We start from the raw sequence: 57,671 nt of genomic DNA, 5'->3' as shown, positions 1-57,671 counted from the left end.
CTGCCGGGTCCGGGAAGCGGGCTTCGATACGGCGAGCGCGCGGGCTGGACACGTAAGGAATACGGATCGAGGCGGAACGGTTGCGGGCCGAGTAGGCCAGCATTACCGGCGCTTCGAAACCTGGGACCAGACGCTTGTAGGAGTTGGTCGACGGGTTGGTGAAGCCGTTCAGGGCCTTGCCGTGCTTGATGATGCCGCCGATGAAGTACAGGGCGGTGTCGGACAGGCCGGCATAACCTTCGCCGGCGAAGGTGTTCTTGCCTTCTTTGGCGATGGACAGGTGAACGTGCATACCCGAACCGTTATCGCCGTACAGCGGCTTGGGCATGAAGGTAGCGGTACGGCCGTAGGCATCCGCCACGTTGTGTACGCAGTACTTCAGGGTCTGGACTTCGTCAGCCTTGGCGACCAGGGTGTTGAACTTCACACCGATTTCGTTCTGGCCGGCAGTCGCCACTTCGTGGTGGTGAACTTCGATGACCAGGCCCATCTCTTCCATGGCGTTGCACATGGAGGTACGGATTTCGTGGTCGTGGTCGAACGGCGGAACCGGGAAGTAGCCGCCCTTGATACCTGGACGGTGGCCTTTGTTGCCGCCTTCCACGTCCTGGTCGGACATCCACGAACCTTGTTCGGAGAAAATCTTGAACATCGAACCGGAGATGTCGGACTTGAACTTGACCGAATCAAAGATGAAGAATTCCGGCTCCGGGCCTACGAATACGGTGTCGCCGATACCGGTCGACTTCAGGTATTCCTCGGCACGCTTGGCGATCGCACGTGGATCGCGGTCGTAGCCTTGCATGGTCGAAGGCTCGATCACGTCGCAGACGATGATCAGGGTTGGGTCTTCGGTGAACGGGTCGAGGACGGCCGTGCTGTCGTCCGGCATCAGGATCATGTCGGAGGCTTCGATGCCTTTCCAGCCGGCGATGGAGGAACCGTCGAACATCTTGCCTTCTTCGAAGAAAGCATCATCCAGCGCGTCGCGAGCCGGCATGGTCACGTGGTGCTGAGTACCTTTGGTGTCCGTGAAGCGCAGATCAATCCATTTAACGTCATGATCTTTGATGAGTTGAACCGACTTCGACATGGTGTCCTCCGGGTGGCTTCGGGCTTGGTAGTGGAGTTAGCCCTTAGAATTTGGGTGATGCCGGCGCGGATACTCCGCCAAGGCAACCTGCCTCACAAGAGAGCAAATTGCATGCCAGTGCGCCAACATGGTCTTTTTGCTTCAAAATGGCCCCTATAACGGTGCAAACGGCCAATGGGCGATAAATGACGCACTGCAATGTAGCGTTATTGGGTGAAAATGACCTGTTTTGGTGCGCTGTACATGCGATGCATATTAACTGGTTAAACCTTGAGCGATTTCCGCTATAATCCGCGCCCCCCTTTTTCAGCAGGCCCGGCGCGCGCTGTTTCCATGAAATTAATCGTAAAAGTCTTCCCCGAGATCACCATCAAGAGCCGACCGGTACGGATGCGTTTCATCCGTCAGTTGGCCAAGAACATCCGTGCCGTGCTCCGCGATCTGGACCCGGCTGTGGTGGTGAACGGCGTGTGGGACAATCTCGAGCTGGAAACCCGCCTGACCGACGCCAAAGCCTTGAAGGACATGACCGAGCGCCTGAGCTGCATGCCGGGCATCGCGCATTTCCTGCAAGTGGACGAGTACCCGCTGGGCGACTTCGACGACATCACCGAGAAGTGCAGGCTGCACTTTGGTGATGAGCTTGCCGGCAAGATTTTTTCGGTGCGTTGCAAGCGCGCCGGCAAGCATCCGTTCAGCTCCATGGATGTGGAGAAATACGTCGGCAGCAAGCTGCGTCGCGAGTGCGGTGCGGCCGGAATCTCCCTCAAAGCGCCGCAAATCGAAGTGCGCATGGAAATTCGCGACCAACGGTTGTTTGTGATCCACAGCCAGCACGACAGCATCGGCGGCTACCCGCTGGGCGCCCTGGAACAGACCCTGGTGTTGATGTCCGGCGGTTTCGATTCCACGGTCGCGGCCTACCAGATCATGCGGCGCGGCCTGATGAGCCACTTCTGCTTCTTTAACCTGGGCGGTCGTGCACACGAATTGGGCGTGATGGAAGTGGCGCACTTTATCTGGAAGAAGTACGGCAGCTCCCAGCGCGTGCTATTTGTAAGCGTGCCGTTCGAAGAAGTGCTGGGCGAAATTCTCGGCAAAGTCGATAACAGTCATATGGGCGTAGTTTTGAAGCGTATGATGTTGCGCGCCGCGTCCCGGATCGCCGACCAGTTGCAGATCGATGCGCTGGTGACCGGTGAAGCGATCTCCCAGGTATCCAGCCAGACGTTGCCGAACCTGTCGTTGATCGACTGCGTGACCGAGAAGCTGGTGCTGCGCCCGCTGATCGCCAGCCACAAGCAGGACATCATCGACCTGGCAGAAGAAATCGGCACCGCCGACTTTGCCAAGCATATGCCCGAGTATTGCGGGGTCATTTCGGTGAACCCCAAGACCCACGCCAAGCGCAACCGCGTGGAGTATGAAGAACAACAGTTCGACATGGCGATTCTGGAGCGTGCGCTCGAGAACGCCAAACTGGTCCCGATCGATCGCGTCATCGACGAGCTGGGCCAGGATGTGCAGATCGAAGAAGTCAGCGAAGCCCTGGCCGGCCAGATCATCGTCGACATCCGTCACCCGGATGCCGCCGAAGACGAGCCCCTGGAGATTCCTGGCATCGACGTACAAACGCTGCCGTTTTATGCATTGAACGCGCGTTTCAAGGAACTGGATGACAGCCGTCAGTACCTGCTGTATTGCGACAAAGGCGTGATGAGTCGCCTGCATGCCCACCATTTGCTCAGTGAGGGGCATGCCAATGTGCGCGTTTATCGACCGAGCTAAGAGCCCGGGGCTGTTTGCCTGTGGCCTGCGTCACCGGCCCCCCGACTCTGCCGTCAAGCTGTAACGGCAAGGCCTGACTCTACTGTTAATCGCTGCCACGACCTGTCAGCACACCGAATCCTCTGATCGAGATACACAAGTGATCGAAAATCTACGTAACATCGCCATCATTGCTCACGTTGACCATGGTAAAACCACCCTGGTAGACAAACTCCTGCGTCAATCCGGCACCCTGGAGCGCAACGAGCTCAACGACGAGCGCGTGATGGACTCCAACGACCAGGAAAAAGAGCGCGGTATTACCATCCTGGCGAAAAACACCGCCATCAACTGGAACGGCTACCACATCAACATCGTGGACACCCCGGGCCACGCCGACTTCGGCGGCGAAGTTGAACGCGTAATGTCGATGGTTGACTCCGTTCTGCTGCTGGTTGACGCTCAAGACGGCCCTATGCCGCAAACCCGTTTCGTGACCAAGAAGGCGTTCGAAGCCGGCCTGCGTCCGATCGTGTGCATCAACAAGGTTGACCGTCCAGGCGCGCGTCCGGACTGGGTTCTGGACCAGATCTTCGACCTGTTCGACAACCTCGGTGCTACCGAAGAGCAACTGGATTTCCAGGTTATCTACGCCTCGGCCCTGAACGGCATTGCCGGTCTGGAACACACCGCCATGGCCGAAGACATGACCCCGCTGTACCAGGCGATTGTTGACCACGTTCCACCACCGAAGGTTGACCGTGAAGGCCCGTTCCAGATGCAAATCTCGGCACTGGACTACAACAGCTTCCTGGGTGTTATCGGCGTTGGCCGTATCGCGCGTGGCAGCGTCAAGCCGAACACCCCGGTTGTCGCTATCGGCGCCGACGGCAAGAAGCGTAACGGTCGTATCCTGAAGCTGATGGGTCACCACGGCCTGCACCGCATCGACGTTGAAGAAGCCTTCGCCGGCGACATCGTGTGCGTCAGCGGTATGGACTCGCTGTTCATCTCCGACACCCTGTGCCAGCCGGACACCGTCGAGGCGATGAAGCCTCTGACCGTTGACGAGCCAACCGTTTCCATGACCTTCCAGGTGAACGACTCGCCGTTCTGCGGTAAGGAAGGCAAGTTCGTGACCTCCCGTAACATCAAGGAGCGTCTGGACAAAGAGCTGCTGTACAACGTTGCACTGCGCGTTGAAGAAGGCGACTCGGCCGACAAGTTCAAGGTCTCCGGCCGTGGTGAGCTGCACCTTTCGGTACTGATCGAAACCATGCGTCGCGAAGGCTTCGAAATGGGTGTTGGTCGTCCGGAAGTGATCATCCGTCAGGTTGACGGCGTGAAGCAGGAACCGTTCGAAAACGTCACCATCGACACCCCTGAAGAATCCCAGGGCAAGGTCATGGAAGAGATGGGCCTGCGTAAGGGCGACCTGACCAACATGGTGCCGGATGGCAAGGGCCGTGTACGTCTGGAATACAACATCCCTGCGCGTGGTCTGATCGGTTTCCGTAACCAGTTCCTGACCCTGACCAACGGTGCTGGCATCCTGACCTCGATCTTCGATCGCTACGACACCATGAAGTCCGGCGACATGTCCGGTCGTCAGAACGGTGTTCTGGTATCGGTAGAAACCGGCAAGGCGCTGACCTACTCCCTGGAAACCCTCCAGGCACGTGGCAAGCTGTTCGTTGAGCACGGTCAAGAGATCTACAACGGTCAGATCGTTGGTCTGAACAGCCGTGACAACGACATGGGCGTCAACCCAACCAAAGGCAAGAAGCTCGACAACATGCGTGCTTCGGGCAAAGACGAAACCATCGCTCTGGTTCCACCTGTTCGCTTCACCCTGGAACAGGCCCTGGAATTCATCCAGGACGACGAGCTGTGCGAAGTCACGCCTAAGTCGATCCGCCTGCGTAAGAAGATCCTGGACGAAGGCGAGCGTACCCGCGCTGCCAAGAAAGCCAAGAACTGAGTTAACTCAGGCTGAATGAAAAACGCCCCCGGTCGAAAGGCCGGGGGCGTTTTTTTATGCCTGCTGTTTGCCTGATCGTTCCCACGCTCTGCGTGGGAATGCCGCTTGGGACGCTCCGCGTTCCGCTTTCAAGGGCGGACGCAGAGCGTCCAGGGCTGCGTTACCACGCGGAGCGTGGGAACGATCAACCCTGGATCAGAATTTATCGAGGGTCTTGAACTTGGTCTCGCGCACCACTTCCTTGGGCTTGTACGCGCAATACCCCGGCCGCGGGCCGATCTTGGGGTGATTGCGGCAGGTATCCGGGCGCTTGTCATAAATAGTGCAGAAGCGCGTCTTACGATCCAGGTACAAGCAATCATTGTTGCTCATGCGCTGCAGGGTAAAAATCTCGGATTTGTTGTTGTAGCGCTCGACGATGCCTTCCTTCTGCAAACGCTTGGCGATGTTCTTCGGTGGGTCGCCGCGCTCGAACTCATCGACGATGCCGATGCGGATCAGGTCCTTGATCTTCACTTCGACCGGCAGCGTGCAGCAGCTGGACACGCAGCCGCCGCACATGTGGGCGGAATATTTCTGCCAGGTCTCGAGACGGTCGAGTTCCGCGGCGGCGATCAGTTGAGGCTTCATCGGGGTTCCAAAAGGTGGGGCTGTATCCGGGCGCGCGATCATACCGGGATTGGTGGTTTTTTGAACAATCTTTTCAGGGTTTCTGCGCGAACGGCGATCGGGCACGACCTCTGCATCAAATTCACGCAACCGTGAATGAGTTAAAAAATTGACGAACCAGAGCGTCTACCGTCTGTCAGACCGTCTAGGCTCTAGCAACTCCTTCTATCTCGCCCGAGGTCGCAATTGATGTCTCAGGAACCACTTGCACGAGAAGCAGAGGTAGCCGCATTTCGCGATGCCGTCTTGACCAAACTCACCTACGCGGTGGGCAAGGACCCGGACCACGCCTTCGACCATGACTGGTTCGAGGCCATTGCCCTGGCCGCACGCGACCAGATGGTCGACCACTGGATGGACCACACGCGGCGCATCTACCGCAAAGGCCAGAAGCGGGTGTATTACCTCTCGCTGGAATTTCTTATCGGCCGCCTGCTCTACGACAGCCTGAGCAACCTCGGCGTGTTGGAGATCGCTCGCGAAGCCCTGTCCGAGCTTGGCGTCGACCTTGAGCGCATTCGCCTGCTCGAACCCGACGCGGCGCTTGGCAACGGTGGCCTGGGCCGCCTGGCGGCGTGCTTCATGGAAAGTATGTCGACTCTGGGCATCGCCGGTCACGGTTATGGCATTCGTTACGAGCACGGCTTGTTCCGCCAGGCAATTGTCGATGGCTGGCAGCAGGAGCAGACCGAACGCTGGCTGGATTTTGGCAACCCCTGGGAGTTCGAACGCGCCGAAGTGATCTACCCGATCGGTTTCGGCGGCAGCGTGGAAACCCTGGCGGACGCGTCCGGCAAGATGATTCAGGTGTGGTCGCCCAGCGAAACCGTACGCGCGGTGGCCTATGACACCCCGGTAGTCGGCTGGCGTGGCGCCAGCGTCAACACCCTGCGCCTGTGGCGTGCCCGCGCGGTGGAAGACCTGCACCTGGAGCGCTTCAACGCCGGTGACCACCTGGGCGCCGTGGCCGAGGTGGCCCGCGCCGAAAGCATCTCCCGCGTGCTTTACCCGGCCGACAGCACCGAAGCGGGGCAGGAGCTGCGCCTGCGTCAGGAATACTTCTTCGTGTCCGCCTCGTTGCAAGACTTGCTGCGCCGCCACAAGAACATGCACGGCACGGTGCTGAGCCTGGGCGAACACGCGGCCATCCAGCTCAACGACACCCACCCGTCCATCGCCGTGGCCGAGTTGATGCGCCAGTTGGTCGACCTGCACGACATCCCGTGGGAGGCCGCGTGGGACGTCACCGTCGAAACGCTTTCCTACACCAACCACACCTTGTTGCCCGAGGCGTTGGAAACCTGGCCTGTCGGCTTGATGGAACGCATGCTGCCCCGGCACATGCAGATCATCTACCTGATCAACGCCCGGCACATCGACTCGCTGCGCGCCAAGGGCATTCACGACTTCGACGTGCTGCGCGCGGTGTCATTGATTGAAGAGGACAACGGCCGTCGCGTACGCATGGGCAACCTGGCGTTCCTCGGTTCCCACAGTGTCAACGGCGTGTCCGGGCTGCACACTCAACTGATGCGCAGCACGGTGTTTTCCGAACTGCATAAGCTCTACCCGGAGCGCATCAACAACAAAACCAACGGCATCACCTTCCGGCGCTGGCTGTACCAGGCCAATCCCAAGCTCACGTCGATGCTGGTGGACGCGCTGGGCCCGGACATTCTCGACACCATGGAAACGCGCCTCGGCGAGCTGGAAACCTTCGCCGAGAAGCAGACCTTCCGCAAAGCCTTCGCCGACCAACGCCTGCACAGCAAACGGGCGCTGGCCGACATTATCCATGAGCGCCTGGGCATTTCGGTGAACCCGGCGGCAATGTTCGACGTGCAGGTCAAGCGGATTCACGAGTACAAGCGCCAGTTGCTCAACCTGCTGCATACCGTGGCGTTGTACCAGGCGATCCGCGCCGAGCCGGAAGTCGATTGGGTGCCGCGGGTGAAAATCTTCGCCGGCAAGGCGGCGGCGAGTTATCACCAGGCCAAGCTGATCATCAAGCTGACCAACGACATCGCCCGCACCGTCAACAACGACCCGACCGTGCGCGACCTGCTCAAGGTGGTGTTCCTGCCCAACTACAACGTCAGCCTGGCGGAAAGCATCATTCCGGCGGCGGATTTGTCGGAGCAGATTTCCACCGCCGGTTTCGAGGCGTCGGGTACCAGCAACATGAAGTTCGGCCTCAACGGCGCGCTGACCATCGGCACCATGGACGGCGCCAACGTGGAGATGCACGAGCGCGTGGGCGCCGAGCACATGTTTATCTTTGGTCTCAGTGCCCAGCAGGTAGAAGCTCGCAAGCATGCCGGCGAGTTCAATGCAGGGCCCGATATTGCCGCGTCCCATCGGTTGAGCGATGTGCTGCAAGCGATCCGTGGCGGGGTGTTCTCGCCGGATGATCCGGGCCGGTATGTGGGGTTGATCGACGGGCTGATCGACTACGACCGCTTCCTGGTGTGTGCCGACTTCGACTCCTACTGGGACGCCCAGGCGCAGGTTGAAGCGCATTGGCACGACTCCAAGGCCTGGTGGCGCTCGGCGGTGTTGAACACGGCGCGGATGGGCTGGTTCAGCTCGGACCGTACCATCCGCGAATACGCCACCGAAATTTGGAAAGCCCTCGACTAGCCCCCTGATGCCACTGTAGGAGCGAGCTTGCTCGCGAAGAACGTCAACGATAACGCTTGCTTCCTGAACGAACGCGGCGTCTTTAAGTTTTTCGCGAGCAAGCTCGCTCCTACAGAGGCTCGTGGCGCCACGCCGTGAACTCTATTGGCGTTAAATCCTCTGATTAGAGGAAATACGCCCCGACTCGCGTTAAACTGCGCGGGTTTTCAGCCCCCCATTCTCCGGAGCCTTCCATGTCCCGCGTTACCTTGAGTCGCTATTTGATCGAGCAGACCCGCAGCAACAACACGCCTGCCGATCTGCGCTTCCTTATCGAAGTGGTGGCGCGTGCCTGTAAGGAAATCAGCCACGCCGTGTCCAAAGGCGCACTGGGTGGTGTCCTGGGCAGCATGGGCACTGAAAACGTGCAGGGCGAAGTGCAGAAGAAGCTCGACGTCATCTCCAACGAGATCCTGCTCGAAGCCAACGAATGGGGCGGTCACCTGGCCGGCATGGCGTCCGAAGAAATGGACAATGCCTACCAGATCCCGGGTAAATACCCTAAAGGCGCATACCTGCTGGTATTCGACCCACTGGACGGCTCGTCCAACATCGACATCAACGCCCCGGTCGGCACCATCTTCTCGGTACTGCGTTGCCCGAACGAATACCTGAGCCAGAACGAAGCCCTGAACGAAAAGGCCTTCCTGCAGCCCGGCACCGAGCAGGTCGCCGCCGGTTACGCGATCTACGGCCCGCAGACCATGCTGGTCCTGACCCTGGGCGATGGCGTCAAGGGCTTCACCCTGGACCGCGAAATGGGCAGCTTCGTACTCACCCACGAAGACATCTCCATTCCTGCCTCCACCCAGGAATTCGCGATCAACATGTCCAACCAGCGTCACTGGGAAGAGCCGGTGAAACGCTATGTCAACGAATTGATGGAAGGCGAAGAAGGCCCGTTGAAGAAAAACTTCAACATGCGCTGGGTCGCAGCCATGGTGGCCGACGTACACCGCATCCTGACCCGTGGCGGCCTGTTCATGTACCCACGTGACAGCCGCGAGCCTTCCAAACCGGGCAAGCTGCGCCTGATGTACGAAGCCAACCCGATGTCGTTCCTGGTTGAGCAGGCGGGCGGTGCGTCCACTGACGGCCACCAGCGCATCCTCGACATCCAGCCCGAAGGCCTGCACCAGCGGGTGGCGGTGTTCCTGGGTTCGAAGGAAGAAGTTGAGCGTGTGACGGCTTACCACAAGTAGGCGCGAGCTTGCTCGCGAAAAGCTGACAGGTAACGCGGGCATCCAGACAGCCCGCGTCATGATCGTTCCCACGCTCCGCGTGGGAATGCCGCCCTGGACGCTCCGCGTCCTGCTTTTTGCGCAATGGCGACGCAGAGCATCGCGGGATGCATTACCACGCAGAGCGTGGGAACGATCAGCCGTTCTTCTTGAAAAAGCCCCGAAACGTTTCAGCGTTTTCGCGGCTTTTTTGTTTTCGCTCGTCGGGAACCAGACACCTCTTTTCCCTTCTAAGCTTCTGGCAGATACCCCAGCTGCTTTTGTCTCTCCAGGAGCTTTTCCATGTCTTTACGCCGTCTCGCCCTGCTGGCTTTTTGCGTGCTGTTGGCCGCTTGCAGCAAGGTCAACCAAGAAAATTACCAGAAGCTGTCGGCCGGCATGGCCAAGGCCGAGGTGGAGTCGTTGCTGGGCAAGCCGACCGATTGTTCCGGCGCACTGGGCATGTCCAGTTGCACCTGGGGCGATAAAAACAGCTTTATCAGCGTGCAGTATGCCGGTGACAAGGTTCTGATGTTTTCCGGGCAAGGCCTGAAGTAAACCGGGGCGCGAGCCTGCGGGAGAAGAAGAATGATGCGTTTTGTTGTGTTCCTTTGCGCCAGCCTGTTTTTGGCGGGCTGTGCCAGCCATTCTGGCGATGATCTGCAACCCAAGACCGCGAGTCACGTCAACCTCAAGCGTTACCAGGGCACCTGGTATGAGCTGGCCCGCTTGCCGATGTACTTCCAGCGCAACTGTGCGCAGTCCGAAGCGCGCTACACCTTGCTGCCCGATGGCGACATGTCGGTGTTCAACCGCTGCCTGACGCCTGAATGGAAATGGCAGGAAGCCAAAGGCACGGCCACGCCCCAGGTGCCGGGCAAGACCGACAAGCTCTGGGTGGAATTCGACAACTGGTTTACGTCGTTACTGCCCGGCGTCGCCAAGGGCGATTACTGGGTGCTGTATGTCAGCGATGACTACAAGACGGCCATCGTCGGCAGCCCTAGCCGGCGTTACATGTGGATCCTGTCGCGTACGCCGACGGTGAGCGCCGAAACCCGTGAAGACCTGCTGAGCAGGGCGCGGCAGCAGGGGTATGACACGACGCGGTTGATCTTCCGTACTCCGGATAAGCAGATGGCCAAGAGTTCGCAGTAATCAAAATGTGGGAGGGGGCTTGCCCCCGATAGCGGTGTGTCAGTATCAGATGAGCTGGCTGACACACCGCAATCGGGGGCAAGCCCCCTCCCACATTTGTTATGTGTCGCTTGTCAGCTCAACAAATCCCTCAAGACCTGGGTGAATGCCCGGCTGCTGTCTTCTTCGCCAGCATGATGTCCATCGCGCACCACCCACTGGCCGTTGACCAGCACATCGCGTACCTGCCGATCACCACCGGCAAACAGCCAGCGATTGAGAATCCCGTCCTCACTGGCCGTGGCCAGGTACGGATCGTTACCGTCCAGCACGATCCAGTCCGCCCGCTTGCCCACTTCCAGGCGGCCAACCGGCTGCCCCAGCGCTTGGGCGCCACCGTCCAGTGCCGCATCGAACAGCGTGCGGCCCACCATTGGCTGGTCGTCGCGATACAGACGATTGCGCCGTTGATCGCGCAGGCGCTGGCCGTATTCCAGCCAGCGCAATTCTTCCACCACGCTCAGTGACACATGGCTGTCGGAGCCGATACCCATGCGGCCGCCCTGGGCCAGAAAATCCACTGCCGGGAAAATGCCATCACCCAGGTTGGCTTCGGTGGTCAGGCACAAACCGGCAATCGCCCGGCTCCTGGCCATGCGCGTCACTTCGTCGGAGTCGGCATGGGTGGCATGAACCAGGCACCAGCGTTCATTCACGTCGACATTGTCATACAGCCACTGCAATGGGCGTTTGCCGCTCCAGGCCAGGCAGTCGTCGACTTCCTTTTGCTGTTCGGCAATGTGGATGTGCACCGGGCAAGCCGTGTCGCCGGCGGCCAGCACGTGCTTGATCTGCTCGGGCGTGACTGCCCGCAGGGAGTGGAAACACAGGCCCAGGTGCTGCGCAGGTTGCGCGGCGAGTATCGGCTGCAGGCGCGCCTGCAAATCCAGGTAGTTTTCGGTGCTGTTGATAAACCGGCGCTGCCCGTCGTTGGGGGCCTGGCCACCGAACCCCGAATGCGTATAAAGCACCGGCAGCAGGGTCAGGCCGATCCCGCTGCTGGCGGCTGCCTGGCTGATCTGGCGCGACAGCTCTGTGCGGTCGGCATAGGGCTGGCCGCTGACGTCGTGGTGTACATAGTGAAACTCGGCCACCGAGGTATAACCGGCCTTGAGCATTTCGATGTACAGCTGGCGGGCGATGACCTGCAACTGGTCCGGGCTGATTTTGCCGACCATGCGGTACATCAGGTCGCGCCAGGTCCAGAAACTGTCGTTCGGATTGCCTGCCACTTCGGCCAGACCCGCCATGGCGCGCTGGAAGGCGTGGGAATGCAGGTTCGGCATGCCGGCCAGTACCGGCCCCCTGAGCCGCTCGGCGCCGTCTGCCGTGGCATTGGCCTCTACCTTCGTCAGCCGCCCATCGGCGCTGATTTCAAGACGTACATCATTGGCCCATCCATCAGGCAGCAGCGCGCGTTCGGCAAAGAAAGCAGACATGATCAAGTCACCCCGGTCGTGTGTTTATTTGTATATACATATACAGACGTTTGCCTGCTCGGTAAACTCCGGCAATCTATGCATCTTTTTCCCCTGCAAGGATTCCTCGTGCCGACTCCGCCTGCCAAGTCTTCGCTGGCTGCCCATATGGACGAAAGTCCGGCGCCCTTGTATGCCCGCGTCAAACAGATGATCAGCCAGCAGATCCTCAACGGCAACTGGCCGCCCCATTACCGCGTGCCGTCGGAGAGCGAGCTGGTCAGCCAACTGGGCTTCAGCCGCATGACCATCAACCGCGCGTTGCGTGAGCTGACGGCCGAAGGGTTGCTGGTGCGCATGCAGGGTGTGGGTACGTTCGTCGCCGAGCCCAAGAGTCAGTCGGCGCTGTTTGAAGTGCACAACATTGCCGATGAGATCGCCTCCCGTGGCCATCGCCATACGTGCCAGGTCATTACCCTGGGCGAGGAAGCGGCCGGTTCCGAACGCGCCGTCGCCCTGGAAATGCGCGAAGGCGGGCGGGTGTTTCACTCGTTGATCGTGCATTTCGAAAACGACATTCCGGTGCAGATCGAAGACCGTTTCGTCAACGCGCTGGTCGCCCCGGAATACTTGCAGCAGGATTTCACCCAGCAAACGCCCTACGCCTACCTCAACCAGGTCGCCCCGCTGACCGAAGGCGAGCACGTGGTTGAAGCGATCCTCGCCGATGCCGCCGAATGCAAGCTGCTGCAGATCGAAGCGGGCGAGCCCTGCCTGTTGATTCGCCGGCGCACCTGGTCCGGCCGCCAGCCGGTCACGGCCGCGCGCCTGATTCACCCCGGTTCCCGGCACAGCCTCGAAGGACGTTTCAGTAAATGAGTTCAGTCAACGTCTGGCGCGCCGCCGACTATGTGCGCATGCCGTGGAAGAACGGCGGCGGCAGTACCGAAGAAATCACCCGCGACGCGGGCACCGGCCTTGAGGGTTTCGGCTGGCGCCTGTCGATTGCCGATATTGCCGAGTCGGGCGGGTTTTCCACCTTCGCCGGTTACCAGCGCGTGATTACGGTGATCAAGGGCGCGGGCATGGTGTTGACCGTCGACGGTGAGGAGCAGCGCGGTTTGTTACCGCTGCAGCCGTTCGCCTTCGCCGGTGACAGCCAGGTGTCGTGCCGCTTGATCACCGGGCCGATCCGCGATTTCAACCTGATCTACTCGCCTGAGCGTTACCACGCGCGCTTGCAGTGGGTGGATGGCGTGCAACGCTTTTTCAGCACGGCCCGGACGGTGCTGGTGTTCAGCGTTGCCGATGAGGTGAAGGTGCTGGGCGAGAAACTCGGCCATCACGATTGCCTGCAAGTGGACGGTAACACCGGCTTGCTGGATATCTCGGTCAGTGGCCGCTGCTGCCTGATCGAACTGACCGCACGCGGTTAAAAAAATGTGAGAGGGGGCTTGCCCCCGATAGCGCTGTATCAGCCAAAGATCTGGTGGCTGACACTCTGCAATCGGGGGCAAGCCCCCTCCCACATTTGTGTCTGCGGCGTTTCCAACCTGTGCACCAATTTGTTACCGAATGCCCCAGCGTGACGCAAAGCCATGCTGTCGTGACTACCTTTCCCCCGTCGTAAATTCCTCTGTAAGAAATTTCATCAAGCCTGGAAGCCTTAATTTCCAAGGCTCCCACGCGCTGTGCAAAAAAATCCAGGCCACTGCCCCGGAAAGTTGGCCGCTCGATTGCATATGCTTGTACATACAAGTAAAGGTGTGTGCGTAAGACTCTTCTTCGCACCGTCCAAGTCCGCGCATCGATCGCCGAGGAGTCCAGTTGTGACCGATTTTTCGAAAGCAAGGCCTACAAAATACCGTGACGTCGAAATCCGCGCCGCACGCGGTAACACGCTCACCGCCAAAAGCTGGCTGACCGAAGCGCCGCTGCGCATGTTGATGAACAACCTCGACCCGCAAGTGGCCGAGAACCCCAAGGAACTGGTGGTATACGGCGGCATTGGTCGTGCGGCGCGCAACTGGGAATGCTACGACCAGATCGTCGAGAGCCTCACCCACCTCAATGACGACGAAACCCTGCTGGTGCAATCCGGCAAGCCGGTCGGCGTGTTCAAGACCCACAGCAACGCCCCGCGCGTATTGATCGCCAACTCCAACCTGGTGCCGCACTGGGCCAGTTGGGAACACTTCAACGAACTGGATGCCAAGGGCCTGGCCATGTACGGCCAGATGACCGCCGGCAGCTGGATCTATATCGGCAGCCAGGGCATCGTCCAGGGCACCTACGAAACCTTCGTCGAAGCCGGTCGCCAGCATTACGATTCGAATCTCAAGGGCCGTTGGGTGCTCACCGCCGGTCTGGGCGGTATGGGTGGCGCGCAACCGCTGGCCGCGACCCTGGCCGGTGCCTGCTCGTTGAACATCGAGTGCCAGCAGGTCAGCATCGATTTCCGCTTGAACAGCCGCTATGTCGACGAGCAAGCCACTGACCTTGACGACGCCCTGGCGCGCATCGCCAAGTACACCCAGGAAGGCAAAGCCATCTCCATCGCCCTGCTGGGCAACGCCGCCGAAATTTTGCCTGAGCTGGTCAAACGTGGCGTGCGTCCGGACATGGTCACCGACCAGACCAGCGCCCACGACCCGCTCAACGGTTACCTGCCGGCCGGCTGGACCTGGGACGAATACCGCGCCCGCGCCAAGACCGAACCCGCCGCCGTGATCAAGGCCGCCAAGCAGTCGATGGCCGTGCACGTCAAAGCCATGCTGGAGTTCCAGAAGCAGGGCATCCCGACGTTCGACTACGGCAACAACATCCGCCAGATGGCCCAGGAAGAAGGCGTGGAAAATGCCTTCGACTTCCCGGGTTTCGTACCGGCTTACATCCGCCCGCTGTTCTGCCGTGGCATCGGCCCGTTCCGTTGGGCGGCGCTGTCCGGTGACCCGCAGGACATCTACAAGACCGACGCCAAAGTCAAAGAGCTGATCCCCGACGACGCCCACCTGCACAACTGGCTGGACATGGCCCGCGAACGCATCAGCTTCCAGGGTTTGCCGGCGCGTATCTGCTGGGTCGGCCTGGGCCAGCGCGCCAAACTTGGCCTGGCCTTCAACGAAATGGTGCGCAGCGGCGAATTGTCGGCACCGGTGGTGATCGGCCGTGACCATCTCGACTCCGGCTCGGTCGCGAGCCCGAACCGCGAAACCGAATCCATGCAGGATGGCTCCGACGCCGTGTCCGACTGGCCGCTGCTCAACGCCTTGCTCAACACCGCCAGCGGCGCGACCTGGGTTTCGTTGCACCACGGTGGCGGCGTCGGTATGGGCTTCTCGCAGCACTCGGGCATGGTGATCGTGTGTGACGGCACCGACGAAGCGGCCGAACGCATTGCGCGCGTACTGCATAACGATCCGGCGACCGGGGTGATGCGTCACGCGGATGCGGGTTACCAGATCGCGATCGATTGCGCCAAGGAACAGGGCCTGAATCTGCCGATGATTAACGGCTGACGCACTCACTGTAGGAGCGAGCTTGCTCGCGAAGGTATTCCAGGCACATCGCTGCGTTGAATGTACGTTTTTCGCGAGCAAGCTCGCTCCTACAGAAAAGCATCGAACAATCCATCAGAGGTTGAACAGCATGGCTGCGAACGACACCACCCCGTTGATCGAAAGGCGTTCGATCGACTACATCCCCGAAGCGGAACGACATGGTCGTCTACTGAGCCAGTTCACCCTGTGGATGGGGGCCAACCTGCAAATCACCGCGATTGTCACCGGGGCCCTGGCCGTGGTGCTGGGCGGTGATGTGTTCTGGTCGTTGATCGGTCTGTTGATCGGTCAACTGATCGGCGGCGGCGTCATGGCGTTGCATGCGGCGCAAGGGCCCAAGCTTGGCCTGCCGCAGATGATCTCCAGCCGGGTGCAGTTCGGCGTGTATGGCGCGGCCATCCCGATCGTGCTGGTGTGCCTGATGTACCTGGGCTTTACCGCCACCGGCACCGTGTTGTCCGGGCAGGCGCTGGGCCAGTTGTTCGGGGTCAGCGACAGCGTGGGCATCCTGATCTTTGCCAGTGTCATCGTGCTGGTCACGGTGCTCGGTTACCGGGTGATCCATTTCATCGGGCGTGTTGCCAGCGTCATCGGCGTGATCGCCTTTGTCTACCTGTTCAGTCGCCTGATGAGCCAGACCGATGTTGGCGCGCTCCTGCAGATCCGTCACTTCAGCTGGAGCAGTTTTCTGCTGGCGGTGTCGCTTGCGGCCTCCTGGCAGATCGCCTTCGGCCCCTACGTGGCGGACTATTCGCGTTACCTGCCGAGCAAGACGTCATCGGTGAAAACCTTCTTCGCCGCGGGTGCGGGCTCAGTGATTGGCGCACAGGTGGCGATGGTGCTCGGTGTGTTTGCCGCCGCCATGTCCAACGGCCAATTCGCCGGGCATGAAGTGGCCTACATCGTTGGCTTGAGCGGGACGGGGGCCACTGCGGCGTTGCTGTACTTCAGCATTGCGTTCGGCAAGGTCACCATCTCCACGCTCAACTCCTACGGCAGCTTCATGTGCATTGCGACCATCATCAGCGGTTTTCGTGGCCGCCTTGAGGTCACCCGTTTGCAGCGCCTGGTGTTCGTGCTCGTCATCGTAGGTGCGGCAACCCTGATCGCGTTGCTCGGCCAGCACTCGTTCCTCGGTGCGTTCAAGTCGTTCATCCTGTTCCTGCTGGCGTTCTTCACGCCCTGGAGCGCGATCAACCTGGTGGATTACTACTGCATCACCCGCGAGCGCTACGACGTGCCGGCCTTGTCCGACCCGAACGGACGCTACGGTCGCTGGAACCTGTTGGGGATCAGCGTCTATGTGTTCGGCGTGCTGGTGCAGTTGCCGTTCATCTCAACCAAGTTCTACACGGGGCCCCTGGTGGCTGCGCTGGGGGACGTGGATATTTCCTGGATCATCGGCCTGGTACTGCCTGCAGCCGTGTATTACGTGTGTGCAAAAAAATGGCACGGCACGGTGCCCGATCATCTGATCCTGCCGAAAGAGCAGGGCGCTTTACTCACAACAGACGGGCTGCCTGCGCAAGCCTGATGGGACGTGGACAAGGCAGGACGCCTTTTGACTGCCGTAATCCATTTCATGATTGGGAGCGTCACATAATGAAAATGCATAAGACCCTGCTGACCACGTTGCTGTCTGCGGGCTTGCTGGCAAGCGCCGGCGCCCAGGCGGCCGGCTGGTGCGAATCCGGCAAGCCGGTGAAATTCGCCGGGCTGAACTGGGAAAGCGGCATGTTGCTCACCGACATCCTGCAAACCGTGCTGGAGAAAGGCTACGACTGCAAAACCGACAGCCTGCCGGGCAACTCCATCACCATGGAAAACGCCCTGAGCAGTAATGACATCCAGGTGTTTGCCGAGGAGTGGGTGGGCCGCAGCGAAGTCTGGAACAAGGCCGAGAAGGCCGGCAAGGTCGTCGGCGTCGGTGCGCCGGTGGTTGGCGCGGTTGAAGGCTGGTACGTGCCGCGCTATGTGATCGAAGGTGACGCCAAGCGCAAGCTGGAAGCCAAGGCGCCTGACCTGAAGAACATCGCTGACCTGGCCAAGTACGCCGCCGTGTTCAAGGACCAGGAAGAACCGTCCAAGGGCCGCTTCTACAACTGCCCGGCCGGCTGGACCTGTGAACTGGACAACAGCGAAATGCTCAAGAGCTACGGCCTGGAAAGCACCTACACCAACTTCCGCCCCGGCACCGGCCCGGCGCTGGACGCGGCGGTACTGTCGAGCTACAAGCGCGGCGAGCCGATCCTGTTCTACTACTGGTCGCCGACGCCGCTGATGGGCCAGGTGGACCTGGTCAAGCTGGAAGAAAAGCCGGGCGTGGATAAGCGCGTGAGCATCAAGGTCGGCCTGTCCAAGACCTTCCACGAGCAAGCGCCGGAACTGGTGGCCGTGCTGGAAAAGGTCAACCTGCCCATCGACCTGCTGAACCAGAACCTGGGCCGCATGGCCAAGGAACGGATCGAGTCGCCGAAGCTGGCGAAAATTTTCCTCAAGGAACATCCTGAAGTCTGGCACGCCTGGGTAAGCGAAGACGCCGCCAGGAAAATCGACGCGGCCTTGTAGGTAAAGCGTGTCCGGCTACCCTGAGAGGCAGCCGGACGCCTGGCCTCAACCCACTGGATCGAGAGCACGCTATGTTTCCCGAGAGTTTTACGTTTTCCATCGCCGACTGGGTCAACGGTTGGGTGGACTCGCTGGTCACCAACTACGGCGATGTGTTCCGGCATATCTCCGACACCCTGCTGTGGGCCATCGTCAATCTGGAAGGGCTGCTGCGCGCGGCGCCCTGGTGGCTGATGCTGGCCATCGTCGGCGTGATCGCCTGGCATGCCACCCGCAAGGTGGTGACCACGGTCGTGATCGTCGGTTTGTTGTTCCTCGTCGGCGCGGTCGGCCTGTGGGACAAACTGATGCAGACCCTGGCGCTGATGATGGTCGCCACGGTGATCTCGGTGCTGATCGGCATTCCCCTGGGCATCCTTTCCGCGCGCAGCAATCGCTTGCGCTCGGTGCTGATGCCGTTGCTCGACATCATGCAAACCATGCCCAGCTTCGTGTACCTGATCCCGGTGCTGATGCTGTTTGGCCTGGGCAAGGTGCCGGCGATTTTCGCCACGGTCATTTACGCCGCGCCGCCGCTGATCCGCCTGACCGACTTGGGCATTCGCCAGGTCGACGGCGAAGTCATGGAAGCCATCAACGCTTTCGGTGCCAACCGCTGGCAGCAACTGTTCGGCGTGCAACTGCCGCTGGCGCTGCCGAGCATCATGGCGGGCATCAACCAGACCACCATGATGGCGTTGTCGATGGTGGTGATCGCCTCGATGATCGGCGCGCGCGGCCTGGGTGAAGACGTGCTCGTCGGCATCCAGACCCTCAACGTCGGGCGTGGCCTGGAGGCCGGTCTGGCAATCGTGATTCTTGCAGTGGTCATCGACCGCATTACCCAGGCCTATGGTCGTCCACGGCATGAGGCGAGCAAATGACTACCGTCAGCAAAATCGAAGTCAAAAACGTCTTCAAGATCTTCGGCAATCGCTCCAGGGAGGCGCTGGCGCTGATTGGCCAGGGCAAGACCAAGGATCAGGTATTGGCCGAGACCGGCTGCGTGGTCGGCGTGAACGACCTGTCCCTGAGCATCGCTACCGGTGAAATCTTTGTGATCATGGGCCTGTCCGGCTCCGGCAAGTCCACCCTGGTACGTCACTTCAACCGCCTGATCGACCCCACCAGCGGCGCGATCCTGGTGGATGGCGAAGACATCCTGCAACTGGACATGGAAGCCCTGCGTCAATTCCGTCGCCACAAGATCAGCATGGTGTTCCAGAGCTTCGGCCTGTTGCCCCACAAAAGCGTGCTCGACAACGTCGCCTATGGCCTGAAAGTGCGTGGCGAAACCAAGCAGGTCTGCGCCGAACGCGCCCTGCACTGGATCGAAACCGTGGGCCTTAAAGGCTATGAAAACAAATACCCGCACCAGCTCTCCGGCGGCATGCGTCAACGTGTGGGCCTGGCCCGCGCACTGGCGGCCGACACCGACATCATCCTGATGGACGAAGCCTTCAGCGCCCTCGACCCGCTGATCCGCGCCGAGATGCAGGACCAGTTGCTCGAGCTGCAAAAGACCCTGCACAAGACCATCGTATTTATTACCCATGACCTCGACGAGGCCGTGCGCATCGGCAACCGCATTGCGATCCTCAAGGACGGCAAGCTGATCCAGGTTGGCACGCCGCGCGAGATACTGTATTCGCCGGCGGATGAGTATGTGGATCGCTTTGTTCAGCGGCGGGCGGCGGTGGTCTGATCCGGGTTTGGTGGTGAGGCTACTGGCCTCATCGGGGGCAAGCCCCCTCCCACAGGGGAATGCATTTCAAAGGTGGGAGGGGGCTTGCCCCCGATAGGGCCGGTAAGGCTGCACAAAAATTGAAGAAGGTACAAAGATGCCCCAGGCAACACCAATCATCATCGCCGACACCCCCCTGCGCTGGCAGGACGTCGCCGCCGTCGCCCGCCACGGCGCAGTGCTCGAACTCTCGAGCCAGGCCTGGGCACGGATCGACAATGCCCAGGCCGTCGTGCAGTGCATCGTCGCCAGCGGCGAGCGCGCGTATGGCGTGAACACCGGCCTGGGCGCGCTGTGCAACGTGTCGCTCGAGGGCGAGCAACTGCGCCAGTTGTCGCGCAACACCTTGCTCAGCCACGCCTGCGGCGTCGGCCCTGTCTTGAGCGACGAGCAGACCCGCGCGATCATCTGCGCCGCCATCATCAACTACAGCCACGGCAAATCCGGCCTGCATCGGCAAGTGGTGCAAGCGCTGCTGGCGCTGCTCAACCACGGCATCACGCCCCAAGTACCGTCCCAGGGCTCGGTGGGCTACCTGACCCACATGGCCCATGTCGGCGTGGCGCTGCTCGGCGTCGGCAACGTCAGCTATCGCGGCCAGGTTGTGACTGCACAAGAAGCCTTGGCCGCCGAAGGTTTGCAGCCCGTCGTCCTGGGTGCCAAGGACGGCCTGTGCCTGGTCAACGGCACGCCGTGCATGACCGGCCTGAGCTGCCTGGCCCTGGCCGATGCGCATCACTTGCTGCAATGGGCCGACGTGATCGGCGCCATGAGTTTCGAAGCCCAGCGCGGCCAGATCGATGCCTTCGACGCAGAAATCATTGCCCTCAAGCCCCATGCGGGCATGCAGGAAGTCGGGCGTAACCTGCGCGCCTTGCTCGACGGCAGTGAAGTGATCGCCACCAGCCGGGGCGTCCGTACCCAGGACGCCCTGAGCATCCGCTCGATCCCGCAGATCCACGGCGCGGCGCGCGATCAGGTGGCGCATGCCACCCGCCAGATCGAGACCGAGCTCAACAGCGCCACCGACAACCCGCTGGTCCTCGGCACGCCGGACAACTACCGCGTAGTGTCCCAGGCCAACCCCCACGGCCAATCCGTGGCGCTGGCGGCCGACCTGCTGGCCATCGCCATGGCCGAAATCGGTTCGGTGGCCGAACGCCGCCTGGACCGCCTGATCAACCCGCACGTCAGCGGCCTGCCGGCGTTTCTGGTCAGCAACCCCGGGGTCAACTCCGGGATGATGATCGTGCAGTACGTCGCCGCGTCGTTGTGCGGGCAGAACCGCCAATTGGCGCAACCGGCGGTGCTCGACAACTTCGTCACCTCGGGCCTGCAGGAAGACCACTTGAGCATGGGCACCAATGCGGCGCTCAAGCTGCATCAGGTATTGCTCAACGTTACCCAGATTCTGGCCATCGAATACCTGCTGGCGGCCCAGGCGTTCGAGTTTCTCAAGGGCCAGCGCTTCGGCGTTGGCACCGACCGCGCCTGGCGCCTGCTGCGCGAAATGGTCCCCGCTTACGAGCAGGACCGCTGGCTGGCGCCGGACATTGCTGCGGCCGCCAACCTGATCAAAGACACCGCATTACCGAATTTGTATTGAATGCCTAGAAGAACAATTCACAAGGAGAATGAATGTGACTGCGCTAACCCTGATTCCGGGCCAACTGAGCCTTGCCCAACTGCGGGCCATCTACCAGCAGCCGGTAACCCTCAGCCTGGATGACAGCGCCACGGCGCAGATCGAAGCCAGTGTTGCCTGCGTGGAGCAGATTCTCGCCGAGAACCGCACCGCCTATGGCATCAACACCGGTTTCGGCCTGCTGGCCTCGACTCGTATTGCCAGCGAAGACCTGGAAAACCTCCAGCGTTCCCTGGTGCTGTCCCATGCCGCCGGCGTGGGTGAGCCGATCAGCGATGCGCTGGTCAGGCTGGTCATGGTGCTCAAGGTCAACAGCCTGAGCCGTGGGTTCTCCGGGATTCGTCGGCAGGTAATCGACGCGCTGATCGCGCTGATCAACGCCGAGGTGTACCCGCACATTCCACTTAAAGGTTCGGTCGGTGCATCCGGTGACCTGGCGCCGTTGGCCCATATGTCCCTGGTGCTGCTCGGCGAAGGCAAGGCGCGCTACAAGGGCGAATGGCTGGAGGCGACCGACGCGCTGAAAGTCGCCGGCCTGACGCCGCTGACCCTCGCCGCCAAAGAAGGCCTGGCCCTGCTCAACGGCACCCAGGTGTCCACCGCCTATGCCTTGCGCGGCCTGTTTGAAGGCGAAGACCTGTTCGCCGGCGCTCTCGCGTGTGGTGGCCTTACCGTGGAAGCGGTACTCGGCTCGCGCTCGCCGTTCGACGCACGGATTCATGCCGCACGCGGCCAGCGTGGGCAGATTGATGCCGCTGCGGCCTATCGCGACCTGCTCGGTGAAAGCAGCCAGGTGTCCCAGTCGCACCAGAACTGCGACAAGGTGCAAGACCCTTACTCCCTGCGCTGCCAGCCGCAGGTCATGGGCGCCTGCCTGACCCAGTTCCGCCAGGCCGCCGAGGTGCTGGTGGTGGAGGCCAATGCCGTGTCGGACAACCCGCTGGTGTTCGCGGCCGAAGGCGATGTGATTTCCGGCGGTAACTTCCACGCCGAGCCGGTGGCCATGGCTGCCGACAACATGGCGTTGGCGATTGCCGAAATCGGCTCGCTCAGTGAGCGCCGTATCTCGTTGATGATGGACAAGCACATGTCGCAACTGCCGCCGTTCCTGGTGGGCAATGGCGGGGTCAACTCCGGCTTCATGATCGCCCAGGTCACCGCTGCGGCGCTCGCCAGCGAGAACAAGGCACTGGCCCATCCCCATAGCGTCGACAGCCTGCCGACCTCGGCCAACCAGGAAGACCACGTGTCCATGGCCCCGGCTGCGGGCAAGCGCCTGTGGGAAATGGCCGAGAACACCCGTGGCATTCTCGCTGTGGAATGGCTCGCCGCCTGCCAGGGCCTGGATCTGCGCGACGGCTTGAAAACCTCGCCCGCGCTTGAAAAGGCCCGTGGCCTGTTGCGTGACAAAGTGGCGTTCTACGACAAGGACCGCTTCTTCGCCCCGGACATCATCGCCGCCAGCGAACTGCTTGCCAGCCGCTGCCTGAATGAGCTGGTGCCGGCCAAGCTGCTGCCAAGTCTCTAACACGTCGCCGCCCCACTGCGCCGATCGTTCCCACGCTCTGCGTGGGAATGCCGCCCCGGACGCTCTGCGTTCGCTTTTTAGAGTAGTGACGCGGAGCGTCACAGGATGCATTCCCACGCAGAGCGTGGGAACGATCTTCTCCTCATAAGAATAATAGGGACGAGAAATGCACCCGCCAGAAAAAGGTTTGAAACGCGGGCTCAACGCTCGAATCGGCTTTGTCTCATTGATAACTTAGGGAGGCGTTAATGAAAACCCTTTGGCAACACTGCCACGTCGCAACCATGGCCCAGGGCAAATACTCGATTATCGAGGATGCCGCCATGGTGACCGCGGGCTCGCTGATCGAGTGGATCGGCCCGCGCAACCAGGCGCCGACGGCGGATTACGCCCAGGTGCATGACCTGCAAGGCGCGTGGGTCACGCCTGGACTGATCGACTGCCACACCCACACCGTGTTCGGTGGCAACCGCAGCGGCGAATTCGAGCAGCGCCTTGAAGGCGTCAGCTACGCCGACATCGCGGCCCGGGGCGGGGGTATTGCCAGCACCGTGCGGGCCACCCGTGCTGCGACGGAAGATGAATTGTTTGCCAGTGCCGAAAAGCGCCTGCGCAGTCTTTTGCGCGACGGCGTGACCACGGTGGAGATCAAGTCCGGCTACGGCCTGGACCTGGCCAACGAACGCAAGATGCTGCGCGTGGCGCGGCGCCTGGGTGAAGCGCTGCCGGTGAGCGTGCGCGCCACCTGTCTGGCGGCTCATGCGTTGCCGTCGGAGTACAAGGACCGCGCCGATGACTACATCGAGCACATCTGCAATGAGATGCTGCCGGCGCTGGCGGCAGAAGGGCTGGTGGATGCGGTGGATGCGTTCTGTGAATACCTGGCGTTCTCCACCGAGCAGGTCGAGCGCGTGTTTAAAGTCGCCCGGCAACTGGGCTTGCCGGTGAAGCTGCATGCCGAGCAACTCTCGTCGCTGCACGGTTCCAGCCTGGCCGCGCGTTACCAGGCGTTGTCGGCGGACCACCTGGAGTTCATGACCGAGGAAGATGCCATCGCCATGGCCGCTGCCGGCACCGTTGCCGTGTTGCTGCCAGGGGCCTTCTACTTCCTGCGCGAAACCCAATTGCCGCCGATGGACGCCCTGCGCAAACACGGTGTGAAGATTGCCATCGCCAGCGACCTCAACCCCGGCACTTCGCCGGCCCTGTCGGTGCGCCTGATGTTGAACATGGCCTGCACCCTGTTCCGCATGACCCCGGAAGAAGCCCTGGCCGGCGCCACGCAACACGCGGCTACCGCCTTGGGCATGGGCGACACCCATGGTTCGCTGGAAGTGGGCAAGGTCGCGGATTTTGTCGCCTGGCAGATCGATCGCCCTGCCGACCTGGCCTATTGGCTGGGTGGCGAGCTGGATAAACGCGTTGTGCGCCATGGCGTCGACGTCACTGTTTGAGGAGAAGCGTTGTGGATAAGGTTCTGACATTCAAACAAGGCCGCGTACCGCTGCTGATCAGCATGCCCCACGCCGGCCTGCGCCTGACGCCTGCGGTCGAGGCCGGGTTGATCCCCGAGGCGCAAAGCCTGCCGGACACCGATTGGCATATTCCCTTGCTGTATGACTTTGCCGAAGAACTGGGCGCCAGCACCCTGGCGGCCGAGTATTCGCGGTTCGTCATCGACCTGAACCGGCCATCCGATAACAAGCCGCTCTATGCGGGCGCCACCACCGGCCTGTACCCGGAGACGCTGTTCGATGGCGTGCCGTTGTTCCGTGAAGGGCAGACACCGTCCGAGGCCGAGCGCGCCACCTACCTGCAGAAAATCTGGGGCCCGTATCACCGCACGCTGCAAGAAGAACTGGCGCGCCTCAAGGCTGAATTCGGCTACGCGCTGCTGTTTGACGCGCACTCGATCCGCTCTGTGATCCCGCACCTGTTCGAGGGCAAATTGCCGGACTTCAACCTCGGCACCTTCAATGGCGCCGCCTGCGATCCCGAACTGGCCGGCCAGCTGGAAGCCATCTGCGCCCGGCATCCTCAGTACACCCACGTGCTGAACGGGCGTTTCAAGGGCGGTCACATTACCCGCCACTACGGTAATCCGGCGCAGGATATCCATGCGGTGCAGTTGGAGTTGTGCCAGAGCACGTATATGGAAGAGGTTGAGCCGTTCCGCTATCGCCCGGACCTGGCCGAGCCGACCCAGGTGGTGTTGAAACAATTGCTGCAAGCCTTGCTGGCATGGGGGCAGATGCACTATCGATAAAGGCTGACGCGGGTCCAGGCGCTCAAGGACATGCTCATTGCACAATTCGGGTTTATGATGCCAGACGGCAGAATAATAGACGTCCCCCCAGGGATGAACCCGACACCCCACGGAGCGCGCAATGCAGACTTGGTACCCGCAGATCAAACCCTATGCCCGGCACGATCTGGCAGTCGATGATGTTCACACCCTGTACGTCGATGAAAGCGGCTCCCCCGAGGGCCTGCCTGTGGTGTTCATCCATGGCGGCCCCGGCTCCGGTTGCGACGCGCAGAGCCGTTGCTACTTCGATCCGAACCTGTACCGCATCGTCACCTTCGACCAGCGCGGTTGCGGACGCTCCACTCCCCGCGCGAGCCTTGAAAACAACACCACCTGGGACCTGGTCGCCGACCTTGAGCGCATCCGCGAGCACCTGGGTATCGACAAATGGGTGCTGTTCGGTGGCTCCTGGGGTTCGACGCTGTCCCTGGCCTACGCGCAAACCCACCCCGAGCGTGTGCATGGCTTGATCGTGCGCGGCATTTTCCTGGCGCGTCCTCAGGACATTCACTGGTTCTACCAGGAGGGCGCGAGCCGGCTGTTCCCGGATTACTGGCAGGACTACCTGGCCCCGATCCCGGTGGAAGAGCGTCACGACATGATCGCGGCGTATCACAAGCGTCTGACCGGCAACGACCAGATCGCCCAGATGCATGCGGCCAAGGCCTGGTCCGGCTGGGAAGGGCGCATGCTGGGCCTGTGTCCGAGCCCGCAGCATGTCGAGCGCTTCTCCGAGCCGCAGCGTGCCTTGTCCATCGCCCGCATCGAATGCCATTACTTCACCAATAACTCGTTCCTGGAGCCTGACCAGCTGATTCGCGATATGCACAAGATCGCCCATCTGCCCGGGGTCATCATCCACGGCCGCTACGACATGATTTGCCCGCTGGATAACGCCTGGGCGCTGCACCAGGCCTGGCCGAACAGTGAATTGCAGGTGATCCGCGAGGCGGGGCATGCCGCGTCCGAGCCTGGCATTACCGATGCGCTGGTCCGCGCAACCGGCGAAATGGCACGACGCCTGCTTGATTTACCGCCTGAGGAAGCATGAAGGGCTTGTTGCAACGGGTGCGAGGCGCCCGTGTCGAGGTGGCCGGCGAAATAGTCGGGGCGATTGACCAGGGTTTGTTGGTGCTGGTGGCCGTCGAACCTTCAGATACGCCTGAAAGCGCCGACAAACTGCTGCACAAGCTGCTTAACTATCGGGTGTTCAGCGACGATGAGGGCAAGATGAACCTGTCGTTGAAGGATGTCGACGGCGGGCTGTTGCTTGTATCGCAGTTCACCCTGGCGGCGGATACCAAAAGCGGACTGCGGCCGAGCTTCTCCACGGCAGCCCCGCCGGCCCTCGGAGCGGCGCTTTTTGATCACTTGTTGTTACAAGCGCAACAATTGCATGGCAAGGTGGCATCAGGGCGTTTTGGCGCGGATATGCAGGTGCATTTGGTCAATGATGGCCCTGTGACCTTTCTCCTACAGACCTGAATGTATGAAAAACGACTTTAATGCCTAAAAACGCAGGGTTTCGCTACAAATACTTCGTTGTCCCTGATGCGTTGTCTCGCGGGCTGCTAGATAATCGCGCGCTACGGGGATCAGCGTTGTTTGGTCCATTTTTGACTTAGGTAGAGACTTGTCCGGCAAACCAGTGGGGAATCATTTTGCCCCTGCGGAGTCGGAACAATGCTCGCCAACCTGGCATATAGATAGCTGGCCGTTGGTTTTTTGATCTGTTTTCGGCGAGGGTTGCTCGTGATTGTTAGTCCCTGTAATGCACCAAAATTGTCTGCCAAACGGTTACGAAACGCACTGGTGACGGGCTCTGCCCTGTTCTGCCTGTTCGGCGCGGGTCAACTGTGGGCATTCAGTCTGGACGATGTATCGGCCAAGGCAAAAGAGCTGGCCGGGCAGAAATACGAAGCTCCGCGCAGCAATCTGCCGAACGAATTCCGCGAAATGAAATTCGCTGACTACCAGAAGATTCGTTTCCGTAATGAAAAAGCCGAGTGGGCCGATCAGAACACCCCGTTCAAGCTGTCCTTCTATCACCAGGGTATGCACTTCGATACGCCGGTGAAAATCAATGAAGTCACCGCCGACAGCGTCCAGGAAATCAAGTACGACCCCAATCGTTTCGATTTCGGCGACGTGAAGTTTGATCCAAAAGCCACCGAACAGTTGGGTTATGCCGGCTTCCGGGTGCTGTTCCCGATCAACAAGGCCGACAAGCAAGACGAAATCATGACCATGCTCGGCGCCAGCTATTTCCGCGTCGTCGGCAAGGACCAGGTGTATGGCCTGTCCGCCCGTGGCATGGCGATCGACACGGCGCTGCCGTCCGGCGAAGAATTCCCGCGTTTCACCGAGTTCTGGATCGAGCGTCCGAAGCCGGGCGACAAGCACCTGGTGATCTTCGCCCTGCTCGATTCGCCGCGTGCGACGGGCGCCTACCGCCTGATCCTGCGTCCGGGCACCGACACTGTGGTCGACGTCAAGTCCCAGATGTACCTGCGCGACAAGGTGAGCAAGCTGGGCGTGGCCCCGCTGACCTCGATGTTCCTGTTCGGCGCCAACCAGCCGTCCAAGGTCCTCAACTACCGTCGTGAACTGCACGATTCCAGCGGCCTGTCGATCCATGCCGGCAATGGCGAGTGGATCTGGCGCCCGCTGAACAACCCTAAACACCTGTCGGTCAGCAACTTCAGCGTGGAAAACCCGCGTGGGTTCGGCCTGCTGCAACGCGGTCGCAACTTCAGCCACTACGAAGATCTGGACGACAACTACGACAAGCGCCCAAGCGCCTGGATCGAACCTGAGGGCGACTGGGGCAAAGGCACCGTCGACCTGGTAGAGATTCCGACCGCTGACGAAACCAACGACAACATCGTTGCCTTCTGGAGCCCGGCCGAACTGCCGGAAGTCGGCAAGCCGCTGGATGTGTCCTACCGCCTGCACTGGACGCTGGACGATGCCGCCTTCCATTCGCCGGACAGCGCCTGGGTCAAGCAGACCTTGCGTTCCACCGGTGACGTGAAGCAATCCAACCTGATCCGTCAGCCGGACGGCACCGTGGCCTACCTGGTGGACTTCGAGGGCCCGGCCCTGAAGAAACTGCTGCCTGACGCCCCGGTACGCAGCCAGGTCAGCGTTGGCGACAACGCCGAGCTGGTTGAAAACAGCGTGCGCTACAACGAGCACACCAAAGGCTGGCGCCTGACCCTGCGCATGAAGATCAAAGACGCGAGCAAGCCGACTGAAATGCGTGCGGCGCTGGTGCAGGAAATTGCACAGGCCGAGCCTGAACAGGTCTCGACCCACGTGCTCAAGGCTGACAAGGTCCTGGCCAAGCAACACGAGAAACAGGCCAAGAAAGACGCCAAAGAGGCGAAGGACAAGGACGCCAAGCAGCCAGAAGCTGCACCGGCCCCTGTCACGCCGGAGCCGGCCAAGACTGAACAAGTCCTGACCGAAACCTGGAGCTACCAGTTGCCCGCCGATGAGTAATTCACAAGTCAAGCCGGAAACTCTGACCGAGTATCTGGCGCATCTCCCCATGACGGCTGAGCAGCGCGCCGAGCTGGCGGGCTGCAGCTCCTTCAGCGAGCTGCACGAACGCCTGTCGTCCGCCACCTTCGACGCACCCACCGACGCCGCCCAAGCGTCGGTGGGCCGCAGGCTGACCCTGATCACGGCCGAAGAGCTGCAGGACGCGGAGATGCTGGCGCTCGACGCCAGCGGCCGGGTCTGCCTGAAGGCGACGCCGCCGATCCGTCGGACCAAAGTGGTGCCCGAGCCTTGGCGCACCAACATCCTGGTACGCGGCTGGCGTCGGATGACCGGGCGCACCAACCCGCCGAAGCCGCCGAAAGACGAACGGGTACTGCCTGCCGCGCGCTGGCGCACCGTGGGTTCGATCCGCCGCTATATCCTGCTGGTGCTGATGCTTGGCCAGACCATCGTCGCCGGCTGGTACATGAAAGGCATCATGCCGTACCAGGGCTGGTCGCTGGTCGACTTCGACGAGATCCGCAACCAGACCCTGCTGCAAACCGCTACCCAGGTACTGCCTTACGCACTGCAGACCAGCATCCTGATCATGTTCGGGATTCTGTTCTGCTGGGTGTCGGCCGGTTTCTGGACCGCGCTGATGGGCTTCCTCGAGCTGCTGACCGGTCACGACAAATACCGTATCTCCGGTAAAAGTGCCGGCGACGAGCCGATTCCCAAGGATGCACGTACCGCGCTGGTGATGCCGATCTGTAACGAGGACGTGCCCCGGGTGTTCGCCGGTTTGCGTGCCACGTTCGAATCGGTGGCCGCGACCGGCGACCTGGACCGTTTCGACTTCTTCGTGCTCAGCGACAGTAATGAAGCGGATATCTGCATTGCCGAACAGCAAGCCTGGCTCGACGTGTGCCGCGAAGCCGGTGGTTTCGGCAAGATTTTCTATCGCCGCCGTCGCCGTCGCGTCAAGCGCAAGAGCGGCAACCTCGACGACTTCTGCCGTCGCTGGGGCGGTGACTACAAGTACATGGTGGTGCTCGACGCCGACAGCGTGATGAGCGGCGAATGCCTGACCAGCCTGGTACGCCTGATGGAAGCCACGCCGGATGCCGGGATTATCCAGACCGCGCCGCGTGCGTCGGGCATGGACACCCTGTATGCGCGCATGCAGCAGTTCGCCACCCGCGTTTATGGTCCGCTGTTTACCGCCGGTCTGCACTTCTGGCAGTTGGGTGAATCCCATTACTGGGGCCACAACGCGATCATCCGCATGAAGCCGTTTATCGAGCACTGCGCCCTGGCGCCGTTGCCGGGTAAGGGCGCGTTTGCCGGTGCGATCCTCTCTCACGACTTCGTTGAAGCAGCGCTGATGCGCCGCGCCGGCTGGGGCGTGTGGATTGCCTACGACCTGCCGGGCAGCTACGAAGAACTGCCTCCCAACTTGCTGGACGAACTCAAGCGTGACCGTCGCTGGTGCCACGGTAACCTGATGAACTTCCGCCTGTTCCTGGTCAAGGGCATGCACCCGGTGCACCGTGCGGTGTTCCTGACCGGCGTGATGTCCTACCTGTCGGCGCCGTTGTGGTTTTTCTTCCTGGTGTTGTCGACGGCCTTGCTGGCGGTGAACACCCTGATGGAGCCGCAGTACTTCATGGCGCCGCGCCAGTTGTACCCGCTGTGGCCGCAATGGCATCCGGACAAGGCGGTGGCACTGTTCTCCACCACCATCGTGCTGCTGTTCCTGCCTAAACTGCTGAGCATCATCCTGATCTGGGCCAAGGGCGCCAAAGAGTTCGGCGGCAAGTTCAAGGTGACCCTGTCGATGCTGCTGGAGATGCTGTTCTCCATGCTGCTGGCGCCGGTGCGCATGATCTTCCACACCCGCTTTGTACTGGCCGCGTTCCTCGGCTGGGCCGCGACCTGGAACTCGCCGCAGCGCGACGACGACTCCACGCCGTGGAGCGAAGCGGTCAAGCGTCACGGTCCGCAGACCTTGCTGGGCTTTTTGTGGGCGTTACTGGTGGTGTGGCTCAACCCAAGCTTCTTGTGGTGGCTGATCCCGATCGTCGGTTCGCTGATGCTGTCGATCCCGGTGTCGGTGATTTCCAGCCGGGTCAAGCTGGGCCTCAAGTCCCGCGATGAGAGCCTGTTCCTGATCCCCGAGGAATACAATCCGCCGCAGGCATTGCTGTCGACCGAGAAGTACACCCACGAAAACCGTTGGCACGCGCTCAATGACGGGTTTGTGCGTTCGGTGGTCGACCCGCAGCAGAACGCCCTGGCCTGTGCCCTGGCGACCTCGCGGCACCGCGAGGCGGAGCCGATCGAGTACCTGCGGGTGGAGCGTGTTCGTCACGCGTTGAAAGTCGGCCCGGCCGGCCTCACCAACAGCGAGCGCCTGGCCCTGCTCAGCGACCCGGTAGCCCTGGCGCGTTTGCATGAACAGGTGTGGAGCGAAGGCCACGCCGAGTGGCTGGATGCTTGGCGTGCTTCGATCAAGGCTGATCCGCACGCGCCATTGCTCCCGCTGCAACCGCTGTCGTCCCAGGCTCAACCGGCCTGATTCAGACGCCCCCGAGGGCCCACCTCGGGGGCGTTTCAAGCGCTGGTCCTACAGCGTTTTGCGCCGCTTCCTTTCCTCCCTAACTCCTTGTTATTTCGAAACAAAAGACCTTCGTTCGAAGCGTATTGCCGTGCCTGTGGCTGGGGTAGCATCGCCCCCCAAATTTGACGCGCCACGGGGGCACACATGTTCAAAAGGTATTGTTCGGCACTGCTGATAGGTGTTGTCGCATTGCTTCACACCGGCTTGCTCTGTGCCGGGGCGATTGACGACGCTGTGCGCCGTGGCGTGCTGAAAGTGGGCACCACGCCGACTTACGTACCGTTCGAAATGACGGACAAGCAGGGACGCATCATCGGCTTCGAGATCGACCTGCTCCAGGCGATGAGCCGCGCGCTGGGGGTAGAACTCGAACTGGTCGCGGTGCCTTACACGGAGTTGCTGTCGGGGCTGATGGCGGAGAAGTACGACCTGATCGGCAGCGGCATGACGGTCACCCAGGAGCGCAACCTGTACCTCAACTTCAGTGACTCTTTTATCGTGGTGGGCCAGTCGGTCCTGCTGCACCCGCGCCTGGCCGGCAAAGCATCGAGTATCGAAGACCTGGACGAGTCTGGCTATCTGATCGCAGTCACCGAAGGCACCACTGGCGAGGCAGCGGCGCAGCGCTTCCTGGGGGCGGCGCGGCTCAAGCGTTTCACTACGCCGGAGGAGGGCGTGCGCCACGTGGTGGAGGGCAAGGCCGACGCCTTTGTCTACGATGCGCCCTACAACCTGATCGCCATGACGCGGCCCGAGAACAGCGCATTGTTGACGCTGGAGCAGCCGTTTACCTTTGAGCCCCTGGCGTTCGGCCTGAAGAAAGGTGACTACGACAGCCTCAACTGGATCAATCACTTCCTCAACCAGGTGGCCCAGGACGGCACCTACGATCAACTGCATGACAAGTGGTTCAGGGACACTGCCTGGATGGCGGAGATCGACTGATGGTCATAACTACTTACACATCAACTCATTAGCGAGTCTGCGCGTCGACCCGTCTGGGCGTTTAGTCAGGCGCAGCGCCGTAGTGTTTCTCTTACCTGCGTCGATAACATTTAGTCGTGAAACCTTTGTGACGGGCAGCGAGTGCGTTAGGATCGCACCCCGAAATGGCGCAGCCCATACTGCGCCGGCCTTACAAAAAACGTTCAGGGGTCTTGATGATGAAAAAGTATCTTTCGATGCTGATGCTCGGCGTCACCGCACTGGTGGCGGCGACTGCGGCCCAGGCTGGCGCCATCGATGATGCGGTCAAGCGCGGCACGCTGAAAGTCGGGATGGACCCGACCTACATGCCGTTCGAAATGACCGACAAGCGCGGTGAAATCATCGGCTTTGAAGTCGACATCCTCAAGGCCATGGCCAAGTCCATGGGCGTCAAGCTTGAGCTGGTGTCCACCGGCTACGACGGCATCATCCCGGCCTTCCTGACCGGCAAGTTCGACATGATCGGCAGCGGCATGACCCTGACCCAGGAACGCAACCTGCGCCTGAACTTCAGCGAACCCTTCATCGTGGTCGGTCAGACCCTGCTGATTCGCAAGGAGCTGGAAGGCACCATCAAGTCCTACAAAGACCTGAACGATGAAAAATACCGCCTGACCTCCAAGCTGGGCACCACCGGTGAGATGGTCGCCAAGAAGCTGATCGCCAAAGCCAAGTACCACGGCTACGACAACGAGCAGGAAGGCGTGCTGGACGTGGTCAACGGCAAGGCGGACGCCTTTGTCTACGACGCCCCGTACAACGTGGTGGCCGAGAAGAAAGTCGGTAACGGCAAGCTGGTGTTCCTGGAAGAACCCTTCACCTTTGAGCCCCTGGCGTTCGGCTTGAAGAAAGGCGACTACGACAGCATCAACTTCATCAACAACTTCCTGCACCAGATCAGGAACGACGGCACCTACGATCGCATCCATGACAAGTGGTTCAAGAGCTCCGAGTGGCTCAAGGATATGGAATAAGGCTTAAGACCGAGTTGCCTGTATCGGGGGCAAGCCCCTCCCACAGGGAAACGCATTCCAAATGTGGGAGGGGGCTTGCCCCCGATGGCGGCCGACCAGGCAACACCTATGCGGACAGTGAAATGAAACAGAAAAAAGCCCAATGGCCCTGGCACCTGCTGACCGTGGTCGTGCTGGTCGGCCTGGCCGGCGCCTTGTACTACGCCACCTCGCTGATGTCCTACGAATGGCGCTGGAACCGCGTGCCGCAGTATTTCGCCTATCAGGCCGAAGAAGCGCAGCGTGCAGCCGATATTTCCACCGTCATCGAGCTGGTCCGCAAGGGCGATGTGGCCGAGGTGACGCTGCGCAGTGATGCCGGTGCCGAGCAGAAGGTGACGGTCGCCGACAACAGCCTGCAAGTGGCGCGTGGCGATGATGTGGCTGAAGGTGACGTCATCGGTGTCAACCGCCATTGGGCACTGGGCCCGTTGATGTGGGGCCTGTGGACCACGCTGTGGTTGTCGGTGGTGTCCGGCATCCTGGGCCTGGCGATTGGCCTGGCCACCGGCTTGTGCAGGCTGTCCAGCAACCCGACCCTGCGCGACCTGTCGACGATCTACGTCGAACTGGTGCGCGGTACTCCGCTGCTGGTACAGATCTTCATTTTCTATTTCTTTATCGGCACGGTACTCAACCTGTCTCGGGAGTTTGCCGGGATCGCGGCACTGTCGCTGTTCACCGGCGCCTACGTGGCGGAAATCGTGCGTGCCGGTGTGCAGTCGATTACCCGTGGCCAGGACGAGGCCGCGCGCTCCCTGGGCTTGAGCGCCAGCCAGTCGATGCGGCATGTGGTGTTGCCGCAGGCGTTCAAGCGCGTCCTGCCGCCGCTGGCCGGTCAATTCATCAGCCTGGTGAAAGACACCTCGCTGGTCTCGGTGATCGCGATCACCGAGCTGCTCAAGAGCGGGCGCGAAGTGATCACCACCTCGTTTTCGCCGTTTGAAATTCTGTTCTGTGTGGCAGGCCTGTACCTGCTGATCAACCTGCCGCTGTCGAAGATGGCCAGCCGGCTTGAGCGGAGGCTCGCGCAAAGTGATTGAAGTCCGCGATCTGGTAAAAGTCTTCGATACCCGTGGCCATGTGGTGCGCGCCGTGGACCATGTCACCACCCAGGTAGCCAGGGGCGAAGTGCTGGTGGTGATCGGCCCGTCCGGTTCCGGCAAGTCCACCTTTCTGCGCTGTCTTAATGGGCTGGAGGAATTCGATTCAGGTTCGGTCAGCATCGACGGCCTGCAACTGGCCGACCCGAAGACCGATGTGAATGCCTACCGCCGTGAAGTCGGCATGGTGTTCCAGCATTTCAACCTGTTCCCCCACATGACCGTGCTGGAGAACCTGTGCCTGGCGCAAAAGGTCGTGCGCAAGCGCGGCAAGCGAGAGCGTGAGGCCAAGGCCCTGGCATTGCTGGAAAAGGTCGGTATCGCCCAGAAAGCCAATGAGTTTCCGTCGCGCCTTTCCGGAGGCCAGCAGCAGCGGGTAGCGATTGCCCGAGCCCTGGCAATGGAGCCCAAGGTGATGCTGTTTGACGAACCGACCTCGGCGCTGGACCCGGAAATGGTCGGCGAAGTGCTCGACGTCATGAAGACCCTGGCCCTGGAAGGCATGACCATGGTCTGCGTCACCCACGAGATGGGCTTTGCCCGTGAGGTGGCGGACCGGGTGTTGTTTTTCGATCACGGCAAATTGCTGGAAGACGCGGCGCCGGCCGAGTTCTTCGATGCACCCAAGGACCCACGCGCCCAGGCTTTCCTGCGCCAGGTGCTATGACTGTAGGAGCGAGCTTGCTCGCGAAGATCGTCAACGATAACGCAGCGCACCTTAAATGAACGCGGCGGCCTTGGGCTTTTCGCGAGCAAGCTCGCTCCTACAGTGGTGGTTCTTCAGAACTTGAATTTGCCGACCAGCGTCTGCAGATCCACGCTCAACCTGGTCAATTGAACACTCGCCGCCGCCGTTTCCTCGCTGGCGGCAGCGGTCTGTTCCGACACATCCCGCACCTTCAATACGCTGCGATTGATTTCCTCGGCCACTGCGCTTTGCTGCTCGGCGGCGGCGGCAATCTGCGGGTTCATTTCCTGGATCACCGCCACCGTGCGGGCAATCGCCGCCAGGGCCTCGCCGGCGTCGCGGGTCAGGGCAACGCTGTTGTCGGTCAGGGTGCGGCTGCTGTCCATGATGTCGGCTACCTGCTGGGTACCGTTATGCAGGCCGAGGATCAGCCCTTCGATTTCTTCAGCCGATTCCTGCGTGCGTTGGGCCAGGCTGCGTACTTCATCGGCGACCACGGCGAAGCCTTGGCCGGCAGTGCCCGCGCGCGCCGCTTCGATCGCGGCGTTCAGGGCCAGCAGGTTGGTCTGCTGGGACACGGACTTGATAACGTCCAGCACGCTGGCGATCTTCTGGCTTTCCTGTTGCAGGGTCAGCATTGCGCGGCCGGACAAAGCCATTTCACTGGCCAGGTTGCCGATTTGCTCAACGGCCTGAGTGACCACCTGCTCGCCGGCGCCGGCCTGCTGATCTGCTTCGTTGGCGGCAACGGACGCGCGTTCGGCATGGCGCGCAACCTCTTGGGCGGTGGCGAGCATTTGATTCATCGCCGTTGCCACCTGGTCGGTTTCATCTTTCTGCTGGTTGAGCCCGTTACGGGTCTGCTCAGTGACGGTGGACAACTGCGTCGCCGCACCGGCGATCTGGCGGGCGCTGTCACCGATACCGCTGATCAGGCTGCGCAGGCTGCGGGTCATTTGGCCGATGCTGTGTTGCAGTTGGCCCAGCTCGTCGCGACGCTCCACCTGGATGTCGTGGCTCAAGTCGCCCTCGGCCACACGGTTGGCGGCGATCAGGATGCCACGCAACGGCGAGGCGATCTGCCGGGCAATCCACCACGCGGCCAGCGCTCCCAATACCAGCGCAGCCAGAGTGACGCCGATCAGCAATGTATGAGTCTGGGCCGCCTCCTGATTGCGCTTGGTGTTCTGGCTCTGGCTCAGCAAGTCGCTTTTCTCGCGCAACTCGTTGAGCTGCTGCTCGAAGCGGTTTTGCACGTTTTCGACGCTGAGTTGGGCTTCCTTGAGCTTGACCAGTTGTGCGCGGTAGTTGGCCAGGTCGGTTTTGAGCAGCGTGGAGTCCACCGGCAGCGTGGTGACGGCGGCCTGTGCGGCATCCAATGCGTCCAGCGTCTGATTGGCGGCCTCGGCATAGGCTTGCAATGAGTCGGCCGCCCAGGCGGGGTTCTGGGCGCGATCCTCAGCCTGCTCCATGGCTTGACGCAATTGCTCGATGGCATCGAGCGCCTTTTCGTCATTCTGGTCGGGCAAGTCGCTGGCGAATTGGGCCAGGGTGTCACTGGCTTGCAGGGCAGATGTCTTCAGCGCCGGGCGGATGTTCTCGCGCTGCTCGATCAAGGCCGGTAGCTGCGCCAGCGCCGTCTTGAAGTCGGCTACCAGGCTTGCCGCCTCTGCAATGCGTTGCAGATCGACCGGGTCTATCAGGCGATGTGAAAGGTCTGTCAGATGCTGGTCGATTTTCTCGATCTTCTGCGTCATCTGGTCCAGGCTGGCCTTGTCCGCCAGGGTGCGGTACACGATGCGGTCGGCGCGCATGGCCTGCGCCTGGACGGCCAGCTCGCCCAGGCTCGTCAGGCTGTCGGAGCGATAAAGGATGGCGTTCAAGGCCTGCCAGCCCGTTGCAGAGATGATGAAGCTGAGCATCAGCACTTGGCCAAAACCCAGCGCGAGCTTGAGGCGTACGCTGGCGTTCGCCAGCATGCGGGTCAGCCGAGATAACATGGCGCACCTCCCATTCAGAAAAAAGCGTTTCGCGACAGATGAACGCTAATTCGAATTGGAGTGAGGGCGGGCTGATAACCGTGTAGGAAATTTCACAAGATGCGGCAGCCGCAATCGGCTGCCGCGCAAGTTCGGTCAGATGCGGAAGCGACCGACCAGGGTTTGCAGGTAGATGCCCAGGCGCGCCAGCTCAGCACTGGACGCCGCCGTTTCTTCGCTGGCCGAAGACGTTTGCTCGGAGACATCGCGCACATTCAACACGCTGCGGTTGATCTCTTCGGCAACGGCGCTTTGCTGCTCGGCGGCGGTGGCGATCTGCGAGTTCATCGCCTGGATGGTCGACACGGTGCGGGTGATGCTCTCCAGCGCGCTGCCGGCCCGGCGCGTCAGTTCGACACTGCTGTCGGTCAGGCCGCGACTGTTGTCCATGATGGTCGCCACCTGCTGCGTGCCGTTTTGCAGGCCGACGATCAGCTCCTCGATCTCCTCGGTGGACTTCTGTGTGCGCTGGGCCAGGCTGCGCACTTCGTCGGCCACCACGGCGAAGCCACGCCCGGCTTCACCGGCACGCGCCGCTTCAATGGCCGCGTTAAGCGCCAGCAGATTGGTTTGCTGGGCCACGGACTTGATAACGTCAAGCACGCTGCCGATCTTGTCACTTTCGCGCTTCAGATCGCCCATGGCGATCGTCGAGTTGCCGACTTCGGTGGCCAGGCGTTCGATCTGGGCGATGGCTTCACCGACCACTCGGTCGCCTTCGCGGGCCTGCACATCGGCGGCCACGGCGGCTTCCGACGCTTCTTCGGCATTGCGCGCCACTTCCTGCACGGTGGCGGCCATTTCGTTCATGGCCGTGGCGACCTGGTCGGTCTCGACCTTCTGGCTGTTGACCCCGGCGCTGGTCTGCTCGGTGACGGCCGACAGTTGCTCGGCGGCGCTGGCGATCTGGGTCACGCCGTCGCTGATACCACCGATCAGCTCGCGCAGGCCCACGGTCATGCTCTGCATGGCGCGTTGCAGTTGGCCCAGTTCATCCTGGCGGGCGGACTCCAGGTTGTGGCTGAGGTCGCCCGAGGCCACGCGCTCGGCGACCTTGAGGGTTTGATTGAGCGGGATGATGATCTGGCGGGTGATGGCCCAGGCGGCGACGAGGCCAAACAGCAGCGCCAGCAGGGTAGACAGCAGCAACAGCTGTTTGGCTTGGGCGGCGTCGCTGTCGCGGACCACGGTTTGCGAGGCAGTGAGTTTGCTGCTGCGGTCCAACAGAATGTCGCCCTGGACGTTCATGATTTTCAGCGCGGCGGCGCTGGCCACCTGCGAGTCACGGTACTGGCTGACAGCGGCGCGGTAGGCTTGCAGCGAGGTGCCGGCCTGTTGCAGGTTGGTGGAAAATTGATCAGGTAGCTGGCCGTTGAGCGCGGCGATTTTCTTCAGGGCATTATCGATGGCATCCAGCGCGGGCTGCTCGGCTTCGACTTTGCCGCTGTAGGTGTAGCCGCGCACCTGGAACCGCGCCTGCTGGATCAGCTTGCTCAGGTCGACGATGCTGTTGAACTGGCTGACGCTGTCGCCCTGTAGCAGGGTCTTTTCCACTTCACCGACTTTGAGCACCGCATTGTCAGCAGTATCGCCGAGCTTGCTGCGCGCGTTTTCGCGATTGGCACCGGCCTGGACCATGGTGTCGAAGGCGCGCTTGTACTGGTCAACGGCGGCGAGTTGGTCATCGACCAGCGCGATATCGGCGGGCTGTTCAATCAGCGCCCGGGCCGTTTTCAGGCCGCTTTCCAGCTGGCCCAGAAATCCGTTGACTGCCCCCGGGCCCTGCTCGCCACGACGCATTTCAAAGTCCAGGCGCGCGATGCGCAGTTCCTTGCTCAAGTCGTTGAGGCTGGCAATGTAGCCCAGTTTGTCGCCACGGCTGATCACGCCCGAGAGCCCGGCCCAGCCGGTGAGTGTGATGATTAATGTAAGCAGCAACACCAGGCCGAAGCCGACGCCCAACTTGGTTTTGACGCTGACATTCCCCAGCTTTTCGGCTAACCAACGATACATGCTGCAAACTCCCCTGGAACAAGGCTTGGACTTATTCCGGGGTTATCGGCATGTACGCAAGATTCTGTAGCAACACGATCCAATGTGGGAGGGGGCTTGCCCTAATGCCAATCATTTAAGCGTACACCACCCCCTGTAGGAGCGAGCTTGCTCGCGAAAAACGTCAACGATAACGCATGCTTCCTGAATGAACGCGGTGCCTGTGAGTTTTTCGCGAGCAAGCTCGCTCCTACAAAAAGCCTTAGCTGACTGGCATTGGGGCAAGCCCCCTCCCACACTGGACTGGTGTCAGAACAAGCGGGCGAGCAGGGCGGTCACGGCGGTTTCAACCCGCAGGATGCGCGCACCGAGTTGCACCGGCTGCAGGCCGGCCTTGCTCAGCAATTCGACTTCATAGGGTATCCAGCCACCTTCCGGCCCGATCGCCAGGGTCACCGGTTCATCCAGGCCGCGGGGGCAGGGCGGGTAGTCGCCGGGGTGGCCGATCAGGCCAAGCGTGCCGGTGGTCATGGCCGGCAAGCGATCTTCAACGAACGGCTTGAAGCGCTTCTCGATAATGATCTCGGGCAATACCGTGTCCCGCGCCTGTTCCAGGCCGAGGATCAGTTGCTCGCGAATCGCTTCAGGCTCCAGGAACGGGGTCTGCCAGAAGCTTTTTTCCACGCGGTAGCTGTTGACCAGTACAACCTTCGGCACGCCCATGGCGGCTACCGTTTGCAGCACCCGACGCAGCATTTTCGGACGAGGCAGGGCCAGCAGCAGGGTCAGCGGCAATTTGCCCGGCGGCGCCTGGTCGAAGCCGACGTGCAGCTCGGCTTCCCCAGCTTCCAGGCGCAGCAATTGGGCATTACCCATCAGCCCGCCAATGCGGCCCACACGCACGTTATCGCCGACCACGGCGCGGTGCACCTCCTGCATATGCACCAGGCGCCGATCACGCAGCACCACCCGGTCGGCCGCGATAAAGTCGGCGTCTTCCAGCAGCAGCAGGTTCACGGCTGGGTCGCTGGCGGCTGGTCGTCGTCGGCAGTCTGGTCGTCCGGGTGCTCGCCACGCTTGCTGATCAAGCCGCTGAACAGGATGCCGATCTCGAACAGCATCCACATCGGCACGGCCAGCAGGGTCTGGGAGAAGATGTCCGGCGGGGTAAGGATCATGCCGACCACGAAGCAGCCGATGATCACGTAGGGGCGGATTTTCTTCAGGTAAGCCACGTTGACGACGCCGATCCACACCAGCAACACCACCGCCACCGGAATTTCGAAGGCTACGCCGAAGGCGAAGAACAGCGTCATCACGAAGTCGAGGTAGCTGGTGATGTCGGTCATCATTTCCACGCCGGCCGGGGTGGCGGCGGCGAAGAATTTGAAGATCAGCGGGAACACCAGGAAGTAGGCGAAGGCCATGCCGGTATAGAACAGCAGGATGCTCGACACCAGCAACGGCACGGCGATGCGCTTCTCATGCTTGTACAGCCCCGGCGCGATGAAGCCCCAGATCTGATGCAGGATCACCGGGATCGCCAGGAACAGCGAAACCATCATGGTCAGCTTCAACGGCGTCAGGAACGGCGAAGACACGTCGGTGGCGATCATCGTCGCGCCGGCCGGCAGATACTGGCGCAGCGGCGTGGAGACGAAGGTATAGATCTGCTGGGTGAAGGCAAACAGCCCGGCAAAGATGATGAAGATGGCCGCTACGCAACGCAGCAGGCGGGTACGCAGCTCGGTGAGGTGCGAGACCAGCGGCATGTGCTGGTCGTTTTCCGGTTTATCAGCGCTCATGGGGCTCGCGGCGGCAATGTAGGGTCATGGGGCGCGGGCGACGCAACGGGCGTCGGCGCAGGCTCTGTTGGCGCGGTCGGTGCCGGGGGGGCGGCTTCAGTCGCCGGCGCGATACTGTTCTGGGCCACAGGTTCCACCGGTTTGGCGGGCTCCTGCACGGGCGACAGAATCTTGCGCGTTTCCTGCTCCAACGACAGGATGTGCTCGTTGTGCAATTGCCGGCGGATCTCGTCGGCACCGATTTCCCGCTCAACTTCCTGTTTGATCGCGTTGAAACTGCGTTTCAGGCGCCCGATCCACAGGCCGGCCGTGCGTGCCGCACCGGGCAGGCGTTCGGGGCCCAATACCAGCAGGGCCACGAGGCCGACGAGCAGCAGTTCAGAGAAGCTGATACCAAACATTAGTCAGTGCTCACGAGTCTTTGCGGGTCGGCTCTTCGACTTTTTCAGCCTGCACGTCGAAGGTACGACGCTCGGTGATCGGCTGGGCGGCCTGCGGGTGCACAGGCTGGGCCGGTGGAACCGGGCTTGCAGTGGGTTCGGCCGGCTTTTCGTCGTCGTTCATGGCTTTGCGAAAGCCCTTGATCGACTCGCCGACATCGGTGCCCAGGTTCTTGAGTTTCTTGGTGCCGAACACCAGTACCACGACCACCAGAATGACGATCCAGTGTTTCCAGTCAAAAATACCCATGCTGCAAATCCTCGATAAAAGTTGTTCAGGTGGACGGGCGTGCAGCCTTCTCGGCGTGCCCGGACAGGCCGAAGCGACGGTCCAGTTCATCCAGCACGGCCTGTGGATGCTGCCCCAGTTGGGCGAGCATGACCAGGCTATGGAACCACAGGTCGGCGGTCTCATAGATGACATCGCTGCAATCGCCGCTGATCTGCGCATCCTTGGCGGCAATGATCGTCTCGACGGATTCTTCGCCGAGTTTTTCCAGGATCTTGTTCAAACCCTTGTGATACAGGCTGGCGACATAGGAACTGTCGGCATCCGCGCCCTTGCGCTCTTCCAGCACCTGGGCCACGCGGTTGAGGGTATCGCTCATGGTCAGTGTCCTGCCGAATAAATGGCGTGCGGGTCTCTGAGCACCGGTTCCACCACCTTCCATTCGCCGTTCTCGAACACGCGATAGAAGCAACTGTGACGGCCGGTGTGGCAGGCGATGCCGCCTATCTGTTCGACCTTGAGGATCACCACGTCGGCATCGCAGTCCAGGCGCAGCTCATGCAGGGTCTGCACATGCCCGGACTCTTCGCCCTTGCGCCACAGTTTGCCACGCGAACGTGACCAGTAGATGGCGCGCTGCTCGGCGGCGGTCAGGCTCAGGGCCTCGCGGTTCATCCAGGCCATCATCAGCACGCGCCCGGTCTTGTAGTCCTGGGCAATGGCCGGCACCAGGCCGTCACTGTCCCACTTGATCTCGTCCAGCCAGTCTTTCATGTTCGGCTCCGGCAATTTGCGACAGTGTATAACCGGATGGGTTATCGACGCACGATCAGATAAACGCCCACGGCGACCATGATCGCGGCCGGCCAGTAGCTCAGTTGATTCAACGGTCCGCCAATCGCCAGCATGACCCCACCCACCAGATGCGCGGCGCCGAGCAGGCGCAGGAACCAGTCGTCCTTGCGCTTGCGCCATGGCGGCTCAGGGTCCCTGGCGTGAGGCTGGGACATGCGCTCAAGCAGGTCGCGGGTCATGTTGGCCAGGTGCGGCAGCTGTTCCATCTGGCTGTGCAGGTTGCCCAGCATGGTCTTCGGGCTCATCCGCTCACGCATCCAACGTTCCAGGAACGGCTGCGCGGTGTTCCACAGATCGAGGTCCGGGTACAGCTGGCGGCCCAGGCCTTCGATGTTGAGCAAGGTTTTCTGCAGCAGCACCAACTGCGGCTGCACTTCCATATTGAAGCGCCGCGCGGTCTGGAACAGGCGCATCAGCACCTGACCGAAGGAAATATCCTTTAACGGTTTTTCAAAGATCGGTTCGCACACGGTGCGGATCGCCGCTTCGAATTCATTCAGTTTGGTTTCCGCCGGCACCCAGCCCGAATCAATGTGCAACTGCGCCACGCGGCGATAGTCACGCTTGAAAAAGGCGAACAGGTTACGCGCCAGGTAGTCCTGGTCTTCCGGCGTGAGGCTGCCGACGATGCCGCAGTCGATCGCAATGTACTGCGGGCTCCACGGGTTGACGGTGCTGACGAAGATGTTGCCCGGGTGCATGTCGGCGTGGAAGAAACTGTCACGGAACACCTGGGTGAAGAAAATCTCCACGCCGCGCTCGGCGAGCATTTTCATGTCGGTGCGCTGGTCGGCCAGGGTCGCGAGGTCGGTGACTTGCACGCCGTAGATGCGCTCCATCACCAGCACTTTGGGGCGGCACCAGTCCCAATACACTTGCGGCACGTACAGCAGCTGCGAGCCTTCGAAGTTGCGGCGCAGCTGGCTGGCGTTGGCCGCTTCGCGCAGCAGGTCGAGTTCGTCGTAGATGGTTTTTTCGTAGTCGGCCACCACATCCACCGGATGCAGCAGGCGCGCATCGGCGGAGAACCGTTCGGCGGCGCGGGCCAGGATGAACAGCCACGCCAGGTCCTGGCCGATGATCGGCTTGAGGCCCGGGCGAATCACCTTCACCACCACTTCTTCACCGCTCTTGAGCTGCGCGGCATGCACCTGCGCAACCGAGGCCGAAGCCAGCGGCTCGACATCGAAGCGGCTGAACACCTCGCTGATCTTCCTGCCCAGTTGCTCTTCGATCAGCTTCATCGACAACTGCGAATCGAACGGCGGTACGCGGTCCTGCAGCAGCATCAGCTCATCGGCGATGTCTTCGGGCAGCAAGTCGCGGCGCGTCGACAAAATCTGCCCGAACTTGATGAAGATCGGCCCCAGATCCTGCAACGCCAGGCGCACGCGAGCACCTCGGCTCAGTTCCAGTTTTCTGCGCGGCAACCAGCGCCACGGCAGCACATAGCGCACCGCGAGCAGGAACCATGGCAGGGGCAGGGCAAACAGCAGGTCATCGAGGCGGTAGCGGATTACGACGCGCTGGATACGAAACAAACGGCGGACGGCGAGCAGCTTCATGCGTTATCGCTTGGATCAAGGGAACGGCTCAGGCGCTCGAAGCGGGCCTCGAGACGTTCCAGGTCGATTTTGGCCTTGTCGAGCTCACGAAAGCGCGCTTGCGCTTCCCGTTGTCCGACCAGGGTGCGCGATTCTTCGCTCAGGTATTCGGCGAGGTTCTGGTTGAGGCTGGCGAACCCTTGCTGGTACCAGCGCGAACGGCTGCGCAGGTGCCCGCCGAGCAACTGGGTGGCGACGGGGCCGAGCCAGCGCGAGAGTTCGTATTCCCAGTCCAGCTCCAGGTCCTGCAGCACGGCGGCCAGGTCCATCAGCACCGCGCTGTCGCCTTCCAGCGCCACTTCGGGGCTGTGCAGGATAGCGGTCTTGTTGCGGCTCAGGGCCAGGTGCACCAGGCTGGCGGCGGGCGCACGCAGGGTGCAGTCGGCCTCGGCGGCCCATTGCGACGCGAGCAGCAGGCCCTCATCGCTGGGCAGGATGAACAGCTGCAAGGCAGGGCTGCGGCAATCGACGGCGATAACTTTGCCGGTCAGGTGCGCAAGCCGCGCCAGGGCGGTGCTGTCCAGGCGCAAAACACGGTTGAGGCCGTGCTCGACGCTGGCGAGAAGGCCTGCGAGCAGCATCAGGGCTTGATGCCGCGGTGCAGGGCGACGATGCCCGAGGTCATGTTGTGGTAGGTCACGCGGTCGAAACCGGCCTCCACCATCATCGACTTCAGGGTTTCCTGGTCGGGGTGCATGCGGATCGATTCGGCCAGGTAGCGGTAGCTCTCGGCATCATTGGTGATCAGCTTGCCCATCAACGGCATGAAGGCGAACGAATAGGTGTCGTACACCTTGGACATCAGCGCGTTGGTCGGCTTGGAGAATTCCAGCACCAGCAGGCGGCCACCCGGTTTGAGCACGCGCAGCATCGAGCGTATCGCGTCTTCCTTGTGGGTGACGTTGCGCAGACCGAAAGCGATGGTCACGCAATCGAAGTGGTTGTCGGGGAACGGCAGTTTTTCCGCATCGGCCTGGACGAATTCGATATTGCCGGCCACGCCCTTGTCGAGCAGGCGGTCGCGACCGACCTTGAGCATCGAGCCGTTGATATCGGCCAGTACCACCTGGCCGGTAGGCCCTACCAGCTTGGAAAACTTGGCGGCCAAATCGCCCGTGCCGCCGGCGATGTCGAGCACGCGATTGCCGGTGCGTACGCCCGACAATTCGATGGTGAAACGCTTCCACAGGCGGTGCATGCCACCGGAGAGCACGTCGTTCATCAAGTCGTACTTGGCGGCTACGGAGTGGAACACCTCAGCGACTTTTTCCGCTTTCTGGCTTTCCGGGACGTTCTTGAAGCCGAAGTGAGTGGTGGGTTCGGCATCGCTGCCTTTGCGCTGATCAGTCATATCGCTGTCACCAAAAGAGAATGCGGGACATGATAATCCCCGGGGCCTGCTTTGTCTTGGCAAGGCTGAAGGTAAGATAGGTGCTTATCGAGACCTTTTGCCGCATGGAAGGTTTCCAAGCCCTCATAGAAAGGAGCCATTGCAATGGCGCGTATAACCGTTGAGCGTGAGCATTCCCTGGGTAAAGCCGCCGCACGGGCGAAGGCCGACACGCTGGCGCAGAAACTCAAGGATAAATATGGCGTGGAGTCGTCGTGGTCCGGCGATACCCTGAACCTCAAGCGGTCGGGCGTTAAAGGCACCGTTCAGGTCTTTGATGATGCATTGCGTATCGATGTTGAACTGGGCCTGTTGATGTCGGCCATGAGCGGTACCCTCAAGTCCGAAATCGAAAAAGCCCTGGATAAAGCGCTGGCCTGATTCGACGCTCTTAGGGTGCCGATTCTAATTTTTCACCCTACGTTGTGCCCAAGCCCCCAACTTCGGCGGGCGGTTCCTCCACCCGGTTCTATGTGAGGTGCACCATGGCCAACGTTATTTTGCAGAAAAAAATCGACAGTCAGACCACTGCCCTGAGTGAGGTCAAACGCTATGCCCGCAGGATCTGGCTGGCGGGTCTTGGTGCCTACGCCAAGGTCGGCAGCGAGGGCGGCGAATACTTCAATGAGCTGGTTAAGAGCGGTCAACATATTGAAAGTAAAAGCAAAAAAGTTGCCATTGAACAACTTGATGCCGCTAACAGTCAGATTGATCAAGTAAAGAGTAACGTCTCGAGTGTCGGCCGCCGGGTTGAAGTTCAACTGGATAAAGTTGAAAAAGCATTTGACTCGCGTGTTGCAAGTGCCTTGAATCGAATCGGCATTGCGTCTAAACATGACGTTGAGACACTCTCTGCTAAGCTCGAAGAGCTGACGGCATTGCTCGAACGTGTCGCGCGTAAACACTAAGGAGACATCGGGATGGCTGTTAAAAAAACTACTCAGAAAGAAGGCAGCTCGTGGGTCGGGGAAGTTGAAAAATATTCCCGAAAGATCTGGCTTGCTGGTTTAGGCGTGTACTCGAAGGTGAGCAGTGACGGCGGCAAATACTTCGAGACGCTGGTCAAGGACGGCGAGAAGGCCGAGAAGTTGACCAAGAGCACTGTGGGTAAAAAAGTCGATGCGGCCAAGGCGAGCGCAGGTTCGGCCAAGTCGAGCATTTCCGACACGTGGAACAAGTTGGAAGAAACCTTCGACAAACGCCTCAACAGTGCCATTTCGCGACTGGGCGTGCCGAGCAAGGCAGAGCTGAAAACGCTGCACAGCAAGGTCGACACCTTGACCAAGCAAATCGAAAAACTCACAGGCGCTAAAGTGGCGCCAGCCAAGACTGCCGCCGCCAAGCCTGCGGCAAAACCGGCCGCCAAACCTGCGGCTAAAACCGCAGCGGCAAAACCCGCCGCGAAAACGGTCGCCAAGCCTGTGGTTAAAGCGGCCGCCAAACCGGCTGCAAAACCTGCGGCCAAGGCGCCCGCCAAAGCTGCTGCAAAACCTGCCGCCAAGCCCGCAGCCAAAACCGCTGCCGCCAAACCGGCCACCAAGCCTGCCGCTAAGCCAGTGGCCGCTAAAGCCGCTGCAAAACCTGCGGCTAAACCGGCTGCCAAACCAGCCGCTGCGAAGTCAGCAGCCAAGCCTGCGGCAAAACCTGCAGCGGCCAAAAAACCTGCGGTAGCGAAAAAGCCGGCAACAGCGGCAGCACCGGCCGCTTCGACAGCCAATTCGGTGTCCGCACCGTCGCACACGGCTGCTACCCCGACTGCAACGCCGGTAACGCCGACGCCATCCAGTCAGTCCTGATTTTCACAGGGCACAAAAACGCCCGGCCTGCGAAGGTCGGGCGTTTTTTTATCACAGATCGTTCCCACGCTCCCGCGTGGGAGTGCAGCCCGTGATGCTCTGCGTCACCTGTGTGATCAGGGGGGCTTCAATCCAAGTCATCCAGATATTTCAGCGCGAACCTCTCGGTCGCCAGCCGTGCCGGCATCAGCAGATGCGGCGCCACCAGCATCATGACCTGGTACACCACCACCCGCACTTCACCCTTGCGATCCAGGATTCGCTGGTAATCCAGGGAAAACAGCAGGGTCATGGTGATCTGCTCCACCAACTGCCCCAGCGCCTGGGTGTCACTGACCAGTTGCCCTGCGGTTTTCAACCGCGCCAACAATGAAGCCAGGGTGCGCTTGAGCGCCGTGAGCAGGTTGCGAATGCCCTTGGCCAGCTTCGGCAGGCGCCCGGCCAGGTTCGACAGGTCCTGGAACAGGAACCGGTAGTGGGCCATGCGCTCGACAATCAGGTGCAGGAACAGCCAGTAATCCTCGGCCTCCAGTTGCGCATCGGCAGGAGGGTCGAGCAGCGGTGCCAACTCGCCTTGAAAACGTTCGAACAGCCCCAGCACCAACGGCTCCTTGCCATGGAAGTGGTAGTAGAGGTTGCCGGGGCTGATCCCCATTTCATTGGCCACCTCCATGGTCGACACATTCGGCTCTCCCTTGTGGTTGAACAACTGCAGGGCACATTCAAGGATACGGTCGCGGGTCTTCATCCAGCCTCTTAGTCTGATCGTTGAGCTCAGCGCACGCGCACGTAGGTGCCTGGCGCCGCTTCCATCGGTGGGTAGTTCTGGTTGCCCAGGGCGGTGAGGGTTTCGCGTTGCACGCCCGAACGTTGCTGAATCCACGCCAGCCATTGCGGCCACCAGCTGCCTTCGACGTGATTGGCGTCGTAGTACCAGGCGCGCGGGTCGCTGCTCAGCCTGGGGTTCTCGACGTAGTTGGCCTTCGGGTTGCCGGGCGGGTTGAGGATGCTCTGGATATGCCCGCTGTTGGACAGCACGAAGCGCCGCTCGCCGCCCAGCAGTTGGGTGGATCGGTACACCGCGTCCCACGGCGTGATGTGGTCGTTGATGCCGGCCACGCTGAAGCTGTCGACCGTGACCTTCTGCAAGTCGATGGGGGTGCCGCACACCTCAAGGCCTCCCGGATGCCTCAGCGGGTTGTGCTTGAAGAAATCCAACAGGTCGCCGTGCAGCGCGGCGGGCAGGCGCGTGTTGTCGTTGTTCCAGTACAGGATGTCGAAGGCGGGCGGTTCCTTGCCCAGCAGGTAGTTGTTGACCCAGTAGTTCCAGATCAGGTCATTGGGGCGCATCCAGGCGAACACCTTGGCCATGTCGCGACCGTCCAGTACACCTTGTTGGTAAGAGCGGCGCTTGGCGGCTTCAAGGGTCTGTTCATCGGCGAACAACATGGCCGGGCCGTCGATCTGACTGTCGAGCAAGCTCACCAGGTAACTGGCGCTGGCGATGCGCCGCAACTGGCGCTTGGCTTGCAGGTGGCCTTGCAGTGCGGCGATGGTCAGGCCGCCGGCGCAGGCGCCCATCAGGTTGACCGCGCGTGCGCCGGTGATTGCCCGGCAGGCGTTGAGGGCTTCCTCCAGCGCCGCCACGTAGGTGGACAGGCCCCATTCGCGATGTCGCACATCCGGATTGCGCCAGCTGACCATAAAGGTCTGCAGCCCGTTTTTCAGCGCATATTGCACAAAGCTGTTAGCCGGGCTGAGGTCGAATATGTAGAACTTGTTGATTTGCGGCGGCACCACCAGCAAGGGCTTGGCGTATTGTTTTTCGCTCATGGGCTTGTATTGGATCAGCTCCAGCAGCTCATTGCGAAACACCACCGAGCCCGGCGTGGTGGCAACGGTCTTGCCCACTTCGAAAGCGTGCTTGCTGACCTGACGCGGCAGGCCGTTGTTGTGCAGCAGGTCTTCGAACAAATGGCTGACGCCGCGCACCACGCTGTTGCCGCCGGAGTTGAGCAACTCCTTGATGGCCAGCGGGTTGAGCAGCGTGTTGGAGGGCGATACGGCGTCGTTGAGCAGGGCGAACGCGAACTGTGCGCGTGCACGGTCGTCCGCGCTGAGGGTGCTGTCGTCGATCCAGTTGCGCGTGTGTTTTTGCCAGCTCAAATAGGCTTGCAGGCTGCGCCGGTACAGCGGGTTGAGCGCCCAGGTGGGGTCTTTGAAGCGGCTGTCGTTGGGGTTGGGCTCATGCACCGTGTCCCCCAGCAACACGCGGCCCAGTTGGCCGCTCAGGGCCAGGGCGTGGCGTGCGGTGTGCAACGGGTTGCGCAGGCCATGGGCCGCCACGGTGCGCAGGGTCGACAGCAGGTCGCGACCGCGCAGGCCGGTGATCGCGTTTTGCGCGTTGATGAACGCAGCGGGGGTGGGCGCCGGGTTCGTCACGGGTCTGTCTCGCATGAGCCAACACTCCTTCGTCAAGCCATCAAGAGGCACGCCAATTCAGAACCATAGTCGGTTCCTGGCAAGTTGCGCGGCGGTGTGGTCCTTCACACCGCCGGTCGCGGATGTATCACGGCGCGCAGGCGCTCCTCTTCGAGAAACTTCATGATGATCGGCGCCACGGCTTCCGCGCGGGTGATCAGGAATAAATGGCCATCATCGATGATGTGCAACTGCGCATTGGGGATGCGCCAGGCGAGCATGCGCATGTTGATCAGCGGAATCAGCGGGTCGTCGTCCCCGGCCAGGACCAGGGTTGGCTGGCGGATCTTGTGCAGCCAATGGATGCTGGTCCAGCCCAGCCCCGCGAACAGCTGCCAGTAATAGCCCAGCTTGCCGGCCGAGCGCACTTTGCTGGCATGTTCGGCGGCCAGCTTGGCGTCGCGGCGGAACGAACCGCCGTAAATCATCGGCGCAATGCGCACCACGTGGGACGGCTGGATATAGCGCCGGGGGCTGGCCATCAGCCACAGCACCTTGGGCTTGCCGGGCACCATAAAGGCGCCGGCAGCCGTGGCCGCCAGGATCAACTTCTTGCAGCGCTCGGGGTAGTCATAGGCGAACTGCTGCGCCAGCGCACCGCCCCAGGACACCCCCACCGCATTCACCTGGCCGTAATCCAGGTAATCGAGCATGCGCGCCGTCAGCTTGGCCAGGCCGGGGAAGCGATAGGGCCGGTTGGGCGTGGAGGAACCGCCCACCCCTGGCACATCGAAGGCGATCACTTCCAGGTCCGGGTCCAGGGCCTGGATGAACGGAAACACCAGCTCCAGGTTGGCGCCGATGCCGTTGAAGATCAGCAGCGGGGTCAAGTGCGGCTTGCCCGGTCGTACCGCCGTGCGGATGGCCTGGCCATCCAGGTCGATGGTGCGGAAGATGAACGGTTGCGGCATGCTCAAGCCCTGTGAAGTGTTACAGGAGAAATGCGGTCAAAATGTGGGAGGGGGCTTGCCCCCGATGGCGGTGTTTCAGTCATTACATCTTCAGCTGATCCACTGCTATCGGGGGCAAGCCCCCTCTCACATTGACCGCATTTCAATTTAGCGTTCGTGTACATAGGTGCCTGGTGCCGCTTCGGCCGCAGCGTAGGTTTTATTACCTAATGTCGTCGGGGCTTTTTTCAATTTCCCCGCCCGCTCCGCCTGCCATGCCTGCCAGTGCAGCCACCACGAATCGGTATGCTTGGTCGCGTTTTCCTGCCATTGCAGTGCCGTGCCCGCCAGGCCGTCGCTGGTCTGGTAGCGCGACTTGGGGTTGCCCGGCGGGTTGAGGATGCTCTGGATATGCCCGCTGCTGGACAGCACGAACTCCACCTTGCCGCCAAACAACTGCGCCGACTTGTAGCAGGACTGCCAGGGCGTGATGTGGTCGTTGGTGCCGGCCAGTGAATAGATATCGGCCTTGACCTGCTTGAGATCGATGGGCGTGCCGCACACTTCCAGGGCATTGGCGCGTACCAGCGGGTTGTTCTTGAACAGCTCGATCAGGTCGCCATGGAAGGCGGCCGGCAGGCGTGTGGTGTCGTTGTTCCAGAACAGGATGTCGAACACCGGCGGCTCGTTGCCCAGCAGGTAATTGTTGACCCAGTAATTCCAGATCAGGTCGTTGGGCCGCATCCACGCAAACACCTTGGCCATGTCACGGCCTTCCAGTACGCCGGCCTGATAGGAATGGCGCTTCGCCGCTTCGAGCGTCTGCTCATCGACGAACAGCGCCACCTGGGTGTCCAGCGTGGTGTCCAGCACACTCACCAGCAGGGTCAGGGCGTTGACTTTTTTCTCCCCCAGCGCCGCGTAGTGGCCCAGCAGCGCGGTGCAGGTGATGCCGCCGGAGCAGGCGCCCAGCATGTTCACGTCCTTGCTGCCGGTAATCGCCGTGATCACATCGACGGCTTCCTTGAGCGCTTCGATATAGGTCGATAGGCCCCACTCGCGCTGGGCCTTGGTCGGGTTGCGCCAGCTGACGATAAAGGTCTGCTGCCCATTGCGCAGGCAGAAGCGCGCCAGGCTCTTGTCCGGGCTCAGGTCGAATACATAGAATTTATTGATCTGCGGCGGCACCACCAGCAGCGGTCGCTCGTGTACCTGCTCGGTGATGGGCTTGTACTGGATCAGCTCCAGCACATCATTGCGAAAGACCACGGCGCCTTCGGTGGTGCCCAGGCTCTTGCCCACTTCAAAGGCGCCCATGTTGACCTGGCTTGGCATGCCGCCGTTGTGCACCATGTCCTTGGCCAGGTGGGACAGGCCGTCGAGCAGGCTTTTGCCGCCGGTTTCAAAGAAGCGTTTGACGGCCGCCGGGTTGGCCGCGCTGTTGGTGGGGGCCATGGCTTCAGTCATCAGGTTGATCACGAAGTGGCCGCGACTGATGTCCTGTTCCGATAGATTGCTGTCACCGATCCAGTCGTGCAGCTCCTTGCGCCACGCCAGGTAAGTCTGCAGGTAGCGTTTGTAGAGCGGGTTCTGGCTCCAGGCCGGGTCATGGAAGCGACGGTCATCGCTCTCCGGCACCAGCGCCGATTTGCCGAACATGACGTTCTTGAGCTCCACCCCGAAATGGGCGACGTGTTTGACGCTGTGTAACGGTTGCTTGATGGCTTGGGTGAGCACCATCTTCGCCGAGGCCAATAAGTCCTTTTTGCGTAACGCGATGATCGGGTTCAACCCCAGGGTGTTTTCCGAGGCCTGGCGTTTCAAGTCATCGTTATTCTTGTTACTCATCTACGACGCTCCATTGTCCGAAAGACGAGTACCGGCGATTTCCGCGCACCCATTTCGATACACGACACCAGCCTGGTACTGCGCTCGGGTGACCGTTGATACCACATCGTCAAATGCAGGGAACTTGCCAGTTCCATTGGTTACCCGAGTTTAATTTTTTTCGCAAGCGGGCCAATCGTTGACCACGAGACAGGGCATTCAAGCAGATGAAATTAGAAAATGCCCTCTAAAGAGCAAGAGGCCTGGACTAGAGCATCAGCCGCACGACCGACTGACTCGGGTCGCGGGTTTTTCCGGCCGCTTTGAGCTCGGCCAGGTAATCGGCCCACAGCGCGTCCTGACGCACGGCCAGTTGATAAAGGTAGTCCCAGGTGAACAATCCGCTGTCATGGCCGTCGTCGAAGGTCAATTTCAGTGCGTACTGGCCGGCCGGTTCCAGCTTGATCAATTTAACGTTGAGCTTGCCGAATTGCAGGATGGGTTTGCCGTGGCCCTGGACCTCGGCGGAAGGCGAGTGCACGCGCAGGAATTCGGCGGGCAGTTGGTAGGTTTCGTTCGGGCCGTAGGTGAGGCCCAGGGTGTTGGAGGTTTTGTGCAGGTTTACAGCAGTAGGAAATTTCGACATTGGAGATAACCCTGAAGGAACCGGCCTAACAATGTGAGAGGGGGCTTGCCCCCGATAGCCGTGTGTTAGTCAGCATACATCTGTCTGACATACCGCTATCGGGGGCAAGCCCCCTCCCACATTGAAGCGAAGCAATTCTGTGTGAGGCTTACAGAATATAGCGCGACAAGTCTTCGTTCTGCGCCAATTCGCCCAGGTGGCTGTTGACGTAATCCGCGTCGATCTTGATCGCTTCGCCATTCTGCGCACCGGCCATGTCGCCGGCGCTGAAGGACACCTCCTCGAGCAGGCGCTCAAGCAAGGTGTGCAGGCGACGCGCACCGATGTTCTCGGTCTTCTCGTTGACCTGCCAGGCAATCTCCGCCAGGCGCTTGATCCCGTCCGGCTGGAATTCGATGCCCAGGCCTTCGGTTTTCAGCAATTCGCGGTACTGCTCGGTCAGTGAGGCATGCGGCTCGCTGAGAATGCGCTCGAAGTCGCCCGGGGTCAGCGCCTTGAGTTCAACGCGGATCGGCAGGCGGCCTTGCAGCTCAGGCACCAGGTCGCTTGGCTTGCTCAGGTGGAAAGCACCGGACGCGATAAACAGGATGTGGTCGGTCTTGACCATGCCCAGCTTGGTGTTGACCGTGCAGCCTTCGATCAACGGCAGCAGGTCGCGCTGTACGCCCTCGCGGGACACATCGACGCCGCCGGAGTTGCCGCGCTTGGCCACTTTGTCGATCTCATCGATAAACACGATGCCGTGCTGCTCGACCGCTTCCAGGGCCTTGGCCTTGAGTTCTTCCTCATTGACCAGGCGTCCGGCTTCTTCGTCGCGCACCAGTTTCAGGGCCTCTTTCACCTTGAGCTTGCGGCTTTTCTTCTTGCCCTTGCCCATGTTGGCGAACAGGTTCTGCAACTGGCTGGTCATTTCTTCCATGCCCGGGGGCGCGGAAATATCGACGCCCGACACTTCGGCCACTTCGATCTCGATTTCCTTGTCGTCCAACTGGCCTTCACGCAGGCGCTTGCGGAACAGCTGGCGGGTGTTGGAATCCGATGACGGCGCGGCGTCTTCGTTGAAGCCCATGCGGGCCGGTGGCAACAGCGCGTCGAGGATGCGCTCTTCGGCAGCATCTTCGGCGCGATGGCTGACCTTGGTCACTTCCTGCTCGCGCAGCATCTTCAGGGCGGCGTCGGCCAGGTCACGAATGATCGACTCGACATCGCGGCCCACATAGCCGACTTCGGTGAATTTGGTGGCCTCGACCTTGATGAACGGGGCGTTGGCCAGTTTGGCCAGGCGCCGGGCGATTTCGGTTTTACCGACGCCGGTCGGCCCGATCATCAGGATGTTCTTGGGCGTTACTTCAACGCGCAGTTCTTCGGGCAGTTGCATCCGGCGCCAGCGGTTACGCAGCGCAATGGCAACGGCGCGCTTGGCATCGTCCTGGCCGATGATATGGCGATTGAGTTCATGGACGATTTCGCGGGGAGTCATGGACATAGTGTTTGGCGGCCTCAAGCGGGAATAAGCCTACGGCTTACTCGGCGAGGTCCTGCTCCTCAATGGTGTGGTTGTGGTTGGTGAACACGCAGATATCGCCGGCGATACCCAGGGCGGTCTCGACGATTTCACGGGCCGACAGGTCGGTCTTCTTCAACAGCGCGCTGGCCGCAGCCTGTGCATAGCCGCCACCGGAACCCATGGCGATCAGGCCGTGTTCAGGTTCAACCACATCGCCGTTGCCGGTGATGATCAGGGACGCGTCTTTGTTGGCGACCGCCAGCATGGCTTCGAGGCGGCTGAGGGAACGGTCGGTGCGCCATTCCTTGGCGAGTTCGACGGCGGCACGCACCAGATGGCCCTGGTGCTTTTCGAGCTGGCCTTCGAAACGTTCGAACAGGGTGAAGGCATCGGCGGTAGCGCCGGCGAACCCTGCGAGCACCTGGCCGTGGTACAGGCGACGTACTTTCTTGGCGTTGCCTTTCATCACGGTATTGCCCAGGGAAACCTGGCCGTCGCCGCCCATGACAACTTTGCCGTGGCGACGTACTGAAACGATGGTGGTCAAGGGGAGAGTCTCCACGCAGCCGGGCGAAAATGCCCTGATGGAACTCATATGGGGGTGGCGAGGGGGATTTCAACCGTAGGACGGCAGTGCGGACGAGTGGTGTTTATTGATCCGACACCTGTTCAAGAACACCGCAAAACCAAATGTGGGAGGGGGCTTGCCCCCGATTGCGGTGTATCAGTCGCTGAATATATTGACTGGTCTACCGCCATCCGGGGGCAAGCCCCCTCCCGCATTAGTCCTGCTATGTCTTCGAGATCAGCGGCTCTGGCGTTGTTGTAACAGCAGGTTGCTAAACCCGGCGCCCGCCAATTGTTTCTGCGCCACGGTCAGCTGTTCGCGGTTGCTGAACGGGCCTACCAGCACGCGATACCAGGTCGCTTCCTTCACGGTGCCGGATTCCACCGTCACCGACTGGCCCAGCAGAATGATCTGCGCGCGTACACGGTCTGCGTCCGCCTGTTTGGGGAACGAGCCCGCCTGCAGGAAGAACTTGGTCACCGGCGCGGCCTTGGTCTCTGCCACTGGAGGCGCCGGCGGCGGGGTGATGCCGGCCAATGCCGCCTGGGCGCGCGCGGTATCGATCTTCGCCGCTTCCGCTGGGGTTACCGGCGTGGTCGGCACTTGCGGCGTCGGCAGGGTTTTTTCCGGCACGGCGTCGGGCGGCACGATCACTTCCGATTCCGGCAGCAGCGTGTAGAAATCGTACTTGGGCTTCACCGGAACCGTCGGGCTCGGCGCAGTCTTGTTGGCCTCGGCGATTTTCGTGGCTTTCTGCTGCTCCTGTTTGACGCGCTTGACGTCATCGCCCTGGCCGGGCTCCAGCTTCATCAGAAAGACAACGAATGCGCCGACCGTGAGGCCGATCGCCATCCACAGCCAACCCGGAATCGGCTGCTTGGCCGGGGCCTGGTAGCGGCTGGCGCCGCGCTTGGGTGCAGGTTTTTTCTTGGCGGCCAACTTACATGCGCTCCAGAGTTTCCAGGCCCAACAGCTCCAGGCCTTGCTTTAGGGTCCGTCCAGCCAGTGCGGCCAGGCGCAGGCGACTTTGCTTCTGGGCTTCATCGTCGGCGCTGAGGATCGGGCAGTTCTCGTAGAAGCTGGAAAACAGGCCGGCCACTTCGTACAGGTAGGTGCAGAGGATATGCGGCGTGCCTTTCTCGCCGACGCTGTTGAGCACTTCGCCGAACTGCGCGAGCTTGGCGGCCAGTTCCTGCTCATGAGGTGCGTCCAGCACGATTTGGCCTTCGACTTCGCTGAAGTCCTTGCCCAGTTTGCGGAACACACCGGCCACACGGGTGTAGGCGTACAGCAGGTACGGGGCGGTGTTGCCTTCGAAGTTGAGCATCAGGTCGAAGTTGAAGCTGTAGTCGCTGGTGCGGTGCTTGGACAGGTCGGCGTATTTCACCGCGCCAATGCCGACCACGCGGGCGATATTGCGCAGGTCGGCCTCGGCCAGTTCGGGGTTCTTTTCCTTGACCAGGCTGTAGGCGCGCTCCTGGGCTTCGGTCAGCAGGTCGATCAGCTTCACGGTGCCGCCATCGCGGGTCTTGAACGGGCGGCCATCGGCGCCGTTCATGGTACCGAAACCCATGTGTTCCATATGCATCGGGTGGGTGACGAAACGGGCGCGGCGCGCCACTTCGAACACTTGCTGGAAGTGCAGGGCCTGGCGCTGATCGACGAAATACAGCGCGCGATCGGCCTTGAGCACGCCGCTGCGGTAGCGCACGGCGGCCAGGTCGGTGGTGGCATAGAGATAACCGCCATCGGCCTTGACGATGATCACCGGCAGCGGCTCGCCATCGGCGGTCTTGAATTCCTCAAGGAACACGCACTGCGCACCGTTGCTCTCGACCAGCAGGCCAGCGGCCTTGAGGTCGTTGACCACATTGATCAGGTCGTCGTTGTAGGCGCTTTCGCCCATCACGTCGGCCATGGTCAGCTTGACGTTGAGCAGCTCGTAGATTTCCTGGCAGTGGGACAGGGAGATATCGCGGAAACGCCCCCACAGCGCCAGGCATTCCTTATCGCCGGCTTGCAGCTTGACCACCAGGCTGCGCGCACGGTCGGCAAATTCTTCGGATTCGTCAAAGCGCTTCTTGGCGGCGCGGTAGAAGTTTTCCAGGTCGGCCAGCTCGTTGCTGGTGATCGGGTTTTCCTGCAGGTAGGCCATCAGCATGCCGAACTGGGTGCCCCAGTCGCCCACGTGGTTCTGACGGATGACGGTGTCACCGAGAAACTCCAGGACCCGCGCCACGCCGTCGCCGATGATGGTCGAGCGCAGGTGGCCGACGTGCATCTCCT

General features: G+C 61.2%; 50 protein-coding genes and 2 pseudogenes (1 of these 52 running past the window's edge). 28 read left to right on the top strand and 24 right to left on the bottom strand.

Going from position 1 to position 57,671, the window contains the following annotated elements:
- Positions 1–1,093: the 5' portion of a glutamate--ammonia ligase gene (gene glnA / locus BFP96_RS05410; RefSeq protein WP_024072899.1), read on the bottom strand. 314 nt of this gene lie to the left of the window's left edge; 1,093 of the gene's 1,407 nt are visible here — the first part of the coding sequence; the start codon lies at positions 1,091–1,093; its stop codon lies beyond the left edge, outside the window.
- A 333-nt stretch (positions 1,094–1,426) separates the two neighbouring features.
- Here glnA and thiI point away from each other — a divergent pair, with 333 nt between their 5' ends.
- Positions 1,427–2,881 carry a tRNA uracil 4-sulfurtransferase ThiI gene (thiI, locus tag BFP96_RS05405; protein WP_065893726.1) on the top strand — a complete coding sequence of 485 codons (1,455 nt, stop codon included), beginning with the start codon at positions 1,427–1,429 and terminating at the stop codon, positions 2,879–2,881.
- Positions 2,882–3,020: 139 nt separating this feature from the next.
- Positions 3,021–4,841 (top strand): translational GTPase TypA, encoded by a 1,821-nt coding sequence (gene typA, locus BFP96_RS05400; protein WP_017478180.1) that lies wholly within the window; start codon positions 3,021–3,023, stop codon positions 4,839–4,841.
- A 195-nt stretch (positions 4,842–5,036) separates the two neighbouring features.
- Here the strand turns inward: typA and BFP96_RS05395 are convergent, their stop codons facing one another.
- The gene (locus BFP96_RS05395) at positions 5,037–5,471 is read right to left on the bottom strand and encodes a YkgJ family cysteine cluster protein (RefSeq protein ID WP_024072902.1); all 435 of its coding nucleotides are present in this window, start codon (positions 5,469–5,471) and stop codon (positions 5,037–5,039) included.
- A 228-nt stretch (positions 5,472–5,699) separates the two neighbouring features.
- Between BFP96_RS05395 and BFP96_RS05390 the strand changes: the two genes are divergently transcribed.
- The 4 genes from BFP96_RS05390 (at position 5,700) to BFP96_RS05375 (ending at position 10,567) form a co-directional block, all read left to right on the top strand.
- Entirely contained in the window at positions 5,700–8,150 is a 2,451-nt protein-coding gene (locus BFP96_RS05390; RefSeq protein WP_065893724.1) for a glycogen/starch/alpha-glucan phosphorylase, read from the top strand.
- A gap of 233 nt (positions 8,151–8,383) precedes the next feature.
- Positions 8,384–9,391 carry a class 1 fructose-bisphosphatase gene (locus tag BFP96_RS05385; RefSeq protein ID WP_065885744.1) on the top strand — a complete coding sequence of 336 codons (1,008 nt, stop codon included), beginning with the start codon at positions 8,384–8,386 and terminating at the stop codon, positions 9,389–9,391.
- A 321-nt stretch (positions 9,392–9,712) separates the two neighbouring features.
- A complete protein-coding gene (locus BFP96_RS05380; protein WP_033897714.1) occupies positions 9,713–9,967 on the top strand; it encodes a lipoprotein in 255 nt (84 codons plus the stop codon).
- Between the two features lie 30 nt (positions 9,968–9,997).
- Positions 9,998–10,567, top strand: coding sequence for a lipocalin family protein (locus tag BFP96_RS05375; RefSeq protein ID WP_065885743.1), 570 nt, complete (start codon positions 9,998–10,000; stop codon positions 10,565–10,567).
- A gap of 113 nt (positions 10,568–10,680) precedes the next feature.
- Here BFP96_RS05375 and BFP96_RS05370 read toward each other — a convergent pair whose 3' ends face one another.
- The gene (locus BFP96_RS05370) at positions 10,681–12,045 is read right to left on the bottom strand and encodes a formimidoylglutamate deiminase (RefSeq protein ID WP_065935781.1); all 1,365 of its coding nucleotides are present in this window, start codon (positions 12,043–12,045) and stop codon (positions 10,681–10,683) included.
- 147 nt (positions 12,046–12,192) lie between these two features.
- Here BFP96_RS05370 and hutC point away from each other — a divergent pair, with 147 nt between their 5' ends.
- The 19 genes and pseudogenes from hutC to BFP96_RS05275 all read left to right on the top strand — a co-directional run bounded on the left by hutC (position 12,193) and on the right by BFP96_RS05275 (position 35,295).
- The gene (gene hutC / locus BFP96_RS05365) at positions 12,193–12,903 is read left to right on the top strand and encodes a histidine utilization repressor (RefSeq protein ID WP_170827588.1); all 711 of its coding nucleotides are present in this window, start codon (positions 12,193–12,195) and stop codon (positions 12,901–12,903) included.
- Positions 12,900–13,460: a HutD/Ves family protein gene (locus BFP96_RS05360; RefSeq protein WP_065893721.1), complete on the top strand. Its 561-nt coding sequence runs from the start codon at positions 12,900–12,902 to the stop codon at positions 13,458–13,460. Before hutC ends, BFP96_RS05360 begins: the two co-directional genes overlap by 4 nt.
- A 393-nt stretch (positions 13,461–13,853) precedes the next feature.
- Entirely contained in the window at positions 13,854–15,542 is a 1,689-nt protein-coding gene (gene hutU, locus BFP96_RS05355; protein ID WP_065935780.1) for a urocanate hydratase, read from the top strand.
- 130 nt (positions 15,543–15,672) lie between these two features.
- Complete coding sequence (locus BFP96_RS05350; RefSeq protein WP_065935779.1) at positions 15,673–17,118, top strand: purine-cytosine permease family protein; 1,446 nt, start codon at positions 15,673–15,675, stop codon at positions 17,116–17,118.
- A gap of 68 nt (positions 17,119–17,186) precedes the next feature.
- Positions 17,187–18,152 (top strand): ABC transporter substrate-binding protein, encoded by a 966-nt coding sequence (locus BFP96_RS05345; RefSeq protein ID WP_065893718.1) that lies wholly within the window; start codon positions 17,187–17,189, stop codon positions 18,150–18,152.
- Between the two features lie 71 nt (positions 18,153–18,223).
- On the top strand, positions 18,224–19,075 hold the full coding sequence (locus BFP96_RS05340) for an ABC transporter permease (RefSeq protein ID WP_057724462.1): 852 nt from the start codon (positions 18,224–18,226) through the stop codon (positions 19,073–19,075).
- Complete coding sequence (locus tag BFP96_RS05335) at positions 19,072–19,896, top strand: quaternary amine ABC transporter ATP-binding protein (RefSeq protein WP_065935778.1); 825 nt, start codon at positions 19,072–19,074, stop codon at positions 19,894–19,896. Before BFP96_RS05340 ends, BFP96_RS05335 begins: the two co-directional genes overlap by 4 nt.
- A gap of 136 nt (positions 19,897–20,032) precedes the next feature.
- Complete coding sequence (gene hutH, locus BFP96_RS05330) at positions 20,033–21,541, top strand: HAL/PAL/TAL family ammonia-lyase (protein ID WP_065935777.1); 1,509 nt, start codon at positions 20,033–20,035, stop codon at positions 21,539–21,541.
- 28 nt (positions 21,542–21,569) lie between these two features.
- Positions 21,570–23,108 carry a histidine ammonia-lyase gene (gene hutH / locus BFP96_RS05325; RefSeq protein WP_122483536.1) on the top strand — a complete coding sequence of 513 codons (1,539 nt, stop codon included), beginning with the start codon at positions 21,570–21,572 and terminating at the stop codon, positions 23,106–23,108.
- Between the two features lie 248 nt (positions 23,109–23,356).
- A complete protein-coding gene (hutI, locus tag BFP96_RS05320) occupies positions 23,357–24,562 on the top strand; it encodes an imidazolonepropionase (protein ID WP_065935776.1) in 1,206 nt (401 codons plus the stop codon).
- Between the two features lie 11 nt (positions 24,563–24,573).
- On the top strand, positions 24,574–25,374 hold the full coding sequence (hutG, locus tag BFP96_RS05315) for an N-formylglutamate deformylase (protein WP_065935775.1): 801 nt from the start codon (positions 24,574–24,576) through the stop codon (positions 25,372–25,374).
- A 121-nt stretch (positions 25,375–25,495) separates the two neighbouring features.
- Positions 25,496–26,467 (top strand): prolyl aminopeptidase, encoded by a 972-nt coding sequence (pip, locus tag BFP96_RS05310; RefSeq protein WP_065885731.1) that lies wholly within the window; start codon positions 25,496–25,498, stop codon positions 26,465–26,467.
- Entirely contained in the window at positions 26,464–26,901 is a 438-nt protein-coding gene (dtd, locus tag BFP96_RS05305; protein WP_065885730.1) for a D-aminoacyl-tRNA deacylase, read from the top strand. The genes pip and dtd overlap by 4 nt, the downstream gene beginning before the upstream one ends.
- A gap of 267 nt (positions 26,902–27,168) precedes the next feature.
- Positions 27,169–28,920 carry a glucan biosynthesis protein G gene (locus tag BFP96_RS05300; RefSeq protein ID WP_065893742.1) on the top strand — a complete coding sequence of 584 codons (1,752 nt, stop codon included), beginning with the start codon at positions 27,169–27,171 and terminating at the stop codon, positions 28,918–28,920.
- Positions 28,913–31,485, top strand: a pseudogene (gene mdoH, locus BFP96_RS05295) (glucans biosynthesis glucosyltransferase MdoH); the annotation flags it as partial. The gene BFP96_RS05300 and the pseudogene mdoH, both read left to right, overlap by 8 nt.
- 184 nt (positions 31,486–31,669) lie before the next feature.
- Complete coding sequence (locus tag BFP96_RS05290) at positions 31,670–32,470, top strand: transporter substrate-binding domain-containing protein (RefSeq protein ID WP_065893714.1); 801 nt, start codon at positions 31,670–31,672, stop codon at positions 32,468–32,470.
- A gap of 218 nt (positions 32,471–32,688) precedes the next feature.
- On the top strand, positions 32,689–33,486 hold the full coding sequence (locus BFP96_RS05285; protein ID WP_065934907.1) for a transporter substrate-binding domain-containing protein: 798 nt from the start codon (positions 32,689–32,691) through the stop codon (positions 33,484–33,486).
- Positions 33,487–33,608: 122 nt separating this feature from the next.
- Complete coding sequence (locus BFP96_RS05280) at positions 33,609–34,568, top strand: amino acid ABC transporter permease (protein WP_065885727.1); 960 nt, start codon at positions 33,609–33,611, stop codon at positions 34,566–34,568.
- Entirely contained in the window at positions 34,561–35,295 is a 735-nt protein-coding gene (locus BFP96_RS05275) for an amino acid ABC transporter ATP-binding protein (protein ID WP_065885726.1), read from the top strand. The genes BFP96_RS05280 and BFP96_RS05275 overlap by 8 nt, the downstream gene beginning before the upstream one ends.
- A 113-nt stretch (positions 35,296–35,408) precedes the next feature.
- On the opposite strand, the gene BFP96_RS05270 is transcribed toward BFP96_RS05275, so the two are convergent.
- From BFP96_RS05270 to ubiE, 12 genes and pseudogenes are all read right to left on the bottom strand, one after another.
- Positions 35,409–37,316, bottom strand: coding sequence for a methyl-accepting chemotaxis protein (locus BFP96_RS05270; protein WP_065935773.1), 1,908 nt, complete (start codon positions 37,314–37,316; stop codon positions 35,409–35,411).
- 135 nt (positions 37,317–37,451) lie between these two features.
- Complete coding sequence (locus BFP96_RS31705; RefSeq protein ID WP_370671216.1) at positions 37,452–38,156, bottom strand: methyl-accepting chemotaxis protein; 705 nt, start codon at positions 38,154–38,156, stop codon at positions 37,452–37,454.
- Between the two features lie 201 nt (positions 38,157–38,357).
- Positions 38,358–39,368 (bottom strand): annotated as a pseudogene (locus BFP96_RS31700) (methyl-accepting chemotaxis protein); the annotation flags it as partial.
- A gap of 288 nt (positions 39,369–39,656) precedes the next feature.
- Positions 39,657–40,364 carry a 16S rRNA (uracil(1498)-N(3))-methyltransferase gene (locus BFP96_RS05260; protein ID WP_065893711.1) on the bottom strand — a complete coding sequence of 236 codons (708 nt, stop codon included), beginning with the start codon at positions 40,362–40,364 and terminating at the stop codon, positions 39,657–39,659.
- The gene (tatC, locus tag BFP96_RS05255) at positions 40,361–41,152 is read right to left on the bottom strand and encodes a twin-arginine translocase subunit TatC (protein WP_065885722.1); all 792 of its coding nucleotides are present in this window, start codon (positions 41,150–41,152) and stop codon (positions 40,361–40,363) included. Before tatC ends, BFP96_RS05260 begins: the two co-directional genes overlap by 4 nt.
- Positions 41,149–41,553 carry a Sec-independent protein translocase protein TatB gene (gene tatB / locus BFP96_RS05250; protein WP_065893710.1) on the bottom strand — a complete coding sequence of 135 codons (405 nt, stop codon included), beginning with the start codon at positions 41,551–41,553 and terminating at the stop codon, positions 41,149–41,151. Before tatB ends, tatC begins: the two co-directional genes overlap by 4 nt.
- Positions 41,554–41,563: 10 nt before the next feature.
- Positions 41,564–41,842, bottom strand: a complete 279-nt coding sequence (locus BFP96_RS05245) for a twin-arginine translocase TatA/TatE family subunit (protein ID WP_065935772.1) — start codon at positions 41,840–41,842, stop codon at positions 41,564–41,566.
- A gap of 25 nt (positions 41,843–41,867) precedes the next feature.
- Complete coding sequence (locus tag BFP96_RS05240; protein WP_057724443.1) at positions 41,868–42,200, bottom strand: phosphoribosyl-ATP diphosphatase; 333 nt, start codon at positions 42,198–42,200, stop codon at positions 41,868–41,870.
- A 2-nt stretch (positions 42,201–42,202) separates the two neighbouring features.
- Entirely contained in the window at positions 42,203–42,595 is a 393-nt protein-coding gene (gene hisI / locus BFP96_RS05235; protein WP_065935771.1) for a phosphoribosyl-AMP cyclohydrolase, read from the bottom strand.
- 41 nt (positions 42,596–42,636) lie between these two features.
- The gene (ubiB, locus tag BFP96_RS05230; RefSeq protein WP_065893708.1) at positions 42,637–44,241 is read right to left on the bottom strand and encodes a ubiquinone biosynthesis regulatory protein kinase UbiB; all 1,605 of its coding nucleotides are present in this window, start codon (positions 44,239–44,241) and stop codon (positions 42,637–42,639) included.
- Positions 44,238–44,861, bottom strand: a complete 624-nt coding sequence (locus BFP96_RS05225; RefSeq protein ID WP_065893707.1) for a ubiquinone biosynthesis accessory factor UbiJ — start codon at positions 44,859–44,861, stop codon at positions 44,238–44,240. Before BFP96_RS05225 ends, ubiB begins: the two co-directional genes overlap by 4 nt.
- On the bottom strand, positions 44,861–45,631 hold the full coding sequence (ubiE, locus tag BFP96_RS05220) for a bifunctional demethylmenaquinone methyltransferase/2-methoxy-6-polyprenyl-1,4-benzoquinol methylase UbiE (protein ID WP_003171186.1): 771 nt from the start codon (positions 45,629–45,631) through the stop codon (positions 44,861–44,863). Before ubiE ends, BFP96_RS05225 begins: the two co-directional genes overlap by 1 nt.
- A 144-nt stretch (positions 45,632–45,775) precedes the next feature.
- On the opposite strand from ubiE, the gene BFP96_RS05215 reads away from it, so the two are divergent.
- The 3 genes from BFP96_RS05215 (at position 45,776) to BFP96_RS05205 (ending at position 47,466) form a co-directional block, all read left to right on the top strand.
- A complete protein-coding gene (locus BFP96_RS05215; RefSeq protein ID WP_065885716.1) occupies positions 45,776–46,051 on the top strand; it encodes a polyhydroxyalkanoic acid system family protein in 276 nt (91 codons plus the stop codon).
- A gap of 104 nt (positions 46,052–46,155) precedes the next feature.
- Positions 46,156–46,578, top strand: coding sequence for a phasin family protein (locus BFP96_RS05210; RefSeq protein ID WP_065885715.1), 423 nt, complete (start codon positions 46,156–46,158; stop codon positions 46,576–46,578).
- 12 nt (positions 46,579–46,590) lie between these two features.
- The gene (locus BFP96_RS05205) at positions 46,591–47,466 is read left to right on the top strand and encodes a phasin family protein (RefSeq protein WP_065935770.1); all 876 of its coding nucleotides are present in this window, start codon (positions 46,591–46,593) and stop codon (positions 47,464–47,466) included.
- 127 nt (positions 47,467–47,593) lie between these two features.
- Here the strand turns inward: BFP96_RS05205 and BFP96_RS05200 are convergent, their stop codons facing one another.
- The 9 genes from BFP96_RS05200 to argS all read right to left on the bottom strand — a co-directional run.
- Positions 47,594–48,214: a TetR/AcrR family transcriptional regulator gene (locus tag BFP96_RS05200; RefSeq protein ID WP_065935769.1), complete on the bottom strand. Its 621-nt coding sequence runs from the start codon at positions 48,212–48,214 to the stop codon at positions 47,594–47,596.
- A gap of 26 nt (positions 48,215–48,240) precedes the next feature.
- The gene (gene phaC, locus BFP96_RS05195; protein WP_065893703.1) at positions 48,241–49,923 is read right to left on the bottom strand and encodes a class II poly(R)-hydroxyalkanoic acid synthase; all 1,683 of its coding nucleotides are present in this window, start codon (positions 49,921–49,923) and stop codon (positions 48,241–48,243) included.
- Positions 49,924–50,012: 89 nt separating this feature from the next.
- Positions 50,013–50,858, bottom strand: a complete 846-nt coding sequence (gene phaZ / locus BFP96_RS05190) for a poly(3-hydroxyalkanoate) depolymerase (protein ID WP_065893702.1) — start codon at positions 50,856–50,858, stop codon at positions 50,013–50,015.
- Positions 50,859–51,005: 147 nt separating this feature from the next.
- Positions 51,006–52,685, bottom strand: coding sequence for a class II poly(R)-hydroxyalkanoic acid synthase (gene phaC / locus BFP96_RS05185; protein ID WP_065935768.1), 1,680 nt, complete (start codon positions 52,683–52,685; stop codon positions 51,006–51,008).
- A 247-nt stretch (positions 52,686–52,932) separates the two neighbouring features.
- The gene (locus BFP96_RS05180; RefSeq protein WP_065897896.1) at positions 52,933–53,310 is read right to left on the bottom strand and encodes a gamma-butyrobetaine hydroxylase-like domain-containing protein; all 378 of its coding nucleotides are present in this window, start codon (positions 53,308–53,310) and stop codon (positions 52,933–52,935) included.
- Between the two features lie 148 nt (positions 53,311–53,458).
- Complete coding sequence (hslU, locus tag BFP96_RS05175) at positions 53,459–54,796, bottom strand: ATP-dependent protease ATPase subunit HslU (RefSeq protein WP_057724431.1); 1,338 nt, start codon at positions 54,794–54,796, stop codon at positions 53,459–53,461.
- 37 nt (positions 54,797–54,833) lie between these two features.
- On the bottom strand, positions 54,834–55,364 hold the full coding sequence (hslV, locus tag BFP96_RS05170; RefSeq protein ID WP_065885707.1) for an ATP-dependent protease subunit HslV: 531 nt from the start codon (positions 55,362–55,364) through the stop codon (positions 54,834–54,836).
- 258 nt (positions 55,365–55,622) lie between these two features.
- A complete protein-coding gene (locus BFP96_RS05165) occupies positions 55,623–56,324 on the bottom strand; it encodes an SPOR domain-containing protein (protein WP_065885706.1) in 702 nt (233 codons plus the stop codon).
- A gap of 1 nt (position 56,325) precedes the next feature.
- Positions 56,326–57,671, bottom strand: a 1,346-nt coding sequence (gene argS, locus BFP96_RS05160) for an arginine--tRNA ligase (protein ID WP_065935767.1), incomplete at its 5' end; no start/stop codon positions are given.

Origin of the sequence: Pseudomonas sp. 34 E 7 (assembly GCF_900005715.1) — a bacterium.
Lineage (GTDB): Bacteria > Pseudomonadota > Gammaproteobacteria > Pseudomonadales > Pseudomonadaceae > Aquipseudomonas > Aquipseudomonas orientalis_A.
The sequence above is the reverse complement of the archived record's forward strand: the minus strand, read 5'-3'. Positions and strand labels throughout refer to the sequence as shown.

Excerpts from the sequence above, each read along its gene's own strand:
- thiI (WP_065893726.1), top strand. The coding sequence starts at position 1,427 with ATGAAATTAATCGTAAAAGTCTTCCCCGAGATCACCATCAAGAGCCGA.
- BFP96_RS05395 (WP_024072902.1), bottom strand. The coding sequence starts at position 5,471 with ATGAAGCCTCAACTGATCGCCGCCGCGGAACTCGACCGTCTCGAGACC.
- BFP96_RS05390 (WP_065893724.1), top strand. The coding sequence starts at position 5,700 with ATGTCTCAGGAACCACTTGCACGAGAAGCAGAGGTAGCCGCATTTCGC.
- BFP96_RS05385 (WP_065885744.1), top strand. The coding sequence starts at position 8,384 with ATGTCCCGCGTTACCTTGAGTCGCTATTTGATCGAGCAGACCCGCAGC.
- BFP96_RS05380 (WP_033897714.1), top strand. The coding sequence starts at position 9,713 with ATGTCTTTACGCCGTCTCGCCCTGCTGGCTTTTTGCGTGCTGTTGGCC.
- BFP96_RS05375 (WP_065885743.1), top strand. The coding sequence starts at position 9,998 with ATGATGCGTTTTGTTGTGTTCCTTTGCGCCAGCCTGTTTTTGGCGGGC.
- BFP96_RS05370 (WP_065935781.1), bottom strand. The coding sequence starts at position 12,045 with ATGTCTGCTTTCTTTGCCGAACGCGCGCTGCTGCCTGATGGATGGGCC.
- hutC (WP_170827588.1), top strand. The coding sequence starts at position 12,193 with ATGGACGAAAGTCCGGCGCCCTTGTATGCCCGCGTCAAACAGATGATC.
- BFP96_RS05360 (WP_065893721.1), top strand. The coding sequence starts at position 12,900 with ATGAGTTCAGTCAACGTCTGGCGCGCCGCCGACTATGTGCGCATGCCG.
- BFP96_RS05350 (WP_065935779.1), top strand. The coding sequence starts at position 15,673 with ATGGCTGCGAACGACACCACCCCGTTGATCGAAAGGCGTTCGATCGAC.
- BFP96_RS05345 (WP_065893718.1), top strand. The coding sequence starts at position 17,187 with ATGAAAATGCATAAGACCCTGCTGACCACGTTGCTGTCTGCGGGCTTG.
- BFP96_RS05340 (WP_057724462.1), top strand. The coding sequence starts at position 18,224 with ATGTTTCCCGAGAGTTTTACGTTTTCCATCGCCGACTGGGTCAACGGT.
- BFP96_RS05335 (WP_065935778.1), top strand. The coding sequence starts at position 19,072 with ATGACTACCGTCAGCAAAATCGAAGTCAAAAACGTCTTCAAGATCTTC.
- hutH (WP_065935777.1), top strand. The coding sequence starts at position 20,033 with ATGCCCCAGGCAACACCAATCATCATCGCCGACACCCCCCTGCGCTGG.
- hutH (WP_122483536.1), top strand. The coding sequence starts at position 21,570 with ATGAATGTGACTGCGCTAACCCTGATTCCGGGCCAACTGAGCCTTGCC.
- hutI (WP_065935776.1), top strand. The coding sequence starts at position 23,357 with ATGAAAACCCTTTGGCAACACTGCCACGTCGCAACCATGGCCCAGGGC.
- pip (WP_065885731.1), top strand. The coding sequence starts at position 25,496 with ATGCAGACTTGGTACCCGCAGATCAAACCCTATGCCCGGCACGATCTG.
- dtd (WP_065885730.1), top strand. The coding sequence starts at position 26,464 with ATGAAGGGCTTGTTGCAACGGGTGCGAGGCGCCCGTGTCGAGGTGGCC.
- BFP96_RS05290 (WP_065893714.1), top strand. The coding sequence starts at position 31,670 with ATGTTCAAAAGGTATTGTTCGGCACTGCTGATAGGTGTTGTCGCATTG.
- BFP96_RS05285 (WP_065934907.1), top strand. The coding sequence starts at position 32,689 with ATGAAAAAGTATCTTTCGATGCTGATGCTCGGCGTCACCGCACTGGTG.
- BFP96_RS05280 (WP_065885727.1), top strand. The coding sequence starts at position 33,609 with ATGAAACAGAAAAAAGCCCAATGGCCCTGGCACCTGCTGACCGTGGTC.
- BFP96_RS05270 (WP_065935773.1), bottom strand. The coding sequence starts at position 37,316 with ATGTTATCTCGGCTGACCCGCATGCTGGCGAACGCCAGCGTACGCCTC.
- BFP96_RS31705 (WP_370671216.1), bottom strand. The coding sequence starts at position 38,156 with ATGGCCGCCACCGTGCAGGAAGTGGCGCGCAATGCCGAAGAAGCGTCG.
- tatC (WP_065885722.1), bottom strand. The coding sequence starts at position 41,152 with ATGAGCGCTGATAAACCGGAAAACGACCAGCACATGCCGCTGGTCTCG.
- tatB (WP_065893710.1), bottom strand. The coding sequence starts at position 41,553 with ATGTTTGGTATCAGCTTCTCTGAACTGCTGCTCGTCGGCCTCGTGGCC.
- BFP96_RS05245 (WP_065935772.1), bottom strand. The coding sequence starts at position 41,842 with ATGGGTATTTTTGACTGGAAACACTGGATCGTCATTCTGGTGGTCGTG.
- BFP96_RS05240 (WP_057724443.1), bottom strand. The coding sequence starts at position 42,200 with ATGAGCGATACCCTCAACCGCGTGGCCCAGGTGCTGGAAGAGCGCAAG.
- hisI (WP_065935771.1), bottom strand. The coding sequence starts at position 42,595 with ATGAAAGACTGGCTGGACGAGATCAAGTGGGACAGTGACGGCCTGGTG.
- ubiB (WP_065893708.1), bottom strand. The coding sequence starts at position 44,241 with ATGAAGCTGCTCGCCGTCCGCCGTTTGTTTCGTATCCAGCGCGTCGTA.
- BFP96_RS05225 (WP_065893707.1), bottom strand. The coding sequence starts at position 44,861 with ATGCTGCTCGCAGGCCTTCTCGCCAGCGTCGAGCACGGCCTCAACCGT.
- ubiE (WP_003171186.1), bottom strand. The coding sequence starts at position 45,631 with ATGACTGATCAGCGCAAAGGCAGCGATGCCGAACCCACCACTCACTTC.
- BFP96_RS05215 (WP_065885716.1), top strand. The coding sequence starts at position 45,776 with ATGGCGCGTATAACCGTTGAGCGTGAGCATTCCCTGGGTAAAGCCGCC.
- BFP96_RS05210 (WP_065885715.1), top strand. The coding sequence starts at position 46,156 with ATGGCCAACGTTATTTTGCAGAAAAAAATCGACAGTCAGACCACTGCC.
- BFP96_RS05205 (WP_065935770.1), top strand. The coding sequence starts at position 46,591 with ATGGCTGTTAAAAAAACTACTCAGAAAGAAGGCAGCTCGTGGGTCGGG.
- BFP96_RS05200 (WP_065935769.1), bottom strand. The coding sequence starts at position 48,214 with ATGAAGACCCGCGACCGTATCCTTGAATGTGCCCTGCAGTTGTTCAAC.
- phaC (WP_065893703.1), bottom strand. The coding sequence starts at position 49,923 with ATGCGAGACAGACCCGTGACGAACCCGGCGCCCACCCCCGCTGCGTTC.
- phaZ (WP_065893702.1), bottom strand. The coding sequence starts at position 50,858 with ATGCCGCAACCGTTCATCTTCCGCACCATCGACCTGGATGGCCAGGCC.
- phaC (WP_065935768.1), bottom strand. The coding sequence starts at position 52,685 with ATGAGTAACAAGAATAACGATGACTTGAAACGCCAGGCCTCGGAAAAC.
- BFP96_RS05180 (WP_065897896.1), bottom strand. The coding sequence starts at position 53,310 with ATGTCGAAATTTCCTACTGCTGTAAACCTGCACAAAACCTCCAACACC.
- hslU (WP_057724431.1), bottom strand. The coding sequence starts at position 54,796 with ATGTCCATGACTCCCCGCGAAATCGTCCATGAACTCAATCGCCATATC.